Annotated in this window: 47 protein-coding genes (2 of these 47 only partly in view); 30 read left to right on the top strand and 17 right to left on the bottom strand. The window is 70.4% G+C overall.

All coding sequences use genetic code 11. The annotated features are described in order from the left end of the window. Positions 1 to 134: the beginning of a hypothetical protein gene (locus tag FOF48_RS09560; RefSeq protein WP_143900153.1), read on the bottom strand. It extends 1,102 nt beyond the left edge of the window; only the first 134 of its 1,236 coding nucleotides appear in the window; its start codon is at positions 132 to 134; its stop codon lies off the left edge, out of view. 107 nt (positions 135 to 241) lie between these two features. After that, positions 242 to 1,993, bottom strand: a complete 1,752-nt coding sequence (locus FOF48_RS09555; protein WP_143900152.1) for a S53 family serine peptidase — start codon at positions 1,991 to 1,993, stop codon at positions 242 to 244. Between the two features lie 167 nt (positions 1,994 to 2,160). Here FOF48_RS09555 and FOF48_RS09550 point away from each other — a divergent pair, with 167 nt between their 5' ends. Next, entirely contained in the window at positions 2,161 to 2,910 is a 750-nt protein-coding gene (locus FOF48_RS09550; RefSeq protein WP_143900150.1) for a HEAT repeat domain-containing protein, read from the top strand. After that, a complete protein-coding gene (locus tag FOF48_RS09545; RefSeq protein ID WP_143900148.1) occupies positions 2,907 to 3,641 on the top strand; it encodes a HAMP domain-containing protein in 735 nt (244 codons plus the stop codon). Before FOF48_RS09550 ends, FOF48_RS09545 begins: the two co-directional genes overlap by 4 nt. A gap of 28 nt (positions 3,642 to 3,669) precedes the next feature. Here FOF48_RS09545 and FOF48_RS09540 read toward each other — a convergent pair whose 3' ends face one another. The 7 genes from FOF48_RS09540 to FOF48_RS09510 form a co-directional block, all read right to left on the bottom strand. After that, complete coding sequence (locus tag FOF48_RS09540) at positions 3,670 to 6,600, bottom strand: helicase C-terminal domain-containing protein (RefSeq protein ID WP_143900146.1); 2,931 nt, start codon at positions 6,598 to 6,600, stop codon at positions 3,670 to 3,672. 57 nt (positions 6,601 to 6,657) lie between these two features. Then, a complete protein-coding gene (locus tag FOF48_RS09535; RefSeq protein ID WP_255442022.1) occupies positions 6,658 to 7,053 on the bottom strand; it encodes a cupredoxin domain-containing protein in 396 nt (131 codons plus the stop codon). A gap of 84 nt (positions 7,054 to 7,137) precedes the next feature. Beyond that, positions 7,138 to 7,563 carry a cupredoxin domain-containing protein gene (locus tag FOF48_RS09530; protein WP_143900142.1) on the bottom strand — a complete coding sequence of 142 codons (426 nt, stop codon included), beginning with the start codon at positions 7,561 to 7,563 and terminating at the stop codon, positions 7,138 to 7,140. Positions 7,564 to 7,644: 81 nt separating this feature from the next. Beyond that, on the bottom strand, positions 7,645 to 8,904 hold the full coding sequence (locus FOF48_RS09525; RefSeq protein ID WP_255442021.1) for a hypothetical protein: 1,260 nt from the start codon (positions 8,902 to 8,904) through the stop codon (positions 7,645 to 7,647). A 74-nt stretch (positions 8,905 to 8,978) separates the two neighbouring features. Beyond that, the gene (locus tag FOF48_RS09520) at positions 8,979 to 9,386 is read right to left on the bottom strand and encodes a hypothetical protein (RefSeq protein ID WP_143900139.1); all 408 of its coding nucleotides are present in this window, start codon (positions 9,384 to 9,386) and stop codon (positions 8,979 to 8,981) included. Positions 9,387 to 9,436: 50 nt separating this feature from the next. Further along, positions 9,437 to 10,480 (bottom strand): diguanylate cyclase, encoded by a 1,044-nt coding sequence (locus FOF48_RS37525; protein ID WP_143900137.1) that lies wholly within the window; start codon positions 10,478 to 10,480, stop codon positions 9,437 to 9,439. 149 nt (positions 10,481 to 10,629) lie between these two features. Next, a complete protein-coding gene (locus tag FOF48_RS09510; protein WP_143900135.1) occupies positions 10,630 to 11,250 on the bottom strand; it encodes a tRNA (guanosine(46)-N(7))-methyltransferase TrmB in 621 nt (206 codons plus the stop codon). 80 nt (positions 11,251 to 11,330) lie between these two features. Here FOF48_RS09510 and FOF48_RS09505 point away from each other — a divergent pair, with 80 nt between their 5' ends. The 7 genes from FOF48_RS09505 to FOF48_RS09475 all read left to right on the top strand — a co-directional run bounded on the left by FOF48_RS09505 (position 11,331) and on the right by FOF48_RS09475 (position 22,277). Next, positions 11,331 to 12,257 (top strand): bifunctional riboflavin kinase/FAD synthetase, encoded by a 927-nt coding sequence (locus tag FOF48_RS09505; protein ID WP_143900133.1) that lies wholly within the window; start codon positions 11,331 to 11,333, stop codon positions 12,255 to 12,257. Positions 12,258 to 12,462: 205 nt separating this feature from the next. Beyond that, positions 12,463 to 14,163, top strand: a complete 1,701-nt coding sequence (gene pilB, locus FOF48_RS09500) for a type IV-A pilus assembly ATPase PilB (RefSeq protein ID WP_143900132.1) — start codon at positions 12,463 to 12,465, stop codon at positions 14,161 to 14,163. Between the two features lie 43 nt (positions 14,164 to 14,206). Next, positions 14,207 to 15,319 carry a type IV pilus twitching motility protein PilT gene (locus FOF48_RS09495; protein ID WP_143900130.1) on the top strand — a complete coding sequence of 371 codons (1,113 nt, stop codon included), beginning with the start codon at positions 14,207 to 14,209 and terminating at the stop codon, positions 15,317 to 15,319. A gap of 55 nt (positions 15,320 to 15,374) precedes the next feature. Continuing rightward, a complete protein-coding gene (locus FOF48_RS09490) occupies positions 15,375 to 16,631 on the top strand; it encodes a type II secretion system F family protein (protein ID WP_143900128.1) in 1,257 nt (418 codons plus the stop codon). Between the two features lie 61 nt (positions 16,632 to 16,692). Next, a complete protein-coding gene (locus tag FOF48_RS09485; RefSeq protein WP_143900539.1) occupies positions 16,693 to 18,228 on the top strand; it encodes a nitrogen regulation protein NR(II) in 1,536 nt (511 codons plus the stop codon). Next, complete coding sequence (locus FOF48_RS09480; RefSeq protein WP_143900126.1) at positions 18,225 to 19,667, top strand: sigma-54 dependent transcriptional regulator; 1,443 nt, start codon at positions 18,225 to 18,227, stop codon at positions 19,665 to 19,667. The genes FOF48_RS09485 and FOF48_RS09480 overlap by 4 nt, the downstream gene beginning before the upstream one ends. A gap of 282 nt (positions 19,668 to 19,949) precedes the next feature. Continuing rightward, a complete protein-coding gene (locus FOF48_RS09475) occupies positions 19,950 to 22,277 on the top strand; it encodes a YfhO family protein (protein WP_143900124.1) in 2,328 nt (775 codons plus the stop codon). On the opposite strand, the gene FOF48_RS09470 is transcribed toward FOF48_RS09475, so the two are convergent. From FOF48_RS09470 to FOF48_RS09455, 4 genes are all read right to left on the bottom strand, one after another. Continuing rightward, complete coding sequence (locus FOF48_RS09470) at positions 22,274 to 23,041, bottom strand: ABC transporter permease (RefSeq protein WP_143900122.1); 768 nt, start codon at positions 23,039 to 23,041, stop codon at positions 22,274 to 22,276. The genes FOF48_RS09475 and FOF48_RS09470 overlap by 4 nt on opposite strands. After that, a complete protein-coding gene (locus FOF48_RS09465; RefSeq protein WP_143900120.1) occupies positions 23,038 to 24,018 on the bottom strand; it encodes an ABC transporter ATP-binding protein in 981 nt (326 codons plus the stop codon). The genes FOF48_RS09470 and FOF48_RS09465 overlap by 4 nt, the downstream gene beginning before the upstream one ends. Next, positions 23,999 to 24,913, bottom strand: coding sequence for a M48 family metallopeptidase (locus tag FOF48_RS09460; RefSeq protein ID WP_143900118.1), 915 nt, complete (start codon positions 24,911 to 24,913; stop codon positions 23,999 to 24,001). The genes FOF48_RS09465 and FOF48_RS09460 overlap by 20 nt, the downstream gene beginning before the upstream one ends. Before the next feature lie 96 nt (positions 24,914 to 25,009). Beyond that, positions 25,010 to 25,612, bottom strand: coding sequence for a type IV pilin protein (locus tag FOF48_RS09455; protein WP_143900116.1), 603 nt, complete (start codon positions 25,610 to 25,612; stop codon positions 25,010 to 25,012). A gap of 231 nt (positions 25,613 to 25,843) precedes the next feature. On the opposite strand from FOF48_RS09455, the gene FOF48_RS09450 reads away from it, so the two are divergent. From FOF48_RS09450 to FOF48_RS09365, 18 genes are all read left to right on the top strand, one after another. Continuing rightward, positions 25,844 to 27,013: an A24 family peptidase gene (locus tag FOF48_RS09450; RefSeq protein WP_143900114.1), complete on the top strand. Its 1,170-nt coding sequence runs from the start codon at positions 25,844 to 25,846 to the stop codon at positions 27,011 to 27,013. Positions 27,014 to 27,035: 22 nt separating this feature from the next. Continuing rightward, entirely contained in the window at positions 27,036 to 28,154 is a 1,119-nt protein-coding gene (locus FOF48_RS09445; RefSeq protein ID WP_143900113.1) for a sensor histidine kinase, read from the top strand. A 34-nt stretch (positions 28,155 to 28,188) separates the two neighbouring features. Continuing rightward, complete coding sequence (locus FOF48_RS09440) at positions 28,189 to 29,601, top strand: sigma-54 dependent transcriptional regulator (protein WP_143900110.1); 1,413 nt, start codon at positions 28,189 to 28,191, stop codon at positions 29,599 to 29,601. Positions 29,602 to 29,832: 231 nt separating this feature from the next. Beyond that, positions 29,833 to 30,915 (top strand): type IV pilus assembly protein PilM, encoded by a 1,083-nt coding sequence (gene pilM, locus FOF48_RS09435; RefSeq protein WP_014399064.1) that lies wholly within the window; start codon positions 29,833 to 29,835, stop codon positions 30,913 to 30,915. A gap of 29 nt (positions 30,916 to 30,944) precedes the next feature. Beyond that, on the top strand, positions 30,945 to 31,625 hold the full coding sequence (locus FOF48_RS09430; RefSeq protein WP_143900108.1) for a PilN domain-containing protein: 681 nt from the start codon (positions 30,945 to 30,947) through the stop codon (positions 31,623 to 31,625). Positions 31,626 to 31,647: 22 nt separating this feature from the next. Next, positions 31,648 to 32,232, top strand: a complete 585-nt coding sequence (locus FOF48_RS09425; RefSeq protein ID WP_143900106.1) for a type 4a pilus biogenesis protein PilO — start codon at positions 31,648 to 31,650, stop codon at positions 32,230 to 32,232. A 44-nt stretch (positions 32,233 to 32,276) separates the two neighbouring features. Then, positions 32,277 to 32,840: a pilus assembly protein PilP gene (locus FOF48_RS09420; RefSeq protein ID WP_186001845.1), complete on the top strand. Its 564-nt coding sequence runs from the start codon at positions 32,277 to 32,279 to the stop codon at positions 32,838 to 32,840. Between the two features lie 58 nt (positions 32,841 to 32,898). Further along, on the top strand, positions 32,899 to 35,691 hold the full coding sequence (gene pilQ, locus FOF48_RS09415; protein ID WP_143900102.1) for a type IV pilus secretin PilQ: 2,793 nt from the start codon (positions 32,899 to 32,901) through the stop codon (positions 35,689 to 35,691). A gap of 32 nt (positions 35,692 to 35,723) precedes the next feature. Next, a complete protein-coding gene (locus FOF48_RS09410; protein ID WP_143900100.1) occupies positions 35,724 to 36,380 on the top strand; it encodes a hypothetical protein in 657 nt (218 codons plus the stop codon). 32 nt (positions 36,381 to 36,412) lie between these two features. Next, positions 36,413 to 36,775: a hypothetical protein gene (locus tag FOF48_RS09405; RefSeq protein ID WP_143900098.1), complete on the top strand. Its 363-nt coding sequence runs from the start codon at positions 36,413 to 36,415 to the stop codon at positions 36,773 to 36,775. Between the two features lie 150 nt (positions 36,776 to 36,925). Beyond that, positions 36,926 to 37,507: an elongation factor P gene (gene efp, locus FOF48_RS09400; protein WP_120602972.1), complete on the top strand. Its 582-nt coding sequence runs from the start codon at positions 36,926 to 36,928 to the stop codon at positions 37,505 to 37,507. A gap of 39 nt (positions 37,508 to 37,546) precedes the next feature. Beyond that, positions 37,547 to 38,134, top strand: a complete 588-nt coding sequence (accB, locus tag FOF48_RS09395) for an acetyl-CoA carboxylase biotin carboxyl carrier protein (RefSeq protein WP_143900096.1) — start codon at positions 37,547 to 37,549, stop codon at positions 38,132 to 38,134. 73 nt (positions 38,135 to 38,207) lie between these two features. Then, the gene (gene accC, locus FOF48_RS09390) at positions 38,208 to 39,593 is read left to right on the top strand and encodes an acetyl-CoA carboxylase biotin carboxylase subunit (RefSeq protein ID WP_143900094.1); all 1,386 of its coding nucleotides are present in this window, start codon (positions 38,208 to 38,210) and stop codon (positions 39,591 to 39,593) included. A 192-nt stretch (positions 39,594 to 39,785) separates the two neighbouring features. Next, positions 39,786 to 42,953, top strand: a complete 3,168-nt coding sequence (locus FOF48_RS09385) for a tetratricopeptide repeat protein (protein ID WP_143900092.1) — start codon at positions 39,786 to 39,788, stop codon at positions 42,951 to 42,953. A gap of 27 nt (positions 42,954 to 42,980) precedes the next feature. Further along, positions 42,981 to 43,922 (top strand): ExeA family protein, encoded by a 942-nt coding sequence (locus tag FOF48_RS09380; RefSeq protein ID WP_143900091.1) that lies wholly within the window; start codon positions 42,981 to 42,983, stop codon positions 43,920 to 43,922. Positions 43,923 to 43,971: 49 nt separating this feature from the next. Beyond that, complete coding sequence (locus FOF48_RS09375; protein ID WP_186001858.1) at positions 43,972 to 47,847, top strand: translocation/assembly module TamB domain-containing protein; 3,876 nt, start codon at positions 43,972 to 43,974, stop codon at positions 47,845 to 47,847. Positions 47,848 to 47,861: 14 nt separating this feature from the next. After that, on the top strand, positions 47,862 to 50,924 hold the full coding sequence (locus FOF48_RS09370) for a POTRA domain-containing protein (protein WP_143900087.1): 3,063 nt from the start codon (positions 47,862 to 47,864) through the stop codon (positions 50,922 to 50,924). 14 nt (positions 50,925 to 50,938) lie between these two features. Next, the gene (locus FOF48_RS09365; protein ID WP_143900085.1) at positions 50,939 to 51,469 is read left to right on the top strand and encodes a hypothetical protein; all 531 of its coding nucleotides are present in this window, start codon (positions 50,939 to 50,941) and stop codon (positions 51,467 to 51,469) included. Between the two features lie 19 nt (positions 51,470 to 51,488). Here FOF48_RS09365 and FOF48_RS09360 read toward each other — a convergent pair whose 3' ends face one another. From FOF48_RS09360 to FOF48_RS37520, 3 genes are read right to left on the bottom strand one after another with little or no spacing between them, the layout of a single operon-like run. After that, the gene (locus tag FOF48_RS09360; RefSeq protein ID WP_143900082.1) at positions 51,489 to 52,592 is read right to left on the bottom strand and encodes an Ig domain-containing protein; all 1,104 of its coding nucleotides are present in this window, start codon (positions 52,590 to 52,592) and stop codon (positions 51,489 to 51,491) included. After that, complete coding sequence (locus FOF48_RS09355; protein WP_143900080.1) at positions 52,589 to 53,344, bottom strand: hypothetical protein; 756 nt, start codon at positions 53,342 to 53,344, stop codon at positions 52,589 to 52,591. Before FOF48_RS09355 ends, FOF48_RS09360 begins: the two co-directional genes overlap by 4 nt. Further along, complete coding sequence (locus FOF48_RS37520) at positions 53,341 to 54,564, bottom strand: hypothetical protein (protein WP_304503206.1); 1,224 nt, start codon at positions 54,562 to 54,564, stop codon at positions 53,341 to 53,343. The genes FOF48_RS09355 and FOF48_RS37520 overlap by 4 nt, the downstream gene beginning before the upstream one ends. A gap of 158 nt (positions 54,565 to 54,722) precedes the next feature. Here FOF48_RS37520 and FOF48_RS09345 point away from each other — a divergent pair, with 158 nt between their 5' ends. Together FOF48_RS09345 and FOF48_RS09340 are read left to right on the top strand one after the other, a co-directional pair. Next, entirely contained in the window at positions 54,723 to 55,352 is a 630-nt protein-coding gene (locus FOF48_RS09345) for an RNA polymerase sigma factor (protein ID WP_143900076.1), read from the top strand. 32 nt (positions 55,353 to 55,384) lie between these two features. Continuing rightward, entirely contained in the window at positions 55,385 to 56,116 is a 732-nt protein-coding gene (locus FOF48_RS09340) for a hypothetical protein (RefSeq protein WP_255442020.1), read from the top strand. Positions 56,117 to 56,223: 107 nt separating this feature from the next. Here the strand turns inward: FOF48_RS09340 and FOF48_RS09335 are convergent, their stop codons facing one another. Beyond that, a complete protein-coding gene (locus FOF48_RS09335) occupies positions 56,224 to 56,490 on the bottom strand; it encodes a hypothetical protein (RefSeq protein WP_143900072.1) in 267 nt (88 codons plus the stop codon). Positions 56,491 to 56,748: 258 nt separating this feature from the next. On the opposite strand from FOF48_RS09335, the gene FOF48_RS09330 reads away from it, so the two are divergent. Further along, on the top strand, positions 56,749 to 57,671 hold the 5' portion of the coding sequence (locus FOF48_RS09330) for a lysophospholipid acyltransferase family protein (protein ID WP_143900071.1). Its footprint extends 409 nt past the window's final position; the window shows 923 of its 1,332 coding nt (coding positions 1-923); it begins with the start codon at positions 56,749 to 56,751; its stop codon lies beyond the right edge, outside the window.

Genomic DNA, 57,671 nt, shown 5'->3' with positions numbered 1-57,671 from the left:
TCGGCGGCGCTCCCGGGGGAAGCGGAGGTGGGAGACTCCGCCAGGGCGCCGTTGGGGGCGCCGACGACATTGCCGCAAGCGACTGCGAGGAGCAGGAGGCAGGGAAGGGCTGCGCGCAGAGGGGGCAGGGACATGACCCACTCCCGAACAGCACGCCCTGTGCACGCATTCGCCCTTCGTCAATCCGGGATGTCAGCCCATCAGGCGCCCGCATGTCCGCACGCCCTCGGCACAACCGCTCTCAGGGCAGCGTCTGGAGCAGCCCCTGTGCGTTGGGCGCACCCCAGCCGGTGGGGATGTCCCAGCCCGGTCCCGCTTCGTGCTGACGGTCGGTGATGCCCACGGTGATGTCGCGGAAGGAGCCCTGCACGTGAGGCAGCGTGTACAGCTGCGAGTTGAGCCAGCCCACCGGCGGCTTCGCCCCTTCCGAACGCGCCCCGTTCACCACGGCGATGAGGCCCGCGAAGACGGGCGACGCGAACGAGGTGCCGGTGTTGGGCGAGGTGACGCCCAGCCACGTGTACCAGTAGCCGGTGTCCGCGTTGAGCGCGACGTCCACCACCGCGCGCTTCGCGGGCAGCGGGACGATGCCCTTCTGCCACTCTGGCGTGGTGAAGGAGCGGCTGATGCCGGAGCCGGAGTAGTACCAGGCGGTCTCGCCTGTCACCGCCAGGCCGTTCATCTTCAGCCGCGTGCCGCCCACGGCCGTGACGTAGGGACTGGAGCCCGGCGTGTCCACGCCCGCGGAGTCGCCGCTCGCCGCGGTGACGGTGATGCCCAGCGCGGCGGCCATCATCCCGGAGGCGCTGTACTGCTCATGCACCGCGCGCGGCTCGGAGTCCTCGCGGTGGGCGAAGGACGTGGTGATGACGGACACCTCGCCCCGGCCAATGGCCTCGTTGAAGGTGTAGAGCATGGACGTGTTGCGCGCGTCCGGGCCCATGTAGACGACCACCTCCGCCTTCGGCGCCATCGCCGCGGCCCACTCCACGTCGAGCGTGCCCTCGCGGTAGCGCGTGACGGGCGGCTCCATCGTCTGGATGACCCGGGGGTCCTCGCGCTCGATGTCGAACATCTTCCAGAACGCGCGCACGTCCTTCCACCGGAAGCTGGCGCCAATCACCACGCCCAGCTTCGTGCCCTGGCCCAGGTGTCCCTGGGCGTAGAGCGAGTCCACGCCATACGCGCTGGCGATCTGCCGTGGCGTGAGGCCCCGGTCGATGGGGTGGGGCTTCTCCGTGGAGGGCTGGCCGAACTCGCCGGGCAGCCTCCCTGTCTCCGCCGGCAGGTCCAGCGCGACGATGGCGTGCACCCGCTGCTGCACGAACGTGGGCGCCTTGAGGCTCTCGGTGAGGCCATAGACGTCGTGCGGATCATTGCCACCCTGCGGCGACTTGCGCTCCAGGACGCGCAGCTTCACGCCGAACGCGTGATTGAACTGCCCCACCGTCCCCACGAACTGCACCAGCAGCCGGTTGGTGGCGACGAAGGGCACCTGGAGGCCTTCGGACTTCAGCCAGTCGGTGACGACGGCGACGTCCTTCTCGAGCGGTGCGTGCCTCGCCATCCACTCCTGGGCCGTCATGTACTGGCGGAAGTGGGATCCGCCCGGCTTGTAGATGTCCGCGATGCGCTGCTCGAGCGCGGCCTCGTCGCGGATGGGGAAGGACACCAGTCCTCGGAGGAGGTCCGTCTCCGGGGCCTCGCCCTTGTCGGTGTAGACGCCCGGCAGGGGCCCGGGGACGCCGTCCGTGGTCGGGATGGGCGTGGGGTCCAGCACCTCCTCCTCCGGGTCCGGCGGCGGGTCCACTCCCTCGGGCAGCGGCGGCGGTGGCCGCGAGTTCTCGGCGTCGGGAAGGGTGGGGGAGGTGGCCACGGGAGTGGGGCCCGGAGGCCGGGCCTCGCCGACCGACGTCAGGCGGTCCGTGTCCCGGCAACCGCCCATCCCGCCGGTCAGCAGAAGCATCCCCGTCAGGATGTATCCGCGCTTCATGGCTCCCCCAGCCCGCGCTGACCCGCCTCGGGTCCGCGGCACCCCAGCGGTTCTCCGCTGGGGCGTCGCCCCTTGTGTGCTGCCAAGGTGGGTGCGATTGCCCTGCGAGGCAACTGTCGTGGACAGGTAAAACGCGGCTACAGTGGTGGCACTTCTTTGCCCATCCCATGCGGCTGCTGACAGCACTCCTGCTCCCCCTCCTCCTGCTGCCGTGCGCTGCGCTGGCGCAGGGGGACACGCGCATCACCTTCCTGGGCCGTCAGTTGGAGAAGGGAAGGGATCCGCGTGCGCGCTCACAAGCCGCGCTCGTGTTGGGTGCCACCGAGGATCCAGAAGCGGTGACGCCGTTGTGCGGCGGCCTCAAGGACCCCAGCGAGCTGGTGCGCGCCGCGGTGGCCAAGGGCCTGGGCGCGCTCCTGGAGCCGAGCGGACTGGACTGCCTCCAGGCGTTCCAGGGGGAGACGGACGCCACGGTGCAGGCGGCGGTGGCGGAGTCCATCAAGGCCATCAAGGCGTACCAGTCCCGCCGGCCGCGCTTCTACCTGGCGCTGGACGCGTTGAAGGACAAGACGGGCAATGTGCCGCCGGAGCTGGTGAAGGTGACAGAGGCGCGGCTGCGCTCGAAGCTGGTGCGCTGGGGCGCGTTGATGGCCCCGGAGAAGGAGTCGAAGGCGGCGGCCAAGGGCGCGCTGAAGAAGCTGGGCCTGCACGGCTACCGCATCACCGCGGAGATCCAGGCCACGGACAGCGGAGGACTTCGTCTGGCCATCCTGTGCATGACGTACCCGGAGCAGTCCCTGATGGGGCAGGTGGAAGTGAACGCCGCGGGGGCTCCGCCCGCGGACCTGTTGAAGGCCCTGATTCCCCGAGCCATTGAAGAAGCCGCCGCGACCTTCGACTGGAAGAGCGAGACATGACGACGACCACGGCCCCGGCCCCGACGAAGCGCCGCTGGCGCAACTTCCTCCTCGACGCGCCCTTCCAGCTCAAGCTCACCTCGTACATCGTCGGCGTGTCCCTGGTGCTGGCGGCGCTGCTGGGCATCTTCCTGGTGCGCGCGGCGAACTCGCTGATGCACGAGACGGCGACGGCGGTGGATGCCCGCTCGCGCGCGGCGGAGGTGAGCCGCGAGCTGTCTGGAGCCACGCTCTCCAACGAGCTGATGGCCCACATGAACGACCCGGCGTTCGAGAAGCAGTTCCGCGAGCAGGCGCAGGCGATTGACGCCAGCTACGAGGAAGAGCGCATGGCCATCGTCGCGCAGCGCGCGGAGCTGGAGCGCCATCAGCAGCTGACGTGGTGGGTGCTCGGCGGGTGCATGCTGACGTTCATCGTGGTGGTGGCGCTGTCGACCATCGTGGTGACGCACCGGATGGCGGGGCCGCTGTTCCGCATCAAGCGCATGGTGCGGGAGGTGGCGGAGGGCCGCCTGCGACCGCCGCAGCACGGCCTGCGCGAAGGCGACGAGCTCCAGGACGTCTTCGAGGCCGCGCGCGACATGACCCAGCGGCTGCGCAACCAGCAGGAAGAGGACGCGCGCGTGCTGGCGGAGGCGCTGGCGGAGGCGCGGCGGAGCGGCGCCAGCGGTGCGTGGGTGGATGAGCTGAGCGCCCTGGAAGCGCGCTACCGCGAGCGGCTGGCGCGGTAGGGCAGGGCCGGGCGCCTCGCGAGGCGCGTCACACCCGCGCGGTGTCCGCGGCCAGCCCCATCTGCATCAGCTCCGCGTGCAGCATCAGCCGCGCCTGGGCCCAGGGCAGCGCGACGACGCGGTAGCCCGCGAGCGCCTGGAGCAGCAGGGGCCGGTAGCTGGCGTGTCCGGGGTCCGCGACCACGACGATGCCCCGGTCCGTGGTGGAGCGGATCAACCGACCGACGCCCTGACGCAAGAGCAGCAGCGCGCGCGGCAGCCGGTAGTGCAGGAAGCCCAGGTATTCGTTGCCGCCCTTCGCCAGGGGCTCCTCGCGCGCGGCCACCAGCGGCCGGGATGCCGGCTCCAGCGGCAGCTTGTCGATGAAGACACACCCCACGCCGCGGCCGGGGATGTCCACGCCCTGCCAGAAGCTCTTGGTGCCCAGCAGCACCGTCCCCGTGTCGCGCTCCTGCCGCGCCGCCAGGGAGCGGCCGTGCCCGCGCGACTGGCGCAGCACCTCAATCCCGTGCGGCTCCAGCCGCGCCTGGACCTCGCGCGCCACGCGCTCCAGCCTGCGCGTGGAGGCGAAGAGGCCCAGCACCCGCCCGCCCATCACCTGCGCCAGCCCGGAGATGCGCCCGGAGGCCCAGTCGATGAAGGGCTCCTCGTGCGCGCGAGGCGCGTCCGTCACGAGCACCACCAGCGCCTGCTGTCCCAGGTGGAACGGCGAGGGCGCGCGCAAGAGCGGCGGCTTCAACCCCAGCCGCTTCAGGACGAAGGGAACGCTGTCGCCCGTGCCCAGCGTGGCGGATGCCATCACCAGCGCGCGCTTGTTCGCGGCGAAGTCGCGCGACACGGACTCGGACACGTCCACCGGCTGCGCGCCCACGCTCCAGCGCCCCTTGCGAGGCTCCGCGCGCGCCGCGTAACAGCGCTTCACGTCCGGGTCTCCGGCCAGCTCGCCCGCGAGCACCGACAGCTCCCCCAGCTCCGTCGTCGCCCCGGCCAGCTCCCGCTCCAGCGAAGGCTGCTTCACGGCCAGCTCCGGCAGCGCCGCCAGGACGCGCACGGCCAGCAGCGTGTGCACCCGCTGCAGCGCCGTCCGCACCTCCACCAGCCCCTCGCGCACCGGCGCCCAGGCGGGCAGGGCGCGCACCGCGTCCGTCACCCGCAGCTCCGGCGCGTAGGCGGCCTCGTCCGCGTCCTCGCCGGGCATCGCCGCCGCGGGCTCGCAGAGCGCCGTCACCTGTTCGCCCAGCGCCCGCGCCTCCTGGAGCAGCGTGCGCAGGGCCTCGTCCACCTCCCCCATCAGCGAGCGGGACTCGTCCCGGCGCGTGGCCGCCAGCGCGCGGCGCAGCTCCGCGAAGAGGCCCCGGCGTCCGTCGCGCCCATGCAGCCGCTCCGTGAGGCGCAGGAAGGCCAGGTCCGACAGCTCCACCGTGAGCGCGGTGGTGGCCACGTCCTCCAGCTCGTGGGCCTCGTCCAGCACCAGGTGGTCCAGGCGCGGGTAGCGCGCGGGCCACGCGAACGCGAGCGACTGGTTGATGACCAGCACGTCCGCGTCGCGCGCGTGCGCCACCGCCGAGTGGTAGAAGCACTTGTGGTGATGCGGGCAGCGCTCACCCAGCGTCGTCGCCGCCTCGGAGCGCACCGCCGGCACCAGCCCGTGCATCCCCGGGAAGCGCTCGCGGAACCAGTGGCTCAGCCGGTCCAGGTCTCCATCCGGGCTGCGGCGCAGGTACGCGCGCACGTAGGCGCGGGGCGCGCGAGCGGCGTGCGGCATCCCCGGCTCCACGCGCGTGGCCTCCAGCGCGCGGCGGCGGCACAGGTAGTTCGTCTGCCCCTTGAGCAGCGCGTAGCCGAACGCACCCCCCGTGGCCTGATGCAGCCGGGGCAGGTCCTTCTCCAGCAACTGGTCCTGGAGCGTCTTCGTGTGCGGCGCCACGCCCACCTTCAGCCCGTTGCGCGCGGCGAACAGCGCGGCGGGCGTGAGGTACGCCAGCGACTTGCCCGTGCCCGTGCCGGCCTCCACCGCCACCTGCCCGCCGTCCGACAGCGTGCGCGCCACCGCGTGCGCCATCTCCAGCTGCGCGGGCCGGGACAGGAAGCCGCCCCCACGCTCCAGCGCGCCGCCGGGCCCCAGCACCTGAGACACCTCCTCCGGGCGCACGGGCAGCGGCGTCGCGTCCGGCTCTGGCTCCGGGGGAGGCCTGCCGCCATTCGCCCTCCGTCGCTCCGGCCGCGCGCGCAGGAAGCCGCCCGTCGCCTCCAGCCCCAAGGGCACCGGCGTCGCGCGGCACGCCTCCCACAGCCGGGACAGCAGCTCCAGCAGGGGGCGCTCCTCCGCGTCCGTCGCCAGGTCGCGAGCCTCTTCCGGGGACAGCGCATCCAGCAGCGGCGCGGGCCCCAGCGCGGCGCGGGCCCGTGGATCCATCGTGGCGAGCAGGTCCGCCACGTCCTCCGCGCGGCCGTCGCGCACGCAACCGTCCAGCGCGTGCACCAGCACCGCGTGCACCGCCACGCAGTCATGGAGCGCGCGGTGCGGCTGCTGCGAGCCCAGCTTCGCCCACCGCATCAGCGACTCCAGCGAGTGGCTGGGCAGCTCCGGGTGCAGGTAGTGCATGAGCTCGCACGAGTCGAGCACCGGCGCTCCGCCCAGCACATCCGGCAGGAAGCCCTTCTCGAACGGGGCGTTGTGCGCCACCACCGTCCACCCCTTCAGCCGCTCCCGCAGCTCCACGCGCTCGGCGTCGAAGCGGGGCTGACCGGAGAGCTGCGCGTCCGACAGGCCCGTCAGGCGGCGGATGGTGAGGTTCAGCGGGCGCGACGCCGAGTACAGACGGCTGAAGCGGTCCACCTCGCGGCCGTGCTCGAAGAAGAGGCAGCCGACCTCGATGACCTCGTCCACGCGGGGGTCCAGCCCCGTCGTCTCGAGGTCCAGGAAGACATGCCGGGTGAAGAGCTCCGAGCTGCCCATGCAGGGCGGCCAGCCTACCCGCCCAGAGGCACATCGCCAGTTAACGGAGCGGGCGCGCTACTCCACGTAGAAGGCGCCCGCGGTCCGCTGCTCCATCGCGCACCCGTACCGGAGCATCCCTGCCTGACGGGGCGTGAAGGTGACCTCCACCAGCTTGCCGAGCGGCAGCTTCTCGTGGATGCCGTAGTCCTCCAGCACCAGCTCGGTGGCGCACGTCTGGTCCGTCTTGCGCGTCACCAGCAGCGTCACCGGCTCACCCTGGCGCAGCAGCACCGGCGAGGGCTCGAAGCCCTTCTGCGTGACGGTCAGCTCCACCATGAGCGTGCCGTTCACCTTCGTCCCTGTTTCCTGGATGGCCGTGTAGTGGGGGCCCCGCCTCGCGTCCGCGGGCGGCGCGGGGGGCGGCTCCTTCGTGCAGGCCTGCTGCGAAACCCCCACGAGGACGCCTGTCACGGCGAACCTGAGCCAGGGCCTCATGCCACGCGAGGATGATGGGCGCATGGCCGTGCAGGTTATCAGGGGCGGCGCGCGAAGCGCTCAGTCCACCACGAAGGTGCCGGCGATCATCTTCCCCATCGCGCACCCGTACCGCAGCGTCCCGGACTGGTTGGGCGTGAAGGCGATCTCCACCGGCTCGTTGAGCGGCAGCTTCGCGTCGATCTTGTACTCGTCCATCACCAGCTCTGTGGCGCACGTCAGGTCCGTCTTGCGCGTCACCACCAGCTTCACCGGCTCGCCCTGCTTGAGCGGCACCGGCGACGGCTCGAAGCCCTTCTCCGTGACGGCCAGGTCCACCACGTGCACGCCATTCTCCCTGCGCCCCACCTCCTGCGCGGCGGGCGCGTCCGTCCCCTTCGCGGCGGCGGACTCCTTCGTACATGCCTGCTGGGACGCCCCCGCGAGGACCGCCGCCGCGGTGAGCGCGAGCCAGGGCTTGATGATGCGGGAGAAGAACGGGCGCATGAACGAAGGCTCCGGAGGGAAGAAGGACGAAGGCGGCCCGGCTGGAAGCCCAGGCCGCCCTTGAGGCACCACCGCGGAACGTCAGCCCGCGGTGTCCGGCGTCGAACCGTCCGCGCCGTCGGAAGCGTCCTCGGCGGGGGCCGGCGGCGCCTCGAAGCGCAGGAGGGCGTGCAGCGGGATGAACAGCTCGTGTCCTGGCTCGCCCAGCAGCACGTCGAAGCGGCCCACGCGCAGCAGCGGCGCCGCCACCGTGATGCCGTTGCGCAGCGTGAGCTTCACCGTCTGCCCGATGTGCGGCAGGAACGGCCGCGGGTCTGAATAGGGGCGCTTGTCCGGCTGGCGCGCCACCTGCGCGGGCTTCTGCGTGAGCTTCGCGTCGCGCTCCAGGGTCGGCATCAGCCGCTCCCAGTCACCCCTGCGCGCGATGAGCACCACCTGGAGCTTCTCCAGCCGGCCCGTGCGCTCGAAGGTGAAGGCGATGGCCTCCTCCGACAGGAGCGTGTCCAGCAGCGAGCGCTCCGCGAGCACCACCGACAGCTCCGTCTTCTGCTCGATGAAGGCGCCCAGGAAGTCCGCCACGAGCGCGTTGTCCACCTGACCGCGCGCCTGCTTGATGGCCGCCTTGCGCTGGCTGCGCTCCTTGCGCGCCATGAACTCCGCCACGGTGAGGCCGCTCTGGAGGATGCCGAAGGCATCACCCAGCGACAGGCCCGCCGTCTGGCCCATGAGCTCGTAGACCTGGTCGAAGCGCTTCGCCTCCTCGGCGTGCAGCTTGCGCCAGATGCGCGCCTTCATCTTGCCTTCCAGCTCTCCCTTGGCGATGCGCGCCGGCACGTGCTCGCGCGTCGCCAGCGCCAGGATCTGCTCCGGCGTGGGCGGCGGGCGCGGCGTGCTGGGGCGCGGCCCGAAGCGGCCCGGAGGCCCGCCCGGGCGCGGAGGCCCACCCATCCCGGGCCCCCGGGGAGCGGCCGGCCTGGGCGAGGCACCCGGCGTGAAGCCCGGGGCCACGGCTCCCGCGGGCCGGGGTGGGGCGGCGGGGGCCGTCGTCGCCGGGCCCGGCGTGGGCCGGGGCATGGGGGCGGACAGACCCGTGGGCGCCACGGGCGTCGCCGGCCGGGGGGCCGGGGCGGCAAGTCCGCTCGGCTTCGGCGTGGGCGCCGGGCCCGGCGTGGGCCGGGGCACCGACGTCGCGCTCGCGCCGGAGGACGCCGGGGCGGCAGGCGCCACCGGCGTGGGCCGGGGCGTGGGCCTCGGCGTGGGGCTGGGGGCGGCCGAGGACGGAGCCACCGGTGCGCCGGGCGTCGAGCCCGGGCGCCGGATGACTTCGACTGCGGGGGCCACCCGCCGTGTCTTCCTATCGTTCACGGTTGTACGTTACCTGATGCGCGGGGTCCGGGCATGCCCGGGCTCGCGGCTTAAGGGGATGCTGAAAAGTCCACCTTCCACCCGGACGGCTCCCTCACCATCCGGACCTCGCCCGACCTTCCCGCCGAGCTCACGACCAAGGTCGCCTCGTCGCCCTCCTGGCGGAGCAGCTTGACCTCCTGAACATCGGGCGTCCCGGGGACATTCGCGAAGAACAGCGCGAGCGGCTCCGGTTTCACCATGCCCCCCGACGCATCGCTGACCTGCTGGGCCCGAGCCTTCAGGACCTGCTGGGTCGCTTGGGACAGGCCCGCGTAGGCCTTGGGCAGTTCGCCCCGCTGCACATGCCGGTGGAACGTCTGGTAGGCCCCCACGGGGGAGTCCGGCTGGAGCCGGTTGCAGCCGCCCAGGGCGAGGAGGGCGAACAGCAGCCAGGTCGTCGTCGCGAGCGGGCGCATGGAGCCTCCGGTTTAGGTCAAACCGCCTCCGTGGGGAAGCGCGAGCTGCGTCACGCCGCATGCTGGTGGACGCGATTGCGTCCCGTGCCCTTGGCTGAATAGAGGCTCGCGTCCGCCGCGCGCAGCAGCGCCTCCGTCCCCGGCAGGTCGTCCGCCGGCACCGTCGCCACGCCAAGCGACGCGGTCAGCTTCACCTCCTGTGACACCCCATCCGTCCCCCGCCACGTCAGCTCCAGCCGCTCAATCGCCTCCCGCACCCGCTCGCACGCCCGGAGCGCGTCCTGGGGCGCCGCCTCTGGCAGGAGCGCGATGAACTCCTCGCCGCCGTAGCGGGCCAGCAGGTCCACCTCCCGCAGCGTCGCGCGCGCCGTCTGGGCCACCGCGCGCAGCACCTCGTCGCCAAAGGGGTGGCCGAACGTGTCGTTGATGCGCTTGAAGTGGTCGATGTCCAGCATCACCAGCGACAGCGGCGAACGATACCGCCGCGAGCGCATGAACTCCTCGCCCAGCCGTTCCTCGAAGTATCGGCGGTTGAACAGGCCCGTGAGCGCGTCCGTGCGGCTGAGCGCCAGCAGCTCCTGGCGGCGGCGGTCCAGCTCCCGGTTGGCCCACTCCAGCTCCCGGTTCTTCTCCAGGAGCGCGTCCTGCAAGGCCTTCAGCCGCAGCATGGACTTCACGCGCGCGCCCAGCTCCAGCATGTCGAAGGGCTTCACCAGGTAGTCGTCCGCGCCCAGCTCCAGCCCCTCCACCTTGCCCGCCGCCTGCCGGGCCGTCATCAGGATGACCGGGATGAAGCCGAAGCCGCCTTCGCCCGCGTTCGCCTTGACGATGCGGCACACCTCCACGCCGCCCAGGCCCGGCATCTCCACGTCCATCACGATGAGGTCCGGCCGTCCCGCGCGGATGGCCGACAGCGCCTGCGCGCCGTCCAGCGCCTCCTTGAACACGTAGCCGTGCGGGGCCAGGCCCTCGCGCACGTGCCGCACCTGGGCCGGATCATCGTCCACGATGAGCACCGTGCGCCCCGCGAAGTCGTTCGCCGGTCCGCTCCTGCGCACGGCGTCCGGCATCCGTTTCCTTTCGGCTTCTGGCATGAGGCGCCAACCCCCCAGGATGCGGCCGTGGCCCACGTCGCGAGTGTCACCCGGGGCGGGAACCCCGTGCCCGGATTCTCCTCCGGGTGGGGGGCGCTGCCAAGGGCCCCAAGACCGCCGTCGCGACCCCGGGTCCGGGCCGCGACACACTACGGCGCGGGTTTCACCAGCCGTGCGCGGTAGACGGGTTCTGCGGAGGCCAGGTAGCGCCGCTCGCGGGTGGAGGGCACCTCCTCCGGGTCGTACGGGTGGAACACGCCCGTGCCCAGCGGGTTGTGGAAGCCGGCCGCCTCCAGGATCTCCAGCATGGCCACCCCGCGGTCCTGCACGTCGGTGCGCATGTCGAAGCGGCCGCCCGGCTTGAGCAGGCCCAGCATCAGCTTCGCGAACTGGGGCTGCACGACCGCCCGCTTGGCGTGCGAGCGCTTCCACCAGGGGTCGGGGAACTGGAGGTGGATGACGTCCAGCGACCCGGGGGCGAAGATGCGCGGTACGACGAAGCGCGCGTCGGATTCGATGACGCGCAGGTTGGTCAGCCCCGCCTTCTCCCCGCGCATCTGCGTGTCGCGCGCGTACTTCTTGCGCCACTCGAAGGCCACGAAGCGCACGCCGGGGTTGCGGCGGCAGTACTCCAGCGCGTGCCCCCCCGCGCCCGAGCCGATCTCCAGCTCCAGCGGGCCGGTGAAGCCGAACTCCGCGTCCCAGTCCGGGGGCGCATCCAGGGGGACGAACTTGAGGCCGACTGGATCAGGGAGCAGGGCAGGGCGCATGGCGGGGGCGGGCGCCTCTAACCATGGAGCCGCGTGGGTTGGCCAGGGCAAAAGCGCGCGGGGTGGTATAGGGAGGGGTCATGAAGGTCTTCCAGTCGGTGTCCGAGGCGGGCCGCCAGCTCCAGGGGCAGGCCCTCGCGCTGGGCAACTTCGACGGTGTGCATGTGGGCCACCAGGCCCTCTTCGCCGAGGCCCGGCGCCACGCCCCCGCGGGCGCGCTCACCTTCCAGCCCCACCCGGGCAAGGTGCTCCAGCCAGACCTGGCGCCCAAGCTCATCACCCTCTTGCCGCGCAAGCTGGAGCTGTTGGCCGGCTGCGGCCTGGACGGGGTGGTGGTGCAGGCCTTCACCCGCGACTACGCGCGCAGCTCTCCCGCGGACTTCGAGGTCGACCTCTTCGACACCCTGGGCGTGGCCCACGTCGTCGTGGGCGGCGACTTCACCTACGGCGCCCACCGCGCGGGCACCGTCACCACCCTGCGCGAGGCCGCGGCGAAGCGGGGCGCCCAGGTCCACGTCGTCCCCTCCGTGCACGTGGACGGCGTCGTCGCGTCCTCGTCGCGGATCCGCGAATACATCCTGGAGGGAAGGGTGGGAGCGGCCCGGCGCCTCCTGGGACGCCCGTTCGACCTGGATGGCACGGTGGTGTCCGGCGCGGGGCGGGGGCGCACCATCGGCTTTCCCACCGCCAACGTGGACACGCAGAACGAGCTGCGGCCCGCGCCCGGCGTGTACGCCATCCGTGTGCGCCTCCGGTCGGAGGCTGGCGGCCCGTGGCGGCCGGGGGCGGCCAACATCGGCGTGAAGCCCACCTTTGGTGGAACGGAGGTCACCATCGAGGCGCACCTCCTGGACTTCACGGGGGACCTCTACGGCCAGGAGCTGCGGGTCCAGTTCCTGGAGCGCCTGCGGCCCGAACAGCGCTTCGGCTCCGTCGCGGAGCTGGTGGGTCAAATCAAACGCGACGTGGAGGCCGCCCGCACCGTGGCGGCCCGTGGCGACGGGTAGGGTCCGGTGATCCTCCGGGAGGGGGCTCCGGACAGCGAGGGAGCACGCCAGGGCGCCTTGACAGGCCGCGCATCGGTTTCCTCTAATCCATGAGGATCCGTGCCAGGGCTTCAAGCCCCTGTCGCCCCCCCATCCCCCCTTGGGGCCCCGCCTTGGCCGGGGCTCTGGCTGTTCCCTCCTCACGCTCTAAAGAGGCACCCCAGAAATGTCCGGTCGACTCGGTGAATTGCTGGTGCGCGAGAACCTCATCTCCGTCCAGCAACTCCGCAAGGCGCAGGAGGAGCAGCAGAAGAGTGGTGCGCGCATCGGCACGGCGCTCATCAAGACGGGCGCCATCGAGGAGTCGAAGCTCACCGACTTCCTGTCGAAGCAGTACGGCGTGCCGGCCATCAACCTGAAGGACTTCGACATTGATCCGGACATCATCAAGCTCGTGCCCAAGGAGGTGGCCGAGAAGCACCTGGTGATCCCGGTCAACCGCGCGGGCCCGTCGCTCATCGTGGCCATGTGCGACCCGTCCAACATCTTCGCGGTGGACGACCTGAAGTTCCTCACCGGCTACAACATCGAAGCCGTGGTCGCGTCGGAGATCTCCATCCGCGAGTCCATCGAGCGCTACTACGCGGAGAAGGGCCCCTCGCTGGAGGACATCGTCGGCGACGTGAGCGACGACATCGAGGTCGCCAAGGAGGAGCAGGAGAACCTGGATGAGATGGCCAAGGCCGCGGACGACGCGCCCGTGGTCAAGCTGGTGAACCTCATCCTGATGGACGCCATCAAGAAGCGCGCGTCCGACATCCACATCGAACCGTACGAGAAGGACTTCCGGGTCCGCTTCCGCATCGACGGCGTGATGTACGAGGTGATGCGCCCGCCCATGAAGCTGCGCAACGCCATCACCAGCCGTCTGAAGATCATGGCGTCGCTGGACATCTCCGAACGGCGCCTGCCGCAGGACGGCCGCATCAAGATCAAGATCGGCGGCGGCAAGGAGATGGACTTCCGCGTGAGCGTGTGCCCCACGCTCTTCGGCGAGAAGGTCGTGATGCGCTTGCTCGACAAGAGCAACCTGCAGCTGGACATGACCAAGCTGGGCTTCGACGCGCAGCCCCTGGCCTGGTTCAAGGAGGCCATCGACCGGCCCTACGGCATGGTGCTGGTGACGGGCCCCACGGGCTCCGGCAAGACGACGACGCTGTACTCGGCGCTCTCCAGCCTCAACGACGTGGGCACCAACATCTGCACCGCGGAGGACCCGGTCGAATTCAACTTCGCCGGCATCAACCAGGTGCAGATGCACGAGGACATCGGCCTGAACTTCGCGGCCGGCCTGCGCTCGTTCCTCCGCCAGGACCCCGACATCATCATGATCGGTGAGATCCGCGACTTCGAGACGGCGGAAATCGGCGTGAAGGCGGCGCTCACCGGCCACCTGGTGCTCTCCACGCTGCACACCAACGACGCCCCGGGCACGGTGAGCCGTCTGCTCAACATGGGCATCGAGCCGTTCCTCGTGACGGCGTCGCTCAACCTCATCCTCGCCCAGCGTCTGGCGCGCCGGCTGTGCCCGGCCTGCAAGCGCCCCGCGGAGAAGGTGGACGAGCAGGCCCTCATCGACGCGGGCATCCCGCCGGACAAGATGGGCACCTTCACCATGTACGAGAAGGTCGGCTGCCGCGAGTGCAACGACCGCGGCTACCGCGGCCGCGTGGCCATCTACGAGGTCATGCCCTTCTGGGATGGCCTCAAGGAGCTGGTCATCAACGGCGCCTCCGCGGCCGAACTGAAGCAGGAGGCCATCCGCCTGGGCATGAGCAGCCTGCGCATGAGCGCGCTCAGGAAGCTGATGGACGGCATGACCACGCTCGAAGAGGTCGTGGGCAACACCGCGCCGGACCGCTTCTAGTCACCTTCCTCCACCACACCTCTCCGCGACAGGACACGCATCCGTGGCCAACCTGCACCAGCTCCTCAAGGCGATGGTCGAGAAGGGCTCTTCCGACCTCCACATCACCACCGGCTCGCCGCCGCAGCTGCGCGTGGACGGTGAACTCGTCCCGCTCAAGACGGCGCCGCTCACCCCCGTGGAGACGAAGCAGCTCTGCTACTCCATCCTCACGGACGCGCAGAAGCACAAGTTCGAGGAGGAGAACGAGCTGGACCTGTCGTTCGGCGTGAAGGGCCTGTCGCGCTTCCGCGCGAACATCTTCATGCAGCGCGGCGCCGTCGCCGGCGCGTTCCGCACCATTCCCTTCAAGATCCTGACGTTCCAGGAGCTGGGCCTGCCGCCGGTGGTGGCGGAGCTGGTGAAGAAGCCGCGCGGCCTCATCCTGGTGACGGGCCCCACGGGCTCCGGCAAGTCCACCACGCTGGCCTCGATGATCGACAAGATCAACACCGAGCGTCATGAGCACATCATGACCATCGAGGACCCCATCGAGTACCTGCACCCGCACAAGAACTGCCTGGTGAACCAGCGCGAGGTGGGGGCGGACACGCGCAACTTCAAGACGGCCCTCAAGTACATCCTGCGCCAGGACCCGGACGTGGTGCTGGTGGGTGAGCTCCGCGACCTGGAGACCATCGAAGCGGCGCTCACCATCGCGGAGACGGGCCACATCTGCTACGCGACGCTGCACACCAACAGCGCGGTGCAGACCATCAACCGCGTCCTGGACGTCTTTCCCCCGTACCAGCAGCCCCAGGTGCGCGCCCAGCTGTCCTTCGTGTTGGAGGGCGTGATGAGCCAGGCGCTCGTGGCCAAGGCGGGCGCTCCGGGCCGCGTGCTGGCGCTGGAGGTCATGGTGCCCAACCCCGCCATCCGGAACCTCATCCGCGAGGACAAGGTCCACCAGATCTACTCCTCCATGCAGGTGGGCCAGGCGAAGTACGGCATGCAGACGTTCAACCAGGCGCTGGCCGCCCTCCTGGCGCGCCGGCTCATCACCCAGGACGAGGCCTTCGGCCGTTCCTCCGACCCGGAAGAGCTGCGCAACATCCTGGCCACGGGCGGCGCCCCGGGGGGAGCCCAGCGGCCGGCCGGAGGAGCGGGCGCCCGTTAGTTTTCCGACGTGAATTTCGCGGGTTAGACTCGCGCCCTCCCCGGAGGTCCAGGTTATGGCAGCACCAGCGGTCCAGCAGAAGGCGACAGCGTCCAAGAAGAACACGGCCCAGTTCCTCTGGGAGGCGAAGACCAAGAGCGGGGAGAACAAGAAGGGCGAGATGGAGGCCTCGGACATCGAGGCTGTCAACGCACGTCTCAAGTCCCTGGGCCTCAACCCGACGAAGGTGCGCAAGAAGAGCGCGCTCGACGGGGAAATCAGCCTGCCCGGCCTGGGCGGGGTGACGGGCAAGGACATCCTCATCTTCACCCGCCAGTTCGCGACGATGATCGACGCGGGTCTGCCGCTGGTGCAGTGTCTGGACATCCTGGCCAGCCAGATGGACAACCCCGCCTTCAAGAAGGTGGTGTTCGCCATCAAGGGCAAGGTGGAGCAGGGCAGCACCTTCGCGGACGCGCTGAAGGAGCACCCCAAGGTCTTCGACGAGCTCTACGTGCAGCTGTGCGCCGCGGGCGAGGTGGGCGGTATCCTCGACACCATCCTCAACCGGCTCGCCGCCTACCGCGAGAAGAACGAGAAGCTCAAGGCCAAGGTCAAGGGCGCCATGACCTACCCCACCATCGTCATCCTGGTGGCCATTGGCGTGACGGCGCTGCTGCTCCTCAAGGTGACGCCCGTCTTCGAGAAGATGTTCGCGGACTTCGGTTCACAGCTGCCGGGCCCCACGCAGGTGGTCGTGGACCTGTCGAAGTTCGCGCAGGAGTACTTCCTCCACGCGGTCATCGGCGTCGCCGCGCTCGTCTTCTCCTTCACCTGGACCTACCGCCAGCCCCGGGGCCGCAAGTTCTGGGACAAGCTGTTCCTCAAGCTGCCCCTGTTCGGCGACGTGCTCCGCAAGGTGGCGGTGGCGCGCTTCACGCGCACGCTGGGCACGATGATCTCCTCGGGCGTGCCCATCCTGGACGCGCTGGACGTGACCGCGAAGACGGCCGGCAATCGCACCGTGGAAGAGGCCATCTATTACGTCCGCGGGAAGATCGCCGAGGGCAAGAACATCGCGGGTCCGCTGCTGGAGACCAAGGTGTTCCCGTCGATGGTGGTGCAGATGATTGGCGTCGGCGAGGCGACGGGCGCCATGGACACGATGCTCAACAAGATCGCGGACTTCTACGACGACGAGGTGGACACCGCCATCGGCGCGCTGACGTCGATGATCGAACCGCTGCTGATGGTGTTCCTCGGCGGCGTGGTGGGTGGCTTCCTCATCGCCATGTACCTGCCCATCTTCAGCCTTGCCGGCGCGATCAAGTAGCGCGCGCCTGGAGGGTCGGGCGCCTGGCGCGGCCTCCGGGCTGCGCCCGCGCCTGGTGTGGCTGGTGTTGTTCCGCACCGTCGCGGCGAGCCTGTCGCTCGTGGTGACGGTGGTGCGCCTGCTGACGCAGCCGGCGCAGGAGCCCAGCCGGGCGGACTCGCTGTCGTTCGCGGTCATCGCGGGCGCCTACGTCCTCACGGTGGTGACGGGCCTGCGGCTGCGCCGGGGCACCGCGGGCCGCCTGGACGCCACGGTGACGGTGGTGGGCGACGTGCTCATCGCCACCGGGCTCGTCTACCTGAGCGGCGGCGCGGACTCGCCGCTCACGTTCCTCTACAGCCTGGCCGTCATTGGCGCGGCGGTGGTGCTGGACTGGCGGGGCGCGCTGGCGGCGGCGGCCGTCTCCGCGTTCGCCTTCACCGCGCTCCTGCTCGTCATCCGCCTCACCACGCCCGCGGACGTGGTGACGGTGCCGGGCGGGCGGGTGCTCTTCGTGCTGGGCAGCAACGCGCTGGCGTTGGTGCTCATCGCGGTCCTGTCCGGCTACCTGTCGCGCCAGCTGTCCGCCACGGGCGGCGCGCTGTCCCAGAGCGAGGCGGACCTGCGCCGGTTGGGGAGGCTGCAGCAGCTCATCCTGTCCTCCATGCCCTCGGGGCTCGTCACCTGCGACGTCGAGCGGCGCGTCACCTTCCTCAACTCGGCGGCCAGCGGCATCCTCCAGGTCGACACCTTCATGGGGGTGGGGCAGCCCTTGGAGCAGCTGCTGCCGGGCGTGATGGGGTTGACGCCGCGCTCCGTGCGAGGCGAGCTGCGGGTGCGGACGCCCGGGGGCAACCGGGTGCTGGGCCTGTCGGTGTCGCCGCTGGAGGGCGAGGCCGGGGCGCTGCTCATCGTCTTCCAGGACCTCACGGAGCTGCGGCGCATGGAGGAGGACCTGAAGCGCACGGACCGGCTGGCCAGCCTGGGGGCCCTGTCCGCGCAGCTGGCGCACGAAATCCGAAATCCGCTCGCCGCCATGCGGGGCTCCGCGCAGCTGCTGGCTCAGGAGCAGTCCACCGACGCGGTGGTGAAGAAGCTCACCGGCATCCTCACGCGGGAGGCGGACCGGCTGGCGCGGCTGGTGGAGGACTTCCTGCGCTTCGCTCGACCGCAAGAGCCCCAGCGCCGCCCGGTGGCGCTGGACGCCCTGTTGTCGGAGACGGTGGAGATGCTGCGCGCGGACCCGCTGGCGCGCGAGGTGCTGATGGAGGTGCGGGTGCCGGAGGCCCTGACGGCGCCGGTGGATCCGGATCAGCTGCGCCAGGTGCTCATCAACCTGGTGCGCAACGGCTTCCAGGCGGCGGGTCCGCGGGGCACGGTGAGGGTGGCCCTGGCGCGCGCGGAGAAGGAAGCGCAGATTCGGGTGTGGGACTCGGCCGGCAGCATCACGGAGGAGATGATGGGACACCTGTTCGAGCCGTTCTTCACCACCCGCAACGGCGGCACCGGGCTGGGGCTGTCCACCGCGCACTCCATCATCCGCGCGCACGGCGGGAGCATCCGCGTGACGTCGCATCCGGCTGACGGCACGGAGTTCCTCGTGGGGCTGCCCCTATGACAGCGCCTTCCGTCCATGACGGAGGTCCGCGCGGACACGTCCTGGTGGTGGACGACGAGCTGTCCATGCGCGAGTACCTGGAGATCTTGCTCGTGCGGGAAGGCTACGCCGTGACGAGCGTGCCCGCGGTGGAGCCTGCCCGCGCGGTGCTGGAGAAGGACCAGGTGGACCTGGTCATCTCCGACATGAAGCTGGGCACGGGCAGCGGCCTGGACGTGCTCCGGGCGGCCCGCTCGCGCAAGGAGCCGCCGGAGGTGGTGCTCATCACCGCCTTCGGCACGCCGTCCTCCGCGGTGGAGGCCATGCGCGAGGGCGCGTACGACTACATCTGCAAGCCCTTCGACAACGAGGAGCTGCGGCTGCTCGTGCACAAGGCGCTGGAGAAGCGCGCGCTGCGGCAGGAGAACAGCACGCTGAAGGCGCGGCTGCTCCCGGGGTTGGGGGGGCTGCTGGTGGGGACGAGCCCCCGCATGCGGGCCCTGTGGCAGCTGGTGGAGAAGGTGGCGCCGGGCCGGAGCACGGTGCTGGTGACGGGAGAGAGCGGCACCGGCAAGGAGCTGGTGGCCCGCGCCGTCCACCTGCGGGGCCACCGCGCGGCTCAGCCCTTCCTGCCCTTCAACTGCGCGGCCCTCAACGAGGGCGTGCTGGAGAGCGAGCTGTTTGGCCACATGCGGGGGGCCTTCACCGGCGCCACCCATGAGCGGCCGGGCCTGCTCGTCTCCGCGGGCGAAGGCACGGTGATGCTGGACGAAGTGGGGGAGATGCCCCTGTCCACGCAGGTGAAGCTGTTGCGCGTGTTGCAGGAGCGCAAGGTGAAGCCGGTGGGCAGCGCGGCGGAGATTCCCTTCCATGCGCGCGTCATCGCCGCCACCAACCGCCGGCTGGAGGCGGAGGTGCAGGCGGGCCGCTTCCGCGAAGACCTCTTCTACCGGCTCAACGTCATCACGCTGGAGCTGCCCCCCCTGCGTGAGCGTGCGGAGGACATCCCGCACCTGGCCACGTTCTTCCTGTCCCGGCTGTCGGAGGAGCTGGGGCGTCCGGGCCTGAGGTTCGCGCCGGAGACGCTGGTGCTGATGGAGCGCTACGCCTTCCCGGGCAACGTGCGCCAGTTGCAGAACATGGTGGAGCGCGCGGCCACGTTGTCGGACTCGGACGTGCTGGGGCCCACGACGTTGCCGCCCTCCGTGCGGGGCGAGGCGGAGCCCCAGGTGCGCGCGGGTGACGGCGGCGAACCCATGCTGGGGCAGGGCTTCAACCTGGAGCGGCACCTGGACGACCACGAGCGCCGGCACCTGCTGGCCGCGCTCAAGCAGGCGCAAGGGGTGAAGACGCGCGCCGCGGAGCTCCTGGGCCTGTCGTTCCGTTCGTTCCGCTACCGGCTGGCGAAGCACGGGCTCACGGACGAACTGGATGAGCCGAGCGGGACGCGCACCGGTTAGTTCCCTCCGGAAGTCGCGAGCGAAGGCGGAGTCCGCGGAGCGCTCCCGCACGTGTGCGGGCCGGTGGGCGCGCGGGAGATGCGAACGCGCCGCTGAAGGATGCGCTCTGGCCGCCAGACGGACCTGATGCCCGCGTGCGAGGTCCTGGCGCGGGCCGATGCCGCGGTCTCCGCCCCACCTCGCGGAGCGCACTCCGCTATGGTCCGCGGGGCCGGAGGGCCAGGGAGCGCGATGAGCGACCAGGAGCGCAGGGCAGTGGTGGGGCGTTGGGGGCGAGTCGCGGTGGCGGTTCTCCTGTGGGGACTCTTCTTCTTCCGGGCCCTCTTCACCTCCGGGGTCTTCCTGGCCGGAGACACGCTCCGGGCCTTCTACCCGATGCGGTACTACGGGGCCTCGAGGCTGGCCGCGGGCCAACTGCCGGAGTGGCTGCCGTATGACGGCCTGGGGCAGTCCTTCCCGGGCATCTTCATCACCGGGATGTTCCATCCCACGCTGTGGCTTCACCTGGTGCTGTCGCCCGGCGTCGCGGTGAAGGTGACGCTGCTGGGATGCTTCCTGGTGGCGCTGGGAGGGACGTACGCCCTGGTCCGGAGCCTGGACGTGCCTCGTGCGGGCGCGCTGTTCGCGGGCGTCACCTTCACGTTCTGCGGCTACCTCGTCTGCGTCACCAACAACCCCACGTACCTGCTGGCCGCGAGCACCGTCCCGGGCGCGCTCTGGCTCGCGCTGCGCTTCCTGCGCGGGCCCTCCGTGGAGCGGCTGTCGTTCGCGGGCGCGGGGCTGGCGCTGGTGGCCTTCGCCGGTGACGCCCAGGCCTTCGCCATGGTCAACGCCCTGGTCGTGCTGCTCGCGGTGGTGGATCCGGAGGCGGGGACATGGCGCCGGCGCTTGGTCGCGTGCGGGCTGCTCATCGTCGCCGGAGGTTTGATGGCCGCGCCGCAGCTCCTGCCGGCCGCCGCGCTCGCCTCGGCATCGGAGCCAGGGGCCCGCTCGCTCGGGGAGGCGCAGCGCTTCTCGCTCCACCCGTTGCGGCTGTGGGAAGGCCTCGCGGGGCCCTTCCTCGTGGACGCGGAGGGCGTCCAGGGCATCCCCAACGTCGTGGTGACGCACCTGGTTCCCTCCGGAGGCTTCGGTCGCGTCTGGGTGGACTCGGTGTACCTGGGGACGCCAGCCTGCGTGCTGGCGCTGGCGGGCTTCGTCGCATCCCTCCGCCGCTGGAGGGCCTGGGTATTGATGGCGGCCTGGTTGATGCTGCTCGCGCTCAGCCTGGGAGACGCCCTGCCGGTGTACGGCTGGGTCTACCAGCTCCTTCCACTGTGGAGGCCCTTCCGCTATCCGGAGAAGCTGGTGCCGCTCGTGTCCCTGGGGCTCGCGGTCGCCGCAGGGTTGGGGTGGAGGCGGTGCCTGGCGTCGGGGGGCGCGTCCCGGGCCATCATCTGGGTGGGAGCGTTCGTGGCGCTGCCTTGCGCGGGGCTCGCGCTGGCGGAAGGAGGAGGGCAGTGGTGGAGCCAGCACTGGCTGCGGAGCCGCTGGCCAGACGTCCCGGAGCCCGTCCGACAGGGGCTGTCCACCAACGTCGTCGCGACGGCGTCCATGGCCGCGGTGCTCGCGCTCGCGTGCGTGGCGCTCGTCCTGCTGCGAGAGCGGCCGTCCCTGCGGGACGCGCTGTTCGTCGCGCTGCAGTGGGGCGCGCTCGCGCGGGCCAACGAGCCTCTCTACCAGCTGTCACCCGCGGAGCTGCTGCGAACGCCGCCGACGTTCGTCCAGCGCATCCGCCAGTTGGCGCCTGGGGATGAGCCCATCCGGGTGGCCTCCTCGCTCCGGGAAACCAGCGTGCCGCGTCTGGCGGGGGTGCCCTACAATGATGGCCTCCACCTGGTGCAGCTGTCCGCCCTGGCCCCGGACATGGTGGCGCTGTGGGGCCTGGAGAGCGCGAATGAGTATCTGCCCGGCGTGAGTCCTCGCGTGCGGCAACTCAAGGGGAACCGGGCGCATTGGTTCACCCGGCTCGCGCCGCGGCTGGGCACCCGGTTCCTCGCCTATGCCACGTCGGAACACGCGGAGCTGGGCTCCCGGCTGACGGCGAGGCGCACCTTCGAGGATCCGCTGCTGGGGCTCACGCTGGTGGAGTACGCGGACGCGGCGCCGCGCATCCACCTGGCCCGTCCCGAGTGTGTCGCGGGGAGGGAGGAGGCCGCGCGGCGGCTGCTATCGCCCACGCTCCCGCCGCCCGATGTCGCCATCGTGGAATGCGCGACCCCTCTGCCGCCCGCGCCGGAAGGGGCGCTGGGGCAGGTCGACGTGGCACCTGGTACGCCGGAGCACCTGACGGTGGGCGTGGAGGCGCTCGGGCCCGCGGTCCTCGTCGTCAACGACGCGTATCAACCCGGCTGGAGCGCGACGCTGGACGGGCAGCCTGTCTCCATCCTCCCCGCCGACGTGGCGGTGCGTGCGGTGGTGGTGCCCGCCGGCCAGCACGTGGTGGAGCTGCGCTACCGCACCCCCGGCCTCACCGCGGGCCTGTTGCTGGGCGCCGCGGCGTGGCTGGGGTTGGCCCTGGCCTGTCTGGGGAAGCGCCTCGGACCCAGGCGGCGTCCCGCGGCGGCCTAGCGGAAGTCGCGCCGCTCGAAGATGAAGATGGCCAGCGTGGTGAGCACCAGCGTCCACGCCAGGCTGTAGCCCACGCCGGACAGGAACGTGGACGCGTCCACCGGCAGCGCGTACGTGGCCTGGGGCCGGAAGTTCACCCGCTCCAGGTTGGGCAGCAGGTAGTAGAGCGTCTTGCCGATGCCCCGGATCGCGATGCTGTCCGAGCGGTTGGCGAGCGTGTACAGGTCACCCGTCAGGTGCCCGGTGAAGTACATGCCCGTGGTGGCGATGGCGGACACCGCCGGCCCCGCGAAGCTGGAGAACAGGATGCCCACGCTGCTGATGATGAGCAGCTCGAACCACAGCCCCGCGCTCGCGAGCAGCTGGGTCGTGGTGACGTCCGCGCCGAAGAGCAGGAGCTCCCCCAGGAAGACGAGCGTCATCGCGACCAGCAGCGCCCCCAGCGTCAACATCGTGCCCGCGAGGCGCGCGAGCAGGAACTGACGGCGCGACACGGGCTTGCTCACCACCAGGAAGATGGTGCGCCGCTCAATCTCCCGGCTGAGCAGGCTGCTGGACAGGAAGATGGTGAGGAAGACGAGGATGATGCTCATCATCCCCAGTCCGAAGTCCGTCAGCACGCGGTCGAACGTCGCGACCGTGACTTCCGTCACCAGGGAGGAGGACAGCAGCACCACGGCGGCGAACACGCCCACCACCACCGTCACCCGGTTGCGGCGCGCCTCGCGAAAGCCGTTCCACATCATCGCCGAGAAGGCGCTCACGTGTTGATCTCCCCACCCACGCTGGTCGCGCGGCCTGATTCCTTCAGCGCGTTCATGAACAACTGCTCCAGGGAGAACGTCGCCGGCTGCATCCGGTTCACCCGTCCGCCCGCGCCCAGGACGCCACCCAGGAGCCGCTGGCTGTCCACGTCCGCCACCTGCAACATCACGCGCCCGTCGAGCGCCTGCAGAGACTCCAGCGGTATGCCCAGCCCGCGAACCTCGTCGGGCTTCATCCCCTCGACGACGACCTCCACCGTGGGGACCTGCGCGGACACCAGCTCCCGCACGCTGCCCTCGCGCACCCGGCGGCCGCCCACCAGCACCGCCAGCCGGTCGCAGAGCGACTCCACGTCCGGGATGATGTGGCTGCAGAACAGCACCGTGGTGCCCTTGTCCCGCTCCGCCAGGATGAGGTCGCGCATCTGCCGGCGCCCCAGCGGATCCAGGCCGCTCGTCGGCTCATCCAGGATGAGCAGCTTCGGCCGGCCGACCAGCGCCTGCGCCAGGGCCACGCGCTGCACCATGCCCTTGGAGTAGCGGCGGATCTGCAGCTTCTCCGCGCCCGCCATCTCCACCGCGCCCAGCACCTCCGTGACGCGCAGGTCCAGGTCGTGGCCGCTGAGGCCCGCGAGCTGCCCCGCCAGCGTCACGAACTCCCGGCCCGTGAGGTACTCGTATGGGGCGGGGTTCTCCGGCAGGAAGCCCACCAGCCGCCGGGTGGCCGCGTCCTCCACTGGCTGTCCGAAGAGGCGCGCGGTGCCGCCGCTGGGGCGCACCAGGTTCATCAGGATCTTGATGGTGGTGGATTTGCCGGCGCCATTGGGTCCGAGCAGGCCGTAGATCTGACCGGTGTCCACCTGCAGGTCCAGTGACTGCAGGGCCCGTACGGTGCGGTTGAACCAGAAGCCGACCTTGTATGTCTTCTCGAGCCCCTGCGTCTGGATGGGCGGGGCTTCAGGGCTGGGATTCGTCATGGCTCGTGACTCGGGGCTTGGGCATCAGGCGTTCGCCGTCGTCGGTGCGTTCATCCTGGATGAGTTCCATGCGGAAGCGCACGGCGTCGGAGTAGGCGCGGCCATCCTCCCCCACGAAGAGCTTGCCTCCCAGTGGATCCTCCGGAACCCGGGCGAGGTCTCCGGCGGCGACCAGCGCGCGAAGGTTGTCGGGCAGGTGGCCCTCGCGGGCGCGGTAGCTCTCGATGGCCGTGTCAATGGATCGCAGCACGCGCTCCTGGAGGATCTCCTGCACGCGGCGAGCGTAGAACTCGCGCGTCTCGTCGTCCGTCGCGCCGTCGCGCAGGGCCATGCTGAGGGACAGGCCGCTGTCGAAGTCACCCGACTGTGCATAAAGCCGCGTGGCGAGCGCGGAGTACCACGAGGGTGCGTCAGGACGCTGGGACATCCTCTCGATGATCTCCGCTGCTTCCTTGTACTTCTTCTCGAAGAACATCAGGTTGTACGCCAGCTGGAAGGACAGCCGCTCGTTGCCCGGCAGGTGCTGGAGCCCTTTTCGGAGGATCGCGCTGGACTCCGTGACGTTGGCGTACTCGCCCTTGCCCAGGTGCACCGGCATCGTGATGCCCGAGTAGAAATAAGCCTGCCAGAAGGTGGGATCCAGGTCGGTGATGAGGTCCGCGTAGTCGTAGATGTGGCGGTACTCGTCCGGCCGGTTCGCCGCCCCGATGCGGTTGAGCAGCATGATCCAGAAGTAGTCGGTGACCAGGCCCTGCTGGGACTTGAAGAGCGTCTTGAGCAGTCCGGGGCGGGGCAACAGTGGGCCACCCCCCTGCCTGGACACGGGCCGGGGGGGCGCGGACAGCAGCGCCAGCAGCAGCACGCCCGGGACGAATCGCAGGTACACCTTGACCATGGCTTCACCCAACGAAAATGGGGCGCCCGAAATGCCCGGGCGCCCCATCGATTCTGCCATCACCCGCTGCTGATGGGGATGGTTTGAAGAATCAGATTACTGGTCGCAGCTCACGTCGTTGTACGCGTTGCCCGGCTCGCCGGCGGCGACCAGGTTGGTGTCCACGCCGCAGGTGGCAGCCAGCGTCTCGCCCAGCGGGTTGGAGGTGATGCCCCAGGCGTCGCCGATGGGGTCGTTGTCGACGTTACCGACGGCGTTCGCGCTGAACCAGCAGTTGGGGCAGTTGGCGACAGCGGCCTGCACGCCCAGGGCGGCGATCGCGTCCTTGGCGGCGGGCGCGGTGAGGAACTTGGCCACGTCCTGGCCAATGCAGCCCGCCTTGGCGCGCGCGGTGCGGCCGTTGGCGGGGGAGGTCTCGGCGCAGTTGGCGATCAGGCCGTAGCTGTAGCGGTTCGCGGGCTCCGGATCGAAGCCGATGACCGTGAAGTCGGAGGAGTACTTGTCCTTCTCACCAAAGAACGACTTCTCGGCCGTGAAGATGGCCTTGAGGTTCGTCTTCGCCTCGGACTGCTTCGACTTCGCCTGGAAGCGGATGAAGTTCGGGATGGCGATGGCGGCCAGGATGCCGATGATGGCGACCACGATCATCAGCTCGATGAGGGTGAAGCCACCCTTCTTCCGGAAGAGACGGTTCATCATGTTTGGGAACTCCGCGGCAGGGGCAGAGGGGGGTTGGACGACGGCGGGAACGTTAGCACGAAGAGTGCCATGCCCAACAATCCCGCAACCCACGGGATTCCCAGGGCAGGCAGGGGAGGGTGGGGATGGATCGGCGGGATGCCTGCCAAAAATTGTCACCAGCGCTGACGGTTTTCGTCTTCCACCGCGAAGTCGCCAGGTTCGGAGGGCGCGGGTAGGATTCCGGGCTCCGTGACGTTCACCTACGCGCCGGGCTGGGCCGAGCCCCTCTTCATCCTCTTCCTGTTCTTCCTCGGCCTGTGTATCGGCTCCTTCCTCAATGTCGTCATCGCGCGGGTGCCCGAAGGCCTGAGCATCGTGCGGCCGGGGTCGCGCTGCCCGAAGTGCGGGCACGTGCTCTCCTGGTACGAGAACATCCCCGTGCTGTCGTGGCTGGGGCTGCGCGGGAGATGTCGCGGCTGCGCCATGCCCATCTCCCCGCGCTACGTGCTGGTGGAGCTGCTCACGGGCCTGTTGTTCCTCGCGTGCCTCAAGCGCTTCGACTGGACGTACGCGCTGGTGCCCGCGCTGGTGCTGGTGTTCCTGCTGGTGCCCCTCACCTTCATTGATCTGGAGCATTGGATCCTCCCGTTCTCGCTCACCCTGCCGGGCATCGCCGCGGGCGTGTTGCTGGCGATTCCCCGGGGCTCGGGCGCGGTGGTGCAGGCCGTGGTGGGAGCGGCGGTGGGCTTCGGGGCCTTCCGGTTGATGGAGTACGTGGGCTGGCGCCTGTTCAAGCGCGAGGCGCTGGGCGGTGGGGACAAGTTCCTCGTCGCGCTCTTGGGCGCGTTCCTGGGCTGGCACTCGCTCCTGGGCATCCTCTTCTTCTCGTCGCTGCAGGGCTCCATCGTCGGCGTGGCGCTCCTGGCCCTCACGGGCCGGGCGGGTCCACGAGGCGCGGCCGAACAGACCGGGGAGAAGGGGGCTGAGTCCGCGCCGCCGGAGGTCCACGCCGAGGCGCGGGCGGCGGAAGCCCCTCCACCTGGGGCCGGAATCGGCGACGCGCAGCGGGCCCACCCTCCCCAGGGACCGGATGCCGACGCCCCCGTCACCCCGACCGTCGCCGCGACACCCGAGGGCGAGGAGGAGGAGCCCGAGTCCACGATGACGTGGGACTTCACGAAGCCCGGGCTTCCCCTGTGGAAGCGGGTGTTGCTGGTGCCCTGGTGCCTGGTCTTCCAGCCCATCCCGGACGCACCGCTCGACGAAACCGGCGAAGAGGAGGAGTGGGTCCCCGGTCCCACCAACATCCCCTTCGGCCCATGGCTCGCGCTTGCGGGGCTGGAGGTGATGCTGCTGGGACCGTGGCTCGCGCGCGTGCTGCCGTTGGATGTGGCGCTGATGCTCGGTGGGACCCGGTGAGGGGCCCGCCGCCGGTGCAGGGATGAAGTGGCGCATCGCCAGCGTGGCCTTCCTCCTGGGCTCGCTGTCCACGGGACTGTCGTGGCTGACCCTGCAGCCGGTGTTGATCCGCCTGCTGGACATGGCGCGCCGACTGGCACTGCCGGGGTCCCTGGACATGGAGGCGCTGTCGCGGATCCGCGCCTTCCTTCCACTGGCGTTGGGTCTGGATCTGCTGGTGCTGACCGTCCTCGCGTACGGGGTCCTGGACCTCGCGGTGGGCCGCCCGCTGCGCGCCACCGAGAAGGCCGTCGCGCAGCTGGGCCGGCTCCAACTGGATGTGCCGCTGACGGGGCAGGGCGGCCCGCTCGTGGCGCGCATCCAAAGTGAACTCCAGCGCATGGCGGAGGCGCTGCGCCAGGAGCAGGCACTCACCCGCTCCCAATTGGAAGCGCTGCGCGAGGCGAACGCGCGGCTCGCGAGGGCGCAGACGGAGCTGGTCGCCTCCGAGCGGCTGGCCACGGTGGGAAAGCTGGCGGCGGGGGTCGCGCACGAGGTGGGCAACCCGCTGGCGGGCATCCTCGGCTATCTCTCCCTGGCGCGCTCCAGGGCGCGGGAGCCCGAGCTGAAGGACTTTCTTGAGCGCATCGACCACGAGGTGCTGCGCATCGACCGCATCGTGCGAGGGCTCCTGGACCTGGGCCGTCCCGCCAGCACCCAGCCCGGGCCGGTGGACGTGGGGCAGGTGGTGGAGACCTGCGTGCGCCTGGTCCGGGCCGGGCCGGAGCTGGACCGGGTCGACGTGATGTTGGATGTGACGCCCGGCCTGCTGGCCCGCGCGGATCCAGGCCCGCTGTCGCAGATCCTCATCAACCTGCTGCTCAACGCGGCCCAGGCCATGGGGGGCGAGGGCCGGGTGCGCGTCTCCGCCCGGCGCGAGGACGCGCTCCTCCACATGGAGGTGGAGGACAGTGGCCCGGGCTTGTCGCCCGAGGCGAGGGCGCGCCTCTTCGAGCCGTTCTTCACCACCAAGGGGCGGCAGGGCACGGGCCTGGGGCTCGCGGTGTCCCTGAACCTGGCCCAGGGCATGGGGGGACGGCTGGACGCGCGCGACGGCGCGGGTGGCGGCGCGTGCTTCCGGTTGTCCCTGCCGGCCGCCTGAAGGCGCATCCGGGCGTATGATGGGCGGCACCCCCATGCCCCTCTTCCGCACCATCCTCGTCGCTGACGACGAGCCGTCCATCCGCCACATCCTCACCCTGGTGCTCACCGACAAGGGTTACGACGTGCGCGCCGTCGCGGACGGCGATGAGGCCCTGCGCGAATTGTCCGCCCGCGCCTACGACGTCCTCCTGACCGACGTGCGCATGCCCCGGCGCGACGGGCTGTCGGTGTTGCGGGCGGCGCTCGCGGACCATCCCGGCCTCACCGTGGTGGTGATGAGCGCGTATGGCTCCCAGGAGCAGGCGCTGGAGGCGGTGCAGGCGGGGGCGTACGACTACGTCCAGAAGCCCTTCAAGCCAGAGGAGATCGTCCTCGTCCTGCGCAAGGCGGAGGAGCGCGAACGGCTGGTCCGCGAGAACCGGCGCCTGCACGAAGCGCAGCTGCCTGGCGCGTCCGGGGGGCACATCCTGGGCCATAGCGCCGCGCTCCAGACGGTGCTCAAGCAGGTGGCGCGCGTGGCGCCGGTGGACACCACGGTGCTCATCTCCGGGGAGAGCGGCACTGGCAAGGAGCTCATCGCGCGCGAACTGCACGGCAAGAGTCGCCGCTCCGCCATGCCCTTCGTCGCGGTCAACTGCGGCGCGATCCCCCACGGACTCCTGGAGAGCGAGCTGTTCGGCCATGCGAAGGGCGCGTTCACCGACGCACGCACCGCCCGCCGGGGCCTGTTCGCGGAGGCCGACGGCGGCACGCTCTTCCTTGATGAGGTGGGCGAGCTGCCCCTGGGCGCGCAGGTGAAGCTCCTGCGCGTGCTCCAGGAGGGGGAGATCCGCCCGGTGGGCGAGAGCCGCGTGGAGCGCGTGGACGTGCGCGTGGTCGCCGCCACGCTGCGCGACCTGGGCAAGCTGGTGGAGAAGGGCGAGTTTCGCGAGGACCTCTACTACCGCCTCAACGTCGTGAACCTCACCCTGCCGCCCCTGCGCGAGCGCCGCGAGGACGTTCCCGTGCTCGCCAGGGCCTTCCTCCACCGCTTCAACCGCGACCTCAACCGTGATCCGCCCGTGGAGGGCTTCACCCCGGAGGCGGAGGCCCTGCTCACGGCCTACGCCTGGCCGGGCAATGTGCGCGAACTGGAGAACGCCATGGAGCGCGCGGTGCTCCTCGCGGAGGGCACGCACATCGCGCCCGGCAGCCTGCCGGAGAAGCTGTGGGCGGCTTCCGCACCCGCGGCCGCCGGGACGGCGCCACCGCTACAGGTCGGGAGCGACCTGTCGCTCAAGCGCGCCATCCGAGAGCTGGAGGAGTCCTACATCCGGGCGGCCCTCCGCCGCACGAAGGGCAACCGCACCCGGGCGGCCGAGGTGCTGGACATCAGCCACCGGGCGCTCCTCTACAAGATCAAGGAGTACGGCATCGATCCAGACGCGGAAGGCTCCCGGAGCTGAGGGCCGGAGCGAGGTCCTTCGGGAGGCCGTCGCAGGAATTCTCCGTCGCTATTTGACGGAACGCGTCCGGAGCCGGAAAATCGGGCCTCCGCGAAGGCAGGTCCCGGGGGCGCGGTCGTGGTGTCGGTCTTCACGGCGCTCCCCCGTCCGATGGGCGGCCGGGCGCCAAGCACTTTTTAGGAGGGGTATCAAGCCGGTGCTACGCTGGCCGCCTCTCCGATGGAGTTACGCATGGCGAAGGGCAAACTGGCACTCGGGCTGGATATCGGGTCGACGTCGATCAAGATGATCATGCTCAAGGAGCAGCGCAAGCGCGGCGAAGTCGGCTACGCGCTCCAGAGCTTCGGAATGAAGCCGCTGCCTCCCGAGGCCATCGTTGACGGCGCGCTGATGAACTCCACGGCCATCGTCCAGGCCGTCCAGGAGCTGATGTCCGAGCTGAAGGTGAAGGGCAAGGACGTCGCCATTGGCGTGTCCGGCCACTCGGTCATCATCAAGAAGATCCAGATGCCCCGCATGAGCCAGGAGGAGCTCGAGGAGAGCATCCAGTGGGAGGCGGAGCAGTACATCCCCTTCGACGTGAAGGACGTGAACATCGACACGCAGATCCTCGACGGCGGCGGCAACGACGCCACCGGTCAGATGGACGTGCTGCTGGTGGCCGCCAAGAAGGACATGATCAACGACTACACCACCGTGGTCTCCGAGGCGGGCCTCGCGCCGGTGGTGGTGGACGTGGACGCGTTCGCCGTCCAGAACATGTTCTCCACGAACTACGAGCTGCCGGACAAGGAGACCGTCGTCCTCATCAACGCCGGCGCCTCCGTGGTGAACATCAACATCATCGCCAACGGCGTGACGGTGTTCACCCGCGACGTGACCATCGGCGGCAACCAGTTCACCGAAGAAATCCAGAAGCAGCTCAACGTCTCCTACGAGGAGGCGGAGGCGCTGAAGATCGGCGGCAACCGCGCGGACGCGGACGCCGTCGTTCCCCAGGACGTCGAGCGCGTCCTCTCCAGCGTGGCGGAGCAGGTGGCGGGCGAAATCCAGCGCTCGCTGGACTTCTACGCGGGCACCGCGGCGGACTCGAACTTCACCAAGGTCTACCTGTCTGGTGGCACCGCGAAGATTCCCGCCCTGTTCAAGACCATCGAGGCGCGGACCGGCGTGCCGGTGGAGATCCTCAACCCGTTCCGGAAGATTGAAGTGGACAACCGCAAGTTCGACCCTGCGTTCATCATGGACGTGGCGCCCATGGCCGCGGTGGCAGTGGGACTGGCGCTCCGGCGCCCGGGCGACAAGCTGGGCTGAACCGCTCTGGCCGCGAGGAGATGACGCACATGATGATTCGAATCAATCTGCTGCCCGTCCGGGCGGTGAAGAAGCGCGAGATGGGCCGGCAGGTGCTGGCCCTCTACGCCGCGGTCCTGATCGCCGCGGTGGTGGGTAACTACCTCTGGTTCGCGGACCGCGACAACGAGCTGAAGCGGGCCAACCAGGGCATCGCCCAGACGCGCGCGAAGATCGCGGAGCTGGAGAAGGTCATCGGCGAGGTGACCAACATCAACGCCCGCAAGGCGGAGGTGGAGAAGAAGCTCGCGGTGCTGGACACGCTGCGCAAGGGCCGCAACGGTCCGGTGCGCATGCTGGACGCGCTGTCCTCGGCCATGCCCAAGAAGGTCTGGCTCAAGGACTTCGTGGAGGCCTCCAACAGCGTCACCATCAACGGCTCGGCCGTCAGTCACGACGAGGTCGCGGAGCTGATGCGCGGCCTGGGTGGCATGGTGTGGACGCCCAAGGGCATGGGGCGCCTGGTGGATCAGCGCCGCGACGCCAAGACCTCTCGCGTGGAGCTCTTCAACACGGAGACCGCCAGCGTGGAGGAGTTCTCCGTGAGCGACATCAAGCCCTTCTTCGGCAACATCGAACTGACGAACGCGGTGCAGACCAAGCCCAGCCTGGCCGGCGCCCCGTCGTTCGTCGAGTTCAAGCTCACCCTCACCGCCAACTACGCCATCTGATTGGCGGCGAAGGACCCCTGTCATGGACAAATACCTGGATCAACTCGCGAAGGCCCCCCCCGCGGCGAAGTTCGGCGGGCTCGCGGCCATCGTCGTCCTCCTGACCGTGGCCAACTTCTTCCTGGCCATCCAGCCCACGGACGAGGACATCGCCCGTCGAGGCGCGGAGCGCCGGAAGCTGGACCTGGAGCTCGCGGAGAAGAGCGAGATCGCCCAGAACCTCAACGAGCGCCGCCGCGAGATGGACGTGTTGGAGCAGAAGCTGGCGGAGGCCCTCACGGAGCTTCCGGAGCGGCGCGACATGGAAGAGCTGCTCGCGCAGATCAACGACATCGGCAAGAAGTCCGGCCTGGAGATCTCCCGCGTGGAGCCCGACAAGGAGTTCGTCCAGAGCGGCGAGTTCTTCGCGCGCATCCCCATCAAGATGACGGTGAGCGGCAACTACCATGAGATCGCCATGTTCCTGCAGGAGATGGCGAACATGCGCCGCATCGTGAACGTCAACAACATCAAGCTCGATGGCGCGGCCCTGAAGAACGAGAAGGTCGTCCTCCAGAGCAGCTTCCTGGCGACGACGTTCCGTTTCATCGAGACGAAGAAAAACTAGAAACTTGATCCGCCCGGCAACTGGGGCGACAAGGGATGACGCGGATGAAGACGTTCAAATCCACGATGACCGCCGCGGTGCTTGCGCTGACGTTGTCTGCCTGTGAGGAGACCCCCAAGGCCAGCCCCGCTCCCGCTCCCCCCAAGGTCGCTGCCCCCGCGGCGGCCCCGGTGGAGGAGAAGACCGAGGCGTCGGCGGCGCCAGCGTTCGTCTACACGTACAGCCCGGTGGGCAAGCGGGATCCGTTCCGCAGTCCGCTGGAGGAGCTGGGGCCGGTGGCGCGTGACGCACCGGAGCGGGCATGCAACGAGCCCCTGTGCGTGTTCGACCTCGACCAGCTCAAGCTGGTGGCGGTCGTGACGGGGGATGCCAGTCCGCTGGCGATGGTCGAGGATCCGCTGGGCCGCGGCCACATCGTCCGACGCAACACCCGCGTGGGGCGTCAGGGCGGCAAGGTGACACAGATTCTCCGGGACTCGGTCACCGTCACCGAGGTCTTCACGGGAGCCAAGGGCGAGCTCATCAGCAATCCGGTGAGTCTGCAGCTCAAGGCGGATGGCGTGAAGGACCCCGCCTACAACCTGATGACGGGCAAGAACTGGGAGTAGCGCCCCACGGCGCGCCCGCGGGCAGTCGCAGCCCGCTTCCAACTTGTTGAGGGGACGCATGCTCGAGCAGAGCGCTGTGACGAGGGGCAAGTGGATCATGGCGACCGCATGGGCGGTCGTCCTGGCAAGCGCCAAGGTGTATGGCGCGGATCTCAATACGCTGAAGGACCTGCAGGTGTCCCGGACGGGAGCCGGTGCGCAGGTCGTGGTGACCGGGAACCGGCCGCCCACCTTCACCGTCTTCAGGCTCAGTGGGCCGGAGCGGCTGGTGGTGGACCTGTCGTCCGCGGATGCCACCGGCATCAAGGGGCACCATGACGGCACCGGTCCGGTGTCCGGGGTGGTGGCCGCCCAGTTCTCCGACGCGAGGGCCAGCGTGGGCCGCGTGCTGGTGGCGCTCGATCAGGCCTCTCAGTACGACGTGCGCGCGGAAGGCAACCGCGTCGTCATCTCCGTGGACGGTTCGCCGGTGGCCCCCGCCGCCGCGGTCGCCCAGGCCCCCGCCGAGCCGAAGCCGGCGGAGCCCGTCGCCACGCCGAAGCCCGCGCCCGCCCCGGTGGTCGCCGCCGCGGCGGTGAAGGCCGCCCCCGTGGCCGCCCCGGCTCCGGTCGAGGCGATGGTCGCCGTGGTGCCGGAGGAGGGTGCCTCCTCCAAGTCCGCCGCGTCCCAGACCCCGGGCCGCGAGAACGTGGTCGCCACGGAGGCGGATGAGCGCGAGGTGGCCCACCCGGCCCAGCGCATCACCCGGCTGTCCCTGGACGGCGACGCCCTGCGCGTGGGCGCCGACGGCGACATCGCGCGCTACGAGGTCCTGGAGCTGGTGGATCCGCCTCGCCTGGCCGTGGACGTTTACGGTGTGGGCCTGAGCGCGAAGGCCCCCAAGGTGAAGGGCAACCTGCTCAAGGATGTGCGCGTGGGCGCCCATGAGGACAAGGTGCGCCTGGTCCTGGTGGCGAAGGGCGACATGCCCGCCTACCGCGTGGACCGCTCCGACCGTGGCCTGGAGGTGGTGCTGGGCGGCGCGGTGGCGCGCAAGCCGAAGCCCTCCCAGCCCCGCGACGCGGTGGCGGAGACCGAACCGCTGCGCCCGCAGCCGCTGCCCGCGCAGGAGCCGGCGAAGCCCGCCGCGGCCCCGTCCGCCCCGCAGCTCGCGGTGGTGGAGGTCAAGGACCTGTCCTTCGACGAGAGCCCCTCGGGTGGCCGTGTGCAGCTGAAGCTGTCCGGCGCGACCGCGTGGAAGGTGGACCGCCCGGATCCTCGCAGCGCGGTGCTGACGCTGGAGAACGCGCGGCTGCCCAAGAAGCTGGAGCGCAGCCTGGACACCAGCGCGCTGGACACGCCGGTGAAGATGATCAGCGCCTTCAGCGTGCCGGGTGAGGGCCGCAAGGTGCGCCTGGTGGTCGCCGCCGACGGCGCCATCGAGGAGAACGTCACCCAGGGCGCCAACAGCCTGAGCTGGCGGCTGGACGTGCAGGGCGTGAAGACGGAGGAGGTGGCTCTCACGCAGCGCACCGCCGGCTTCACCGCGGAGGCCCCGGCGTACGCGGCGGAGGGCGCACCCCAGCAGGCGCGCTACCGTGGCAAGCGCGTGTCCTTCGAGTTCAAGGACATCGACATCCAGAACCTGCTGCGCGTCATCGCGGAGATCTCCAAGCGCAACATCGTCGTGGCCGACGACGTGTCGGGCCGCGTGACCATCCGCCTGCGCAACGTGCCCTGGGACCAGGCGCTGGACCTCATCCTGCGCACCAAGCAGCTGGGTCAGGAGCAGGTGGGTAACATCATCCGCATCGCGCCCCTGAAGACCCTGGAAGAGGAGGCGCGGCTGCGCCAGGAGCGCAAGAAGTCGCTGCAGCAGCAGGAGGACCTGCTGGTCAGCCTGGTGCCGGTGAACTACGCGGTGGCCGCGGACATGTCGTCGCGGGTCAAGGACGTGCTCAGCGACCGTGGCTCGGTGACGGTGGACACGCGCACCAACGTGCTCATCGTGAAGGACATCCGCTCCAACACGGAGAAGGCGCGCGCCCTGGTGCGCAGCCTGGACACGCAGACGCCGCAGGTGCTCATCGAGAGCCGGATCGTGGAGGCGAGCACCACCTTCAGCCGCGCCCTGGGCGTGCAGTGGGGCGGGCAGGCTCGCCTGTCGCAAGCGTCTGGCAACCCCACCGGCCTCATCTTCCCCAGCACCGTCGGCGTGACCGGCGGCGCGTCTGGCTCCGCGCCGGGTCTGCCGTCCGCGCCCAACTTCGCGGTGAACCTGCCGGCGGCCGTGGGTGAAGGCCTCGGTGGCGCCATGGGCTTCGCCTTCGGCTCCGCGGGCGGCGCCCTGCAGCTCAACCTGCGCCTGTCCGCGGCGGAGACGGAGGGCACGGTGAAGACCATCTCGTCGCCCAAGGTCACGACGCTCGACAACAACACGGCCCGCATCAGCCAGGGTCTGTCCATCCCGTTCAGCCAGACGTCTGCCGGCGGTGTGAACACGACCTTCGTCGAAGCGCGCCTGTCTCTGGAAGTCACGCCGCACATCACCCAGGACGGCAGCATCCTCATGTCCATCGCGGCGCAGAACAACCAGCCGGATCCGTCCAACACGGGCGCGAATGGTCAGCCGTCCATCCAGCGCAAGGAGGCCAACACCCAGGTCCTGGTGAAGGATGGCGATACCACCGTCATCGGTGGCATCTACGTGCGCCGGGGCAGCACCTCGCGTGACTCGGTGCCCTTCCTGTCGCGGATCCCCGTGCTGGGCTTCTTCTTCAAGAGCACTCTGGAGACGGATGAGCGTCAAGAACTGCTCATCTTCATCACGCCCCGCATCCTCAACCGGCAGACCATCGCGCAGAGCCTCTAGGCTTCGCGCCCTGATTGGGAGACCCCATTCCAATGAAGCCCTTCTTCGCTGCCGCGACCCTGGCGCTGGGTCTGTGCTCGTGCTCCGAAAGCGTCACCACCGTCCAGATTCTCCAGACCGTCCTGCCGAATGACACGTGCAGCTTCGCCGCTGGCGATCCTGGCCTTGCGAGTGGTTCGCTCAACCTCCGGTTCAGGAGCTCCTACCTGCTGGGGCTCGTCGTCAGGTCGGGCTACGCCAACACGCCCATCGACGTGAACGGCGTCCCGTTGGATCCAGGAGGCGAGGTCGGTGGGGCCGCCACCGCGTTCGTGGACACGCTGAAGCTGTCCTATGAAACGACCCCCAGCGTCTCCATTCCCGACCAGGAAGTGCCCTACGCGGCGGCGCTCAACCCGGCCTCGGATGACAACCTGTTGCTGGTCAACCTGATGACCACCGAGGCCGCGGAGGCCCTGGCCGCGGCGACCGCGGGAGGCGCGACGGTCCAGGTGCGCGTCACCGCGCAGCTCGCGGGCAAGTACGCCACGGGCAAGAAGTCGTTCAACTCGAACGAGCTCGTCTTCGCCATCGACGTCGCCCAGCGGGCCGTGACCATTCCCGCCTGCGCGGTTGGCACGGCTCCCACGCCCGTGGCCCCCTGCGGGTCGCTGGGTGGACAGGACGGCCAGTACCCCACGTGTCTGTAGCGCTTGGGCGTTGACGCCCGGCCGGGATGACCATGTCCTTTCGCACGCACCTTGAAGCGGTGGTGAACCAGGTGGATGGAGCCCTCGCGTGCAGCGTGATGGGCTTCGACGGCATCTCCGTGGACACGTTCCAGAAGGACGAGGCCACGGAGCTGGACGTCTCCGGCACCTGGGTGGAGTACGCCAACCTGCTCACGCAGCTGAAGAACGCGGCCGAGTCGCTGAAGACGGGCACCGTCACCGAGGTGAGTGTCAACAGCGAGAAGGTTCTCACCGTGATGCGCCTGCTGACGCCGGACTACTTCCTGGTGCTGGCCTTGCGCGCGGACGGGAACTTCGGCAAGGGGCGCTACGTCCTGCGCGTCACCGCGCCGCAGGTGAAGGCGGAGCTGTAGCCTCGCGCGTCCGCCCAGGCAGGGGCTTGTCGAGCCTGCCCGGCGACGCAGCGTGCCGCCTGTTTCCCCTTTGCAGGAAACAGGGCATGGGCTAGACACCCCCGACTTTCGTTTTTACGTCAGTCAGGTCAGGCTGAAGGAGTCGGTCCCATGGCCGGTTTTGTCGACACGTCCGAGTTCCGCAATGGTTTGAAGATCGAGATCGACGGCGAGCCGTTCGTGATCGAGTACTTCCAGCACGTCAAGCCGGGCAAGGGCTCCGCGTTCGTGCGGACCAAGATTCGCAGCCTGCTCAGCGGTCGCATGCTGGAGCCCACCATGAAGTCCGGCGACAAGGTGGGCATCCCCGACATCGAGCAGAAGGACATGGAGTACCTCTACTCGTCCGGCGACGAGTACTACTTCATGGAGAAGAAGACCTTCGAGCAGACCTTCATCACGGAGAAGGTCCTGGGCGAGGCGAAGAACTTCCTCAAGGAGAACACCCCGGTGGAAGTCCTCTACTGGAATGGCAAGGCCATCTCCGTGGGGTTGCCGAACTCCGTGGACCTCAAGGTCACCAAGTGCGACCCGGGCGTGCGCGGCGACACCGTGTCCGGCGCGATGAAGCCCGCGACGATGGAGACCGGCTTCACGGTCAACGTCCCCCTGTTCATCAACGAGGGTGACGTGCTGAAGATCGACACGCGTGAAGGTGGCAAGTACCTCACCCGCGTGGCCACCGCGGGCTAGAGCAGTCCCCTTCACCTGGCGACTCCTGGAGGGGTCTGAATGGCAACGAAGCGCAAGGCAACCCGGCCGGCTGAGTCCTCGGGAGCGGCTTCCGGGCGAGACTCGGGAACCACGTCCCTGGACGTGGAGGCCCTCCGGCAGATCGTCGAAATCCTGGAGGCCTCGGACGTCACCCGCCTGGTGTGGACGCGGGGCCCGGAGAAGCTCTACATCCGCCGCGGTCACGCGCCGGAGACGACCATCGTGCACCACACGGCGCCTTCCGGCCCCGGGGTGACGGTGTCGCCGCCGGTCGAGTACGCCGCCCCCGTCGCGCAACGTGCGGTCCCCGCCGTGGCGTCCGCGGCTCCCGCCGCCGCGCAGGCGGAGAAGCCCGCGGAGAAGCCGGGTCACCTGGTGACGAGCCCCTTCGTGGGGACGTTCTACCGGACCCCCGCGCCCGACCAGCCCGCGTTCGTGGACGTGGGCACGGTGGTGCGCAAGGGGCAGGTGCTCTGCATCGTCGAAGCGATGAAGTTGATGAATGAAATCGAGTCCGAGGTCTCCGGCAAGATCGCCGAGGTCCTCGTGGAGAACGGTCGCCCGGTGGAGTTCGGCCAGGCGCTGTTCCGCATCGAGCCGGCCTGAGTCACCTCGCAAGGCGCGTCCGGTCCATTCCCTGGACGGGACGCGCCCCAGGCCCTCGCGAAGGAGCACGGCCGTGTTCAAGAAGGTACTGGTCGCCAACCGCGGGGAGATCGCCCTTCGGGTCATCCGCGCATGCCGTGAACTGGGTATCGCCACCGTGGCGGTGCACTCCACCGCCGACGCCAACGCGCTGCACGTGCGCTTCGCGGACGAGGCGGTCTGCATCGGGCCGCCCCCGTCCAAGGAGAGCTACCTCAACGTGCCGCAGCTGCTCTCCGCGGCGGAGATCACCCGCGCGGACGCCATCCACCCGGGCTACGGCTTCCTGTCGGAGAACGCCGAGTTCGCGGAGGTTTGCGAGAACTGCAAGATTCGCTTCATCGGGCCGCGTCCGGAGATGCTGCGGCTGATGGGCAACAAGGTGCGCGCGCGCGCCGCGGCCCGCGAGGCGGGCATGCCGCTCTTGCCCGGCAGCCCCGGCACGGTGAAGGATCCGCGCGAGGCGGAGGCGTTCGCCAAGGAGATTGGCTTCCCGGTCATCCTCAAGGCGGCGGCGGGGGGGGGCGGCAAGGGCATGAAGATCGTCCGCGAGCCGGGTGTGCTCGCGCAGGCGTTCTCCACCGCGCAGGCGGAGGCCCTGGCCAGCTTCTCCAACGGCGACCTCTACATCGAGCGGTACGTGGAGAAGCCGCGCCACATCGAGATTCAGATCGTCGCGGACGAGCACGGGAACATCATCCACCTCAACGAGCGTGAGTGTTCGGTGCAGCGCCGGCACCAGAAGCTCATCGAGGAGAGCCCGTCCCCCGCGCTCACGCCGGAGCTTCGCCAGCGCATGGGCGAGGTGTCCGTCGCCGCGATGAAGAAGCTCCGTTACAACAACGTGGGTACCATCGAGTACCTGCTCGACGAGCGCGGCGAGTTCTACTTCATGGAGATGAACACGCGCATCCAGGTGGAGCACCCCGTGACGGAGCTGGTCATGGGCGTGGACCTGGTGCGCGAGCAGATCCGCATGGCCTATGGACACCCGCTGCGCTTCAAGCAGGAGGACGTCCAGATCCGCGGGCACGCCATCGAGTGCCGGGTGAACGCGGAGGATCCCGTCACCTTCGCGCCGTGGCCGGGGAAGATCACCGGCTACAGCGTGCCGGGTGGTTACGGCGTGCGCGTGGATTCCGCCGCGTATGAGAACTACACGGTGCTGCCGTACTACGACAGCCTGCTGTCGAAGCTCATCGTGCACGCGGAGGACCGCGAGACGGCCATCCGCCGCATGCAGCGCGCGCTCTCCGAGTACGTGGTGGAGGGCATCCGCACCAACATCCCCTTCCACCGGGCGGCGCTGGCGGAGGAGTCGTTCCAGGAGGGCAACTACGACACGCGGTTCGTGGAGCGCCTGCTGGCGAGCGAGACCGGTTCCCGCCGGCTGAAGAAGGCCGTGGAAGAGACGCCGTAGCGCTGTCGGCCGAAGTCGTGGAAAGCCCGCTGGGCGGACGAGCGTCCAAGCGGGTGATCCAGCCCCAGGGGAGGGCAGGCTGTTTCTTGACCCGCATCGGAGGATTCCGTTAGCCTCCGAACCTCCCCCACAGAGAAGGACTGAAACCCGCGAAGTTCCTCGGGGTTTCTGCCTGCCGGAAGCGCACGCTCGATGGACAAGAACAAGATCATCGAAGCCGCCGCGAAGCTGGTCGCGAAGGGCGCGTACGACAAAGCCATCAAGGAGTACCAGAAGGTCCTGGAGGTCGACCCGAAGGACATCCGGGTCCTCCAGAAGATGGGGGAGCTGTACCAGAAGAAGAATGACAACGCGCAGGCGGCGCACTTCTTCACCAAGGTCGCGGAGAGCTACTCCTCGGACGGCTTCTTCCTCAAGGCCGTCGCCCTCTACAAGCAGGTCCTCAAGCTCAACCCGAACCTGCTCGAGGTGAACCTCAAGCTGGCGGAGCTGCACCAGCAGCTGGGGTTGATGTCGGAGGCGATGGCGTACTTCCAGATCGTCGCCAATCACTACGACAAGGCGGGCGACACCAAGTCGAGCCTCGACACCCTCAAGAAGATGGTGGATCTCGACCCGGAGAACGTGGCGTCGAAGATCAAGCTCGCGGAGCTGTACGCGCGCGAGAACATGACGAAGGAAGCGGCGCAGGAGTTCAAGCGCGCCGCGGAGTACCTGAAGCGCAACAGCCGCGCGGATGACTGGCTTCGCGTCGCGGAGCGCCTCTCCGCGCTGGAGCCTGAGAACCTGCAGCTCGCGAAGGAGCTGGCGGCGTCGTACCTGCAGCGCGGCGACCAGAAGCGCGCGCTCGCCAAGCTCCAGGTGTGCTTCAAGGCGGATGGCCGCGACGTGGAGACGCTGACGCTGCTGGCCCAGGCGTTCCAGGGGCTGGGCCAGGTCTCCAAGACGGTGTCCGTCTACAAGGAGCTCGCGAAGATCCACCAGGAGCGCGGCCGCACCGCCGAGTCCGACGGCGTGTGGACGCAGATTGAGCTGTTGGATCCGCAGGACCCGGATCTGCTCGCGCGCCGGGGGCCCGTCGCCGAACCGGAGCCCGAGCCCGCGCCGATGGCCGCGGAGCCGCATGAGGAGGCGCCCGCGTGGAGCGCTCCCGCCGCCGCGGCAGCGCCGTCCCGTCCCGCGCCCGCCGCGCCGCCCGCGGCCGTGGTACCGGCCGCGCCCGCGGGGATGAGCCGCGAGCAGCTGGCCAAGCTGCTCACGGAGACGGACGTCTACGTGAAGTACGGGCTCCACGACAAAGCGCTTGAACACCTCCGCAAGGTGTTCTCGGTGGATCCGGAGAACCTGGACGCGCACGAGAAGGCGTACCACATCTACGTGGCCGCCAATAACGACGCGCAGGCGTCCGAGCAGTTGCTCAACGTGCTGCGCCTGTGCACGCGTCGCGCGGACGTGCAGCGCGCGCAGCCGTACCTGGCGACCATCCTCCAGGAGAACCCGGCGCATCCCGAGGTGCCCGCCTTCCTGTCCGTGCTGCGCGCGGTCGGGGGCATGGTGGCGCCGGTGGCGACGCCGGGCGTGGAGTCACTGGAGGAGGATGCCATCCTGGTGGACTCCAACGAGGATGAGATCCTCGTCGCGGAGCCACCGGACGACGCGCTCGCGCAGCCCGAAGGCGACGAGCTGGCGCTGGCGGCGCTGAGCCACGGCACGGACTCGGACGAGATCGTCGACGACGAGGTCGCGGAGGCCACGCTCAGCGGCGAGGAAGCGGTGATGGGCGAGCCCATCAGCTCCTCCGAGAACACCGTCTACGACCTGCCCCCGCAGGATGACCTGGTGACGGGGTCCGACGAGGACTCGCTGGTGCTGGCGGACGAGCCGGGCCTGGACGGCGCCGGTCTGGACGACGAGCCGCTGGTCGCCCCGGACGACTCGCTGGCGTACCCGGCGGACTCCTTCGGGGACACGGGCGGCGACGAGCCCATGGTGCTCGCGGATGACGCGGGCGGCATGTCGCTGGGCGACGAGGACGAGCCGTCACCCACGCGCGTGCTGTCTCCGTCGCGGGCGCTGCTGGATGAAGCCGCGCCGGATACGCGGCAGCTGCCGACCCTGGGCGGGGGCGACGACGAGTTGCTTGGCGATGCCGGCATGGGGCTGGGCGAGGACGATGACGCGCCCACGCGTGTGGGCCTCGCGCCCCTGGACGTGTCCTCGCTGGACGACGCCGGGCTGGACGAGGAGTTCGCGCCCCCGGAGGACGCCCCGTACTCGGGCGGCATGGGGCTGGGCGACGAGGACGACGACGAGCCCACCGCCGCGCATCTGGTGCTCGCGCCGCTGGAGGGCCTGTCCTACGACGAGCCGGAGCCGGAGCCCGAGGCGCTGGCGGACGCGCCGGAGCCGGAGCCGGAGCCCGAGGCGCTGGCGGACGAGCCGGAGCCCGAGGCCGAACCCGAGGAGGAGCCCGCCGCCGAGGAGTGCGACGAGGCGTCGTTCTTCCTGGACCAGGGGCTGCTGGAAGAGGCGCGGGAGATCCTGGAGACGGTGGTCATCGCGTTCCCGGGCCACGTGCGCGCCGGGGAGTTGATGGCGCGCCTGGAGGAGATGGAGGCCGGCGGTGGCGCGGCCCCCGAGGACGACGCTCCTTCGGAGCCCGTGTCGGTGCCCTCCGTGCAGCCGGTGACGGAGGCGTCGCTCGACGACGGCGGTGGCGGTGACGCGTTCGACCTCGCGGCGCAGCTGGCTGGCGAGCTGGACGACCTGGGCGGTGAGTCGCTGGCGGCGGTGCCCCCTGCCGAGGAGGACTTCCAGTACTCGGTGGACGAGGTCTTCGCCGAGTTCAAGAAGGGCCTGGCCAAGGTGGTGAAGCCCGAGGACGTGGACACGCACTACGACCTGGGCATCGCGTACAAGGAAATGGGCCTGCTGGACGACGCCGTCCACGAGTTCGACGTGGCCCGCCAGGGCTGCGTGGGCACTGCGCGCGAGCTGGACTGCCTGACGATGATTGGCATGCTGCACACACTGCGCGGCCGTCCGGACGAATCCGTGCAGGTGTTCAAGGAAGGGCTTTCCAACGCGCTCGCGGTGGGCGAGGTGGCCAAGGCGCTGGGCTTCGAGCTGGCGAGCGCCTACGACGCGCTCAACGAGCCGGGCAAGGCGCTCTTCCACTTCCAGCGTGTGGCCTCCATGGACGCGAAGTACCGCGACGTGGGGTCGCAGGTGACGCGGCTGTCGGCGGTGACCGCGCCGGAAGAGGACCCGCTGCCCCGTGCCGGAGGCAAGGCCCCCGTCACGCCCGCACCGGTTCCCGCGGCAGGCGCGCCGAAGGCTCGTAAAGTAGGGTACGTGTAGCGCGTCCCCGCGAGGCCCGGCGAGCCCATGACGACCTACCTCGATTTCTTCGAACTCACCCAGGAGCCGTTCTCCAACGCTCCGGTGAGCCGCTTCTATTACAACTCCGCGCAGCACTCGCAGGCCCTCACCCGGCTGATGCACGCCGTGGGCTACATGAAGGGCCTGTCCATCCTCGTGGGCGACATCGGCGCGGGGAAGACGACGCTCGCGCGGCGCATGCTCGACTCGCTGCCAGAGTCCGAGTACGAGGCCGCGCTGCTCGTCATCATCCACTCGGGCATCACCGCCCAGTGGCTGCTGCGCCGCATCGCGCTCCAGCTGGGGGTGGAGAACCCCGCGCAGGAGAAGCTGGCGCTCCTGTCCCAGCTCTACCAGCGCCTGCTGCAAATCTATGAGTCCGGCAAGAAGGCCGTCGTCCTCATCGACGAGGCGCAGATGCTGGAGACGCGGGAGATCATGGAGGAGTTCCGGGGGCTGCTGAACCTGGAGGTCCCCGAGCGCAAGCTCATCTCCTTCGTCTTCTTCGGCCTGCCGGAGATTGAAAAGAACCTGAAGCTGGACCCGCCGCTCGCCCAGCGCGTGGCCCTCCGCTACAAGCTGGAGCCCTTCACGGCGGAGTCCACCGAGGCGTACGTGAAGCACCGGCTGAGGCTCGCCGGCTGCCCGCGCATGCCCTTCACGCCGGAGGCGCTGCTGGCGGTGCACGAGCACTCCGGCGGTACGCCGCGCGTCATCAACACCCTGTGCGACAACGCCCTCTTCGAGGCGTTCCTCGCGCGCCAGGAGTCCATCGACGCGGCGTTGGTGCACCGCATCGGGACGAACCTGGGGCTCCAGGGCGGCTCGGCCGCCTCCCAGGCAGCCGAGCGGGCGAGCGCGCCCGCCACGTCGCTGCCCCGGACGGCGAACACGAAAATCGACCTGGCGGAGATCGACCGCTACCTCGAGGGACTCGGTAAGCTCTAGCGGCTTGTCTCCCCCCGGCCGCAACGGTGCGCGCAAGGCGCTCTTGTGGATGCTCCTCGTGGTGTCGGGGAGCATCCTGCTCTTGCGCCAGCCGTTCACCTGGGACGCCGCCTGCTCGGCGGCGCGCAGGCACCTGCCGGACCTGCTGGGCGTGGACGTGGGCATTGGCCGGTGCGAGTTGGATCCGCTCGGCTCGCGCGTGGTGCTGCACGGCGTGTCGGTGTTCGCGCCGGGAAGCGATACGCCGCTGTTCGCCGCGGACGAAGCGGAGGTGGGGCTGGGCTTCCTGTCGCCCCTGTCCCGCCGCTTCATGCTGGGCCACGTGCGCGTGCGCCATCCGCGCGTGACGTTGGACCTGTCGCGGCCCTCCACGCGCCCGCCCTCCAAGGACGCGGCGTGCCCGCTCACGCCGCTGGCGCGCGTGGGCGTGGGGCGCATGGACATCACCGGCGCGGAGGTGCGGCTGGCCCTTCCGGAGGGCCGGAGCGTGGAGGTGGAGAACCTCGACGTGGGGTGGGTGGAGCACTGGGGCGTGATGGAGCTGGAGGTGGGCGCCCGGCAGGGGCTGGTGCGCCTGGGCGCGAGCGGCGGCGAGCTGACGCTGGGGCGGCTGGCCTTCACCGGCGCGTTGGATCCGGACGAGGGGCTGCTGGACGTGGAGCGCGCGGAGGTGGCGCTCGACGACATCACCGCCACGGTGTCCGGTCGCGTGGAGACGCTGTGCCACCCGGTGCTCGCGCTGGACGCGCAGGTGTTCCTGCCGCTGCGCACGCTGTCGCAGGCGAAGCTGCTGCCCAGGCCCGCCACCGGGCACCTGTGGACGCGGCTGTCCGTCACCGGGAAGCCCGCCGCGCTGGTGGTGGGCGCGGACCTGTCCGCGAGCAACCTGGCCTATGAGCGCTACGGTCCGCTGAGCCTCAACGCGCGCCTGTCGTACGCGGGGGACCGCGTGCGCGTGGAGTCGCTGGAGGCTCCCGTGGGCGCGGGCAAGGTGAAGCTCTCCGGCTCGCTCCAGCTCAAGCCGGACCTGCCGGTGGAGCTGTCGCTCCAGACGGAGGACGCGTCGTTCGGGCGCATCCTGGAGCGCGCGGGCGTGGCGGGCTCCTGGGTGGACTTCCCCGCGACCGCGACCGCGCACCTCACCGGGACGCTGCTGCCCCGGCCGTCCCTGTCCGGGCCGTTGGATTTGCGCACCGGCCGCTTCGTGCTGGCGACGCGCGCGTTCGACGCGCCGGCGCGCGCGGGCAAGACGCTGCTGACCTTCGAGCGGGGCCGCGCGCAGACGGCGGTGAAGCTCCAGGGGGACCGCGTGTCCTTCACCCGCCTCACGGTGGAGTCCGGCCGCTCGCGCGTGCACGGCGAGGTGACGCTCTACTTCGACACCGCGCGCGGGCTGGACATCCAGGGCAACGGCGAGCTGGAGCTGTCGGACTTCGGCCACATCGCGGAGCTGCCGTGGTCCGGACGCGGCTCGGCGAACTACTCCATCGTGGGGCCGTATTCGGACGTGAAGGTGGACGCGAGCCTGTCCCTGCGCGACTTCGTCTTCTGGGGCTTCGGCCTGGGCGTGACGCAGGCGAAGCTGTCGTATTCGGACGGGCTGCTGTCGTTCCCGTCGCTCACCGGCCAGAAGGGGCGCACGCAGTACTTCGGCAAGGCGGCGCTCACCTTCGCGCGCCTCTTGCACCTGCGCCTGGACGTGAACGTGCCCCAGGGCCGCACCGAGGACCTGGTGGACCTGGTGGCGGGCCTGAGTCCGTCCATCGCCGTCATCCAGGGCCAGTTCGGCGGCGCGGCGTCCGGGCGCGTGGAGATCGACAGCCCGCTGGAGAAGCTGGAGGGGCTGGTGGCCTTCGACTTGCGCGACACCACGTACCTGGGGCGCCGGCTGGGCGCGGGCTCCGCGCGGATGCGCTTCGTGGACGGCAAGGCGATGGTGCTGGAGCGCACCGTGTTGGACGGCCGGCTGGGGCGCACCTGGGCGGAGGGCACCTTCACCTTCGCGGGCGGGCTGGACTACCGCTTCGGCGGCGAGAACCTGTCGCTGGGCGAGGCCGTGGGCCCCGAGACGGCGGAGGAGATGGGCATCCAGGGCACGCTGGCGCTCGCGGGGACGGTGGCGGGCACGGCGGACAAGCCCGACATCCAGGCCACGCTGAAGGGGCCGCGCATCGCGTTCGCCTCGCGCGACCTGGGCGCCATGGACCTGGCGCTGCACCAGCAGGGCAAGGCGCTGCGAATCACCGGGCGGCCGTTCCGCGACGCTCAGGGCTCCCTGTCGATGACGGTGAAGGAGCCCTATCTCTTCGAGTCGACGCTCGACCTGATGCTGCCGGAGATCAAGCCGCTGCTGCCGCAGGTCCCGGTGCTGGCCGGCGTCACCGGCATGCTCGCGGGCCGCGTGACGCTCCAGGGCCCGCTGTTGCAGCCCGACGCGTACACGGTGGCGGCCACGGTGCGGGAGCTGTCGCTCGCGCGGGGGGACCTGCGCGGCCGGAACCAGGGCCCGCTCGTGCTGGTGTACGCCGGGGGACGGCTGGACGTGCAGCCCTTCCGCTTCAGCGGCGCGTCCGTGGACGTGACCCTGGGCGGCTGGGTGGGCAAGCGCGGGATGAACATGAGCCTGCGCGAGGGCCGCATGGACGTACGCCTCCTGGAGCCGCTGTTGCCGGGCATGGAGCGCGTGGGCGGCCAGCTGCGCGTGGACGCGGAGGCCACCGGGACCCTGGATGCGCCCTCGGTGGTGGGCACCGCGGAGCTGTCCGACGTGCGGATGTCCATGCGCGACCTGCCGCTCACCGTGCGCGGCATGTCCGGGCGCCTGGAGATGACGGGCCAGCGCGTGCTCCTGGAGCACCTGCAGGCGCAGGTGAACGAGGGGCAGGTGTCCGCGCGCGGCGACATCCGGCTGGAGCGCTTCGTGCCCAAGCGGCTGGCGCTGACGCTGCAACTGGACGCGGTGCCGTACCGGATGACGGAGGACCTGCCGCTCACCGTGTCCGGCCTGCTGCAGGTGGTGGGTCCGCCCACCGGGCCCACCGTCACGGGGGGGCTGGACATCATCAAGCTGCGCTACCAGAAGCCGCTCGACATCGAATCGCTGCTCAAGACGATGCAGAAGAAGCCGCAGCTGGCGGTGGGCGGAGGGGGCGACCGGGCGAGGGACCCGTTCTTCACCTGGGACGTCAACGTGCACTTCGGCGACGTGCGCGTGGACAACAACCTGGCGAAGGCGCGGCTCTTGGGCGACGTGCGGCTCACCGGCACGGACGTGAGGCCGGGTCTGCTGGGCCGCGTGGAGGCGGCGGAGGGCAGCCAGGCGTTCTTCCGCAACAACCTCTTCACCATCGAGCAGGGGCAGCTGGAGTTCCGCGACGCGTCCGGCATCGACCCGGTCTTCGAGGTCCAGGCGCAGACGTCGGTGCGGGAGTTCGTGGTGAAGCTGCACGCGTTCGGCCGGCCGGCCAACCCCCTCATCGTGCTGTCCTCGGAGCCGGTGCTCACGGAGGGTGACATCCTCTCGCTGCTCACACTGGGCGTGACGAGCGCGGACAAGGACACGGCGGCGTCGGCGAGCTACGGTCTGGCCGCGGAGGCCCTCTTCAACGTGTCGGGCCTGGACCGGCAGGTGCGCCGCTTCCTGCCCAGCAACCCTGTTCTCAGGGACTTGTCCCTGCAGATCGCCACCACCTACAACGACGCCACCCGGCAGGCGGAGCCCACCGCACAACTGGAGTCGAAGTTCCTCTCCGAGCAGCTTAAAATCGGCATGACCCAGCCGGTGAGTGGGCGTGGCACCCGGGCACGCGCCGAGTACCGCTTCGACGACCGACTTTCCGCACAGGCCCAGTGGGACAACGAGAACAGCCAGGCGTCGTTCGGAAACCTCGGGCTCGAGCTCAAGCTGGGCTGGGAGGTCGAATAACCGCGCTGACCGCGGTGCTGCTGCTCGTGTGCGCGTTTCCCGCGCTCGCGGCCCCCCGCGATGACGACGCCCCTGACGTGGTGGCGGTGGAGCTGCATCTCCCGGAGGGCAGGTCCACCGAGGGGTTGGCGGGGCTGGTCACGGTGCACAAGGGCCAGGCGCTGACGCCCGGCGCGGTGCGCAAGTCCGTGGAGCAGCTGTTCGCCACGGGGCGGTTCGCGGACGTGGTGGCCCTGACGCAGGACGTGCCCGGGGGCGTGCGGCTGGTGTTCCAGCTCACGCCGCTGCCGCTGTTGTCGCACGTCGCGGTGCGGGGCAACCACGTGCTGACGTCCGGTGAGCTGCTGGAGGCGAGCGGCTTGTTGCAGGGCGGTCCGTTGGATCCCGAGGAGCTGGACACGGCGGCGGCCTCCGTGCGCGAGGCCTACCAGCGCAAGGGCTACGACGCCGTCGACATCCAGGTGGAGCAGCGGCCCGTGCCCGCGGGCGGCGTGGCGGTGACGCTGGTGGTGGAGGAGGGCAAGCCGACCCGCGTGCGGCAGGTGACGTTCTCTGGCAGTCCCGCGCTGCCCCTGCCGCGTCTGGTGGCGGCGCTGGGGATGAAGCCCGGCGAGGTCTTCGACCGAGCGCGACTGGATGGCGGCCTGGAGCGGCTGCGGGCGCTGCTGCGCGAAGGTCAGCACTGGCAGGCCTGGGTGGGGACGCCCACCATTGTCGTCGAGGACAGCGAGGCGTCCGTGGCGGTGCCGGTGGCGGCGGGGCCCGCGTTCCACCTGCGCTTCACGGGCAACCACCGCTTCCCGGACGCGGTGCTGGCGCGCGTGGTGGCCTACGACGGCGAAGAGGCGATGGACGAGGCCGTGGCGGCGCGGCTCGCTCGGCGGCTGGAGTCCTTCTACCGGCGGCGGGGCTTTCATGACGCGCGCGTGCGGGCCTCCGAAGCCGTGCGGCCGGACGGCGACGCGGCCGTGCTGGGCTTCCAGGTGGACGAGGGCGCCCTGCTGCGCGTGACGGACGTGCGCTTCCACGGCAACGCGGCGCTGTCGTCAGGCGCGCTGCGCTCCATGCTGACCAATCAGGTGGCGGTGCTGGAGACGTGGCCGGAGCTGGACCTGCCCATGCGCGAGGACCCGCTGGAGACGGAGGGCCGCGAGCGGCGCCAGGCCATGGGGGCGGTGCCGCCGCCGGATCCCTCCACGGTCTACGTGGAGGACGCGTGGCTTGACGCGGCGGACGCGATGACCGCGACCTACCGGGAGCAGGGCTTCGCCTCCGCGCAGGTCACCTTCCGGGGCCTCACGGTGGACGCCATCCACCACACGGCCGAGGCGGACTTCGACGTGGAGGAGGGCCCCCGGGCGCTGATGCGCGCGCCGCGCTTCGAGGGCATGCCCCCGGAGGTGGACCCCACGTGGGTGAAGCTGCTGCTCCCCGTGGGACAGCCGCTGAGCTTCGAGCGGGTGGAGCAAGCGCAGGCCTCGCTGGAGCGGGGGCTGGGCCGGGAGGGCTTCCTCTTCGCGCGCGTGAGCAACGCGGTGTCGGTGGATGGAGAGGGCACGGCCGCGCAGGTGGTGTTCCGCGTGGACGCGGGGCCGCGCGTGCGCGTGGGGCAGGTGCTGCTCCAGGGGCTGACGCGCACGGATCCGGACGTGGTGCTGGCGCTGCTGGGCCTGAAGCCCGGCGCGCCGCTGTCGGTGGAGGGCCTGGCGGAAGCGCAGCGCCGGCTGTCGCGGCTGGGCCTGTTCCGCCAGGCGGAGGTGTCGCTGGCGGACCCCAACCGGCGCGAGGCGTCCAAGGACGTGCTGGTGACGGTGCAGGAGCGCCCGCGCATCGACGGCGAGGTGTCCGGCGGCTACTTCCTGGTGGACGGTCCGCGCATCACGCTGGACACGGCATGGCGCAACCTGGATGGCCGGGGGCTGAACCTGCTGGCGCGTGGCAAGGTGAACTACGCGGGCGCGAGCGCGGAGGCCCTGTCGTCGTCGCGCCAGCCAGCCGGGTGCTCCACCGGAGAGCTGTCGGGAGAGGCGTGCGAGTCCGACCTGGAGGGCCTCAGCGGCCTGGGCGGGCGCGGCAACCTGGCGCTGTCACAGCCGCGCCTGTCCTTCCTCGCGCCCCAGGAGATTGGCGCGCGGCTGGACCTCATTGGCGAGCGCGCGCACCGGCCCTCGTACCTGTCCACGCGGTTCGCCGCGGTGGCGGGCGTGGACTGGGCGCTGGCGTCGTGGGTGAACGTGTCGCTCCAGTACGAACTGGAGAACAACCGGCTGCGCTCGCGCGCGGGCGTGCTGGAGCTGGTGAACCGCGCGGACCAGGAGCGCCTGCGCTATCCGTACGGCGACTTCGCGCTGCACTCGCTGCGGCCGTCGATGACGCTGGACTTCCGCGACGACCCGGCGAATCCGCGGCGGGGCATGGTGCTCAGCACCAGCGTGGAGTTCATGCGCGGCATCCGCGTGCGCCCCACGGACGTCGCGGGCAGCCGCGTGCCGGAGTTCCCCATCGACGGGGTGAAGCTGTCGGGCAGCGTGAGCGCGTACGCGCCGCTGGGCCGCCGCGCGAGCGTGGCGGTGAGCGCGCGGGCGGGCACCATCGTGCCCCTGACGCAGGGGTCGCAGAACATCGGCTCCAAGCTCTTCTACCTGGGCGGTTCGTCCAGCCTCCGGGGCTTCCGCGAGGACGGCGTGCTGCCGCAGGACGTGCGCGAGGGGCTGCACCAGCGGCTGGCCGCGTGCCGCGCGGTCATCACGCCCGCGGGGTGCCCGGACGACCTGAAGGCGGTGCTCGCCGGGCAGGTGCCCGCGAGCCAGGGCGGCGAGCTCTACACGCTGGGCAAGGCGGAGCTGCGCGTCCCGGCGGTGGCGGCGGTGGACCTGGGCCTGTTCTTCGAGGTGGGCAACCTGTGGCAGGACCGGACGCTCTTCGACCTGGGCGTGCTGCGCTATACGGCGGGAGTGGGGCTGCGCTACGTGACGCCCGTGGGTCCGCTCGCCTTCGACGTGGGCTTCAACCTGGACCGCGACGAGGCCCTCAACGAGGCGCCCACGCAGTTCCACTTCAGCATCGGGACGTTCTGACCGGAGGCCTGCGCTTGCGACCCGACCGTCCGCGCCGTGGAAGCCCTGGAGGGTGGGCCCTGCTGGGCCTGCTGCTGCTCGCGTGTCAGCACGGGCCGGACGCGGACGCGAAGCCTCCGCGCCCCGCGTGGATGCCTCCGGAGGGGAGCTGTCCTCGCGGCGCGCGGCTCCAGATGGAGCGATTGGGGCTGAAGGTGGGGGACCGCATCCCCGTCATCGTGGACAGCATCCAGGACCATCCGGGACCGGCCCGTTACAACTACAGCTTCGTCATCGCGCTGCCGCAGGCGGAAGGGGAGACGAAGCTGCCGGGGGCGCGCATCGGCGGGCGGCTCTACGTGACGAAGCACCGCGTGTTCGGCCGGTACGATCGCATCTTCACGCCCGAGAGCGGCGCCACGTCGGTGCCGTTCTGTGGCGTGCTGCTGGACTCGCGGTGGGACCGGGATGGGGAGGGACTCATCGCGTACCCCAGCCCGATGAAGGGCTTCTCCGTGGTGCAGGACAACACCGGCGTCATCCAGGTGGTGGACGCCTACCCGTGAGGCCCGGGGCCGCGGGGGCTCAGTCGATCTTGAGCGAATAGCCCAGCTGGGTGCTGCTCAAGAGGTCGACGACGCTCAGCTCGAAGGTGTAGGTGCCCGAGCTCGTGGGGGTGCCGTAGAGGATGCCCTGTTGGGTGTCCAGGATGAGGCCCGGAGGCAGCTCCCCCTTCTTCACGCTCCAGGTGAACGAGCCGGTGCCGCCGGTCCACTTGAACGCATAGCTGTAGTCGGTGTCCACGCGGCCGTCCGGCACCGCGCGCGACAGCAGCTTGACGAACCCGGTGGCGTCCACCGTGGTGAGCGTGAGCTGGCGGGTGCGGCTCTGCGGCGGCACCTGGCTGTCCGTGACCTCCACCGTGAAGGTCTGCGTGCCCTGCTGCGTCGTCGTGCCGGTGACGCTGCCGTCCGAGGCCAGGGAGACGCCCGCGGGCAGCGACTGCCCCTCGACGAGGCTGAAGAAGTACGGCGCCTGTCCCCCCGTGGCGGAGAGGCGCTCCGCGTAGGGCTTCTTCTGGGGAATGTCCGCGAGCGGCGCCGGGCCGGCGAGGCGCAGCACGGGCCGCACGCGCAGCAGCAGGTTGCCACTGGCGCGCTTCATCGGCGTGCCCTGGTCGGTCACCTCCACGGGAAGGAACGCATCCCCCGCGCGAGTGGGCGTGCCGGTGATTTGGCCGTCCGTGCTCAGCGCGAAGCCCGCGGGAAGCTGACCGGTGGTGTTGAACGTGTACGGGGGCGTTCCGCCACGGGCCTGGAGCTGCGCCACGTAGGGGATCGTCTCGATGCCCTCCACCAGGATGTTGGACTCCAGCGCGAGCGCGGAGGGCCCCGCGTCCGGGGTGCCCGCATCCGTGCCGCCGTCGTCCACCGCGCCCGCGTCCTCGGCGCTCGCGTCCGTGCCGCTGTCCGCGCCCGCATCCTGCGTCTCCGCGGGTTCGGACTTGTCGCAAGGACCGCCCTCGCCACAGGTCGGCAGGCAGCGGTTCTCCGATGCCAGGCACTTGCTGCCGGAAGGACAGCCTCCGGCCGCGTCACACGCGGCGAAGCGCGACAGGTCCGGTGCGAACGTGCAGGCGCCCATCGTGAGCAGGGCGGCGCCCATCAGCGCGGTCAGCGCTCTTCTCATGGCAGCTCCCAGATGAAGGACACCGCGCCGCCCAGACCGAGCAGCGCGCCCACGCCCAGCAGCACGTTGGACGTTCGCGCCTGACGGCGCCCGGCGCCGAGCCGTGAGGAGAAGCACGCCTCGAAGGTCTCCCCGGCCGCGGCGCACTCACCCCCATGCCTCGACACCTTCGACTCCGTGCTCCGGGCCGCGAGTCCGAAGCCCACGCCCGCCGCGAGCGCCACGCCGCCCGCGCCCAGGAGCACCTTCGGCAGCACGCGCGAGCCCCGCGGTTCGCGCACCGCTCGCGCCGTCCCCAGCGGGGCCCAGACCTGCTGGAGCGCCTGGCGCGCCCGCGCATCCGCTTCGCCCGGCGTCGTGGCGGGGGCCTCGAACTGCGCGCGCGTCTCCGTGCCGCGTGAGTCCGTCACCGTGAGCGCGACGCTGCGGATGCCTCCCACGCCCAGCGCCACGCCCCGCACGAGCCTGCGCGCGCTCAACGCCGTGGCTTGCGCGCTCCGGCACTCCGCGTTGCCACACGCGGCCAGTGCCTCGCCAGAGCCGCGCAACCGCTCCAGCGTGTCCTCGCGGGACTCCAGGCACGTGTCGGGGAGGGCGGCCACCGCGCGCCGCGTGGCGTCCTCCAGCGCGCGGGCCTCCGTGGAGGGCAGGGCCAGCCGCTCGAAGGGCACGAGCATCACGCGCGTGTCCGCGTCGCAGGGCGCGGCGCCTGACAGCGTCATCAGCAGCAGGGACGTGGCGGTCAGGCTCATGGCGTGAGGGCCGCGTCGGCCTCCTCCGACGGGGGCGTGATGCCGAGGCTCGCCATGTAGCCCCGGTAGAAGCGCGGCCCGAAGGGCACGGAGAAGAGCCTGTCCCGGAGCGCGTCCTCCACGGCGCCCCGGGCCGCCACGGTGGCCTCGGTCCAACGCAGGCCACCCGCGTCCACCACCTCTCCCGCGCGGGTGACGGCGAAGGGCGCCTCGCGGCCGGTCGTCCGCAGGAAGTAGCCCCGGCCCGGCGGCAGCGACACCACCAGCGGGCGCTCCCGCTCCTTGTGCAGCTCCACCACCCGGATGCCGCGGGCATCCTCCACCCACAGCCGGCCCGAGAGGCCCGTGGGCACCAGCAGGTAGCCCAGCGACGCGGCGCTGCCCAGGTCCGTCAGCGCGAACGAGCGGTCCAGCGCGGGCGGCTGGATGAACACGCGCGGCTGCCCGCGCACATCGTCCATGCCCTGGCTCGCGGCGGCCACGAAGGCCCGCAGCTCCGCGTAGTCCACCTTGCCATCGCCGTTGACGTCTCCCGCGCCCGACAGCGCCGAGCGCACCATGTGGCTGAAGACGCCGGAGCGGATGGCGCTCCACTCGTGGCTCTCCTGCTCCGACGACGTGGACAGCACCACGCCCACCTGGGGGAAGCGCTCCAGCTCGCGGTTGCCGAGCAGTCCCTTCACCGCGTCCACGTACGCGGGGCCCACGGGCAGCGCGCCGCGCGAGTGGACGAAGAAGTACGAATCACACGCGTCCACGATGAGCTGGATGAACGCCGCCTTGCTCGGCGCGAGCACCCGCGCGTACAGCTGCGTCCGCGTCAGCGGCCCGTCCAGCAGGCTCACCGCCCCTTCGCCCGCGGCGCCGCGCTTGCCGTGGCCCACGAAGACGAAGGACAGCACCGGCACCGCGCCCCGGGCCCGGTCCTCGGCCATGCGGTCGTTCAAGCGGGCGAGCGCCTCCTCCAGGGCGGGGTGCGTGGGCGGGCGCGTCTTCGCGGCGAGCCCCGGGTGCAGGGCCTGCGTGTCGCTGTCCAACACACTCAGGAGCACCACCTCGCGCGAGCGTGGGGCGAACAGCTCGTAGTACCGGGCCCCGTCGTCGTCCGCGTAGCGCAGGGGGGCCTGTGATGGCTCGGTGCCCGTGTTGCTGGCCACGATGAGGGCGTAGTGCACCTGCTCGGGCGCCGCGCTCGCCGCGGTTCCGAGCAGGAGGAGCACACCCAGGGCCAGGGTCCTGTGGGACGGCGATCGCATGGGGAGTGGCGCGGTGCGCTGTGAGAAAGGATGCCATGGGGCGCGTCCGACAATCCACCGGAGGCCGCTCGCGACAACATGCGGATGACGGGACCGCGACGGTCGCGGTAAGCCCTTGAGGGATGGAGTGGGATGACGACACGCTGCGCCGTTTTCGCGAAGGCACCCCGGAGGTGTTGGCGGAGGTGTATCGCGCGCACGCGGAGCCGCTCGCCCGCCTGCTCAAGGCGGCCGCATGGCGGGGAGCCTTCACCCGCTTGAGGAGCGCGATGGAGCTGGAGAACACGCTGCTGGAGACCTTCGCCCGCGCGTTCGAGCCCCGCACGCGCGCGGCCTACAACGGCACGCGCCCCTATGCCCACTTCCTGATGGGCATCGCGCGCAACGTGCTCCTGGAGCAGTCGCGCGAGCGCGAGATGGTGGGGCGTGACGAGCCCTTCGAGGGCCTCACCGACGCGTCCGCCGAGGATGGCGGCCTCGCGGAGCTCCTTGAGGATCGCGAGGTGGAGGCGCTGCTCGCGGCGTTCAAGGAGGGGCTGTCGCGTGAAGAACACCGGCTGTTCGAGCTGCGCTTCGGCGAGGGCGTGGCCCAGGAAGAAGCGGCCACGGCGCTGGGCCTCACGCGCATCCAGGTAAGGCGGCGCGAGTTCGGTTTGAAGTCGAGGCTGCTGGGGTTCCTCCAGGCGAAGGGATACCTCCAGGATCTGCGGACGCAGGGCTGGAGCTTCTTCACGCGGCGGGGTGCGCGATGAGCGGATGTGACGACCGCCAGGCGAAGCAGCGGATGTCTGCCCTCTTCGAGAAGGGCCGGGACGCGCTGGACGCGGAAGACTTCGAGCGCCTGCGCGCGCACCTGACGACGTGCCCCGGATGTCAGGAGGCCTACAACCGGCTCTCGCGCGTGGAGTCGGTGCTGGAGCAGCGAGTGCTCCCCCAGGCCCGGAGCGCGCTCCTGGAGCAGGCGCTGTTCGCGCGGATGGCGAAGGCTGGGGGGCCCGCGACGCGTCCGGTGGCGGAGAAGCGGAAGTGGTTCGCCTCGCCCCTGTTCATGCCCCTGTCGCTGGGGGCGGCCGCGGTCGCGGTGGCGTTGGTCGCGGTGGCGCCATCGCTCGAGCGTCGTGAGACGCCGGAGTGGCAGGCGCGCTCGGCGGCTCCGGGAGAAGGCGCCTGGGGCGTGCGGGCCTTCTGCATCGCGCCCACGGGCGCGGTGCTCGCGGAGGCCGGTCCTGGTGGAACGCTGGCGTGCGCGGAGGGCAACGCGGTGCAGTTCAGCTACACCTCGCCAGAGCGCGTGCGCCTGTCGGTGGAAGGCACGTCCCAGGCGGGAGAGCCGCTGCGCTTCTTCCCCGGTGAAGGCGCGGCCCCGGAAGTCGCCGCGGGCGTGGACGTCCCGCTGTCCTTCAGCACGCCGGTGCGGGGCGGATGGCTGACGGGCCCCGTGCCGGTGCGCGCGCGCTTCACCGACGCGCAGGGCCGCACGCTCGCGGACACGCAGGTGACGCTGACGCCGCGCTGAGCCCCGGGGCTCGGCGCGGGAACGCCGCGGCTCCCGCAACGAACAACCCCTCCCCCGTGTGGACACGGGAGAGGGGCGGGGACCGCCGTGCCTTGTGGGGTCCGTGACTACGGACGCGGGACACGGCGCTCCACTGCCGCGGTGCCGGTGTCCTGGGGGGAGCGTTTGAAGAAGCCCTTCATCTTCACGCTCCAGGTGCCGGCGGTGGGGTTCGAGATGGGGACGGATTCGGCGACGGAGGTGCCTTCACCGAGGGATGCGACGAGCTCGTCCGTGGGGTCGTAGACCTCCAGGTCCGGGTCCAGGTCATGGGCGGGGTTGCCCCAGGTGGGGGGGATGCGCGGGGCGCCCGCGGGCACCGCGAGCGCATGCATGTGTTCGGCGGCGCGCGGCCCTGCCCCGCGACAGCCAACGCTTCATGGGGTTGCTCTCCGAGGGGTGACGCGGCTTCCAGCCCGCGCACGAAAAAGAGGTGTCGCGGGCAAGGCGCCCTGGATCGCGGTCTCCTCGGATTGTTCCGTTTGGGTTGAAGCTGACCGGCTGCCTCGGAAGAGGGTCCTTCCGGCCCCTCAGGGTGACAGTGTCCGGAGTGGGGCGGGTCCGAGGTGGGTCGCCGGTATACAGTCCGTCCTGTGTTCTATGCGTGTGTGCGGGCGGTGATGGCGCTGGCCCTGAGGCTCTTCTACCGGGTGAAGGTGAACACCCCGGGGGAGGCGCCGTCGGGTCCGGTGCTCTTCGTAGGCAACCATCCGAACGGGCTCATCGACCCGGCGCTGGTGTTCATCCTCACGCGTCGCCAGGTGACGTTCATGGCGAAGGCGCCGCTCTTCAAGCTGCCCGTCATCGGGTGGCTCCTGCGGGGGTTGGACGCGTTGCCGGTGTACCGCAAGCAGGACGACCCGACGCAGATGGGGCGCAATGAAGGGACGCTGGACGCGGCGAAGGGCGCGCTCGTGCAGGGGCGGGCCATCACCATCTTTCCGGAGGGCAAGAGCCATTCGGAGCCCGCGCTCGCGGAGCTGAAGACGGGCGCGGCGCGCATCGCGCTCAACGCCGCGCGCGAGGGCGCTCCGGTGCGCATCGTCCCGGTGGGGCTCACCTACGCGGAGAAGAACGTCTTCCGCAGCGAAGTGCTCATCGACCAGGGGGCGCCCATCGACGTGGCGGCCTTCCTGCCGAAGGACGCCGCGTCGGAGCAGGACGCGGTGCGCGCGCTGACGGAGCGGGTGGCGGAGGGGCTGCGCTCGGTGACGCTCAACCTGGAGCAGTGGGCGGACCTTCCGGTGGTCCACGTGGCGGAGCAGCTCTATGCGTTCCGCCAGGGTGGCACTCTGGCGCCGGAGCGGCTGCGGCTGTGGGCGCGCGGAGTGCGGCTGTTCCGAGCGGAGGAGCCGGAGCGCTATGAGCGGCTGCGGCAGCACCTGTCCTCCTTCGGCCATCGGATGTCGCTGGTGCAGGCCACGCGTCCGGAGGAGCTGTCCGTGGAGTACCGCCCGGCCAACGTGGTGCCCTTCGTGGTGAAGACGCTGCTGCGGCTGGTGTTCGGGCTGCCGTT

The sequence above is a fragment of the Corallococcus sp. Z5C101001 genome, assembly GCF_007352635.1.
In the GTDB taxonomy this organism is placed as follows: domain Bacteria; phylum Myxococcota; class Myxococcia; order Myxococcales; family Myxococcaceae; genus Corallococcus; species Corallococcus silvisoli.
Note: the sequence above shows the minus strand (reverse complement) of the source record. Positions and strands in the feature narration are given on the sequence as shown.

Excerpts from the sequence above, each read along its gene's own strand:
- FOF48_RS09550 (WP_143900150.1), top strand. The coding sequence starts at position 2,161 with ATGCGGCTGCTGACAGCACTCCTGCTCCCCCTCCTCCTGCTGCCGTGC.
- FOF48_RS09540 (WP_143900146.1), bottom strand. The coding sequence starts at position 6,600 with ATGGGCAGCTCGGAGCTCTTCACCCGGCATGTCTTCCTGGACCTCGAG.
- FOF48_RS09460 (WP_143900118.1), bottom strand. The coding sequence starts at position 24,913 with ATGGTCAAGGTGTACCTGCGATTCGTCCCGGGCGTGCTGCTGCTGGCG.
- FOF48_RS09420 (WP_186001845.1), top strand. The coding sequence starts at position 32,277 with ATGAAGACGTTCAAATCCACGATGACCGCCGCGGTGCTTGCGCTGACG.
- pilQ (WP_143900102.1), top strand. The coding sequence starts at position 32,899 with ATGCTCGAGCAGAGCGCTGTGACGAGGGGCAAGTGGATCATGGCGACC.
- FOF48_RS09355 (WP_143900080.1), bottom strand. The coding sequence starts at position 53,344 with ATGAGCCTGACCGCCACGTCCCTGCTGCTGATGACGCTGTCAGGCGCC.
- FOF48_RS09340 (WP_255442020.1), top strand. The coding sequence starts at position 55,385 with ATGTCTGCCCTCTTCGAGAAGGGCCGGGACGCGCTGGACGCGGAAGAC.
- FOF48_RS09430 (WP_143900108.1), top strand. The coding sequence starts at position 30,945 with ATGATGATTCGAATCAATCTGCTGCCCGTCCGGGCGGTGAAGAAGCGC.
- FOF48_RS09335 (WP_143900072.1), bottom strand. The coding sequence starts at position 56,490 with ATGCATGCGCTCGCGGTGCCCGCGGGCGCCCCGCGCATCCCCCCCACC.
- FOF48_RS09510 (WP_143900135.1), bottom strand. The coding sequence starts at position 11,250 with ATGCGCCCTGCCCTGCTCCCTGATCCAGTCGGCCTCAAGTTCGTCCCC.
- FOF48_RS09520 (WP_143900139.1), bottom strand. The coding sequence starts at position 9,386 with ATGCGCCCGCTCGCGACGACGACCTGGCTGCTGTTCGCCCTCCTCGCC.
- FOF48_RS09380 (WP_143900091.1), top strand. The coding sequence starts at position 42,981 with ATGACGACCTACCTCGATTTCTTCGAACTCACCCAGGAGCCGTTCTCC.
- FOF48_RS09455 (WP_143900116.1), bottom strand. The coding sequence starts at position 25,612 with ATGATGAACCGTCTCTTCCGGAAGAAGGGTGGCTTCACCCTCATCGAG.
- FOF48_RS09425 (WP_143900106.1), top strand. The coding sequence starts at position 31,648 with ATGGACAAATACCTGGATCAACTCGCGAAGGCCCCCCCCGCGGCGAAG.
- FOF48_RS09445 (WP_143900113.1), top strand. The coding sequence starts at position 27,036 with ATGAAGTGGCGCATCGCCAGCGTGGCCTTCCTCCTGGGCTCGCTGTCC.
- FOF48_RS09555 (WP_143900152.1), bottom strand. The coding sequence starts at position 1,993 with ATGAAGCGCGGATACATCCTGACGGGGATGCTTCTGCTGACCGGCGGG.
- FOF48_RS09345 (WP_143900076.1), top strand. The coding sequence starts at position 54,723 with ATGGAGTGGGATGACGACACGCTGCGCCGTTTTCGCGAAGGCACCCCG.
- FOF48_RS09405 (WP_143900098.1), top strand. The coding sequence starts at position 36,413 with ATGTCCTTTCGCACGCACCTTGAAGCGGTGGTGAACCAGGTGGATGGA.
- FOF48_RS09360 (WP_143900082.1), bottom strand. The coding sequence starts at position 52,592 with ATGAGAAGAGCGCTGACCGCGCTGATGGGCGCCGCCCTGCTCACGATG.
- pilM (WP_014399064.1), top strand. The coding sequence starts at position 29,833 with ATGGCGAAGGGCAAACTGGCACTCGGGCTGGATATCGGGTCGACGTCG.
- FOF48_RS09480 (WP_143900126.1), top strand. The coding sequence starts at position 18,225 with ATGACAGCGCCTTCCGTCCATGACGGAGGTCCGCGCGGACACGTCCTG.
- pilB (WP_143900132.1), top strand. The coding sequence starts at position 12,463 with ATGTCCGGTCGACTCGGTGAATTGCTGGTGCGCGAGAACCTCATCTCC.
- FOF48_RS09385 (WP_143900092.1), top strand. The coding sequence starts at position 39,786 with ATGGACAAGAACAAGATCATCGAAGCCGCCGCGAAGCTGGTCGCGAAG.
- FOF48_RS09505 (WP_143900133.1), top strand. The coding sequence starts at position 11,331 with ATGAAGGTCTTCCAGTCGGTGTCCGAGGCGGGCCGCCAGCTCCAGGGG.
- FOF48_RS09545 (WP_143900148.1), top strand. The coding sequence starts at position 2,907 with ATGACGACGACCACGGCCCCGGCCCCGACGAAGCGCCGCTGGCGCAAC.
- FOF48_RS09530 (WP_143900142.1), bottom strand. The coding sequence starts at position 7,563 with ATGCGCCCGTTCTTCTCCCGCATCATCAAGCCCTGGCTCGCGCTCACC.
- FOF48_RS09465 (WP_143900120.1), bottom strand. The coding sequence starts at position 24,018 with ATGACGAATCCCAGCCCTGAAGCCCCGCCCATCCAGACGCAGGGGCTC.
- FOF48_RS09490 (WP_143900128.1), top strand. The coding sequence starts at position 15,375 with ATGGCAGCACCAGCGGTCCAGCAGAAGGCGACAGCGTCCAAGAAGAAC.
- FOF48_RS09440 (WP_143900110.1), top strand. The coding sequence starts at position 28,189 with ATGCCCCTCTTCCGCACCATCCTCGTCGCTGACGACGAGCCGTCCATC.
- efp (WP_120602972.1), top strand. The coding sequence starts at position 36,926 with ATGGCCGGTTTTGTCGACACGTCCGAGTTCCGCAATGGTTTGAAGATC.
- FOF48_RS09375 (WP_186001858.1), top strand. The coding sequence starts at position 43,972 with ATGCTCCTCGTGGTGTCGGGGAGCATCCTGCTCTTGCGCCAGCCGTTC.
- FOF48_RS37525 (WP_143900137.1), bottom strand. The coding sequence starts at position 10,480 with ATGCCAGAAGCCGAAAGGAAACGGATGCCGGACGCCGTGCGCAGGAGC.
- accB (WP_143900096.1), top strand. The coding sequence starts at position 37,547 with ATGGCAACGAAGCGCAAGGCAACCCGGCCGGCTGAGTCCTCGGGAGCG.
- FOF48_RS09410 (WP_143900100.1), top strand. The coding sequence starts at position 35,724 with ATGAAGCCCTTCTTCGCTGCCGCGACCCTGGCGCTGGGTCTGTGCTCG.